At 62.7% G+C, this 55381-nt stretch carries 59 protein-coding genes (2 of these 59 only partly in view); 34 read left to right on the top strand and 25 right to left on the bottom strand.

Translation table 11 applies throughout. The annotated features are described in order from the left end of the window. A protein-coding gene (locus E8E95_RS24390) for an aminopeptidase (protein WP_280354529.1) crosses the window boundary here: on the bottom strand, positions 1-12 show its 5' portion. It extends 1065 nt beyond the left edge of the window; 12 of the gene's 1077 nt are visible here — the first part of the coding sequence; its start codon is at positions 10-12; its stop codon lies off the left edge, out of view. Positions 13-68: 56 nt separating this feature from the next. Here E8E95_RS24390 and E8E95_RS24385 point away from each other — a divergent pair, with 56 nt between their 5' ends. Both E8E95_RS24385 and E8E95_RS24380 read left to right on the top strand, forming a co-directional pair. Continuing rightward, positions 69-485, top strand: coding sequence for a hypothetical protein (locus E8E95_RS24385; protein ID WP_280354528.1), 417 nt, complete (start codon positions 69-71; stop codon positions 483-485). Positions 486-536: 51 nt separating this feature from the next. Continuing rightward, complete coding sequence (locus tag E8E95_RS24380) at positions 537-962, top strand: hypothetical protein (protein ID WP_280354527.1); 426 nt, start codon at positions 537-539, stop codon at positions 960-962. A gap of 57 nt (positions 963-1019) precedes the next feature. On the opposite strand, the gene E8E95_RS24375 is transcribed toward E8E95_RS24380, so the two are convergent. The 4 genes from E8E95_RS24375 to E8E95_RS24360 form a co-directional block, all read right to left on the bottom strand. After that, positions 1020-2018 (bottom strand): LLM class flavin-dependent oxidoreductase, encoded by a 999-nt coding sequence (locus tag E8E95_RS24375; RefSeq protein WP_280354525.1) that lies wholly within the window; start codon positions 2016-2018, stop codon positions 1020-1022. 169 nt (positions 2019-2187) lie between these two features. Further along, a complete protein-coding gene (locus E8E95_RS24370) occupies positions 2188-2412 on the bottom strand; it encodes a DUF1161 domain-containing protein (protein ID WP_280354524.1) in 225 nt (74 codons plus the stop codon). A 156-nt stretch (positions 2413-2568) separates the two neighbouring features. After that, entirely contained in the window at positions 2569-2784 is a 216-nt protein-coding gene (locus E8E95_RS24365) for a dodecin (RefSeq protein ID WP_179061494.1), read from the bottom strand. Positions 2785-2843: 59 nt separating this feature from the next. Beyond that, on the bottom strand, positions 2844-3734 hold the full coding sequence (locus E8E95_RS24360) for a LysR family transcriptional regulator (RefSeq protein ID WP_280354523.1): 891 nt from the start codon (positions 3732-3734) through the stop codon (positions 2844-2846). Positions 3735-3841: 107 nt separating this feature from the next. On the opposite strand from E8E95_RS24360, the gene trpB reads away from it, so the two are divergent. Both trpB and trpA read left to right on the top strand, forming a co-directional pair. Beyond that, on the top strand, positions 3842-5050 hold the full coding sequence (gene trpB, locus E8E95_RS24355; RefSeq protein ID WP_077527538.1) for a tryptophan synthase subunit beta: 1209 nt from the start codon (positions 3842-3844) through the stop codon (positions 5048-5050). Further along, the gene (trpA, locus tag E8E95_RS24350; protein WP_280354521.1) at positions 5047-5856 is read left to right on the top strand and encodes a tryptophan synthase subunit alpha; all 810 of its coding nucleotides are present in this window, start codon (positions 5047-5049) and stop codon (positions 5854-5856) included. The genes trpB and trpA overlap by 4 nt, the downstream gene beginning before the upstream one ends. Before the next feature lie 271 nt (positions 5857-6127). Here the strand turns inward: trpA and E8E95_RS24345 are convergent, their stop codons facing one another. The 5 genes from E8E95_RS24345 to E8E95_RS24325 form a co-directional block, all read right to left on the bottom strand. Beyond that, positions 6128-6496, bottom strand: coding sequence for a DOPA 4,5-dioxygenase family protein (locus E8E95_RS24345; protein ID WP_280354520.1), 369 nt, complete (start codon positions 6494-6496; stop codon positions 6128-6130). 74 nt (positions 6497-6570) lie between these two features. Beyond that, the gene (locus E8E95_RS24340) at positions 6571-7173 is read right to left on the bottom strand and encodes a hypothetical protein (protein ID WP_280354519.1); all 603 of its coding nucleotides are present in this window, start codon (positions 7171-7173) and stop codon (positions 6571-6573) included. Beyond that, the gene (locus E8E95_RS24335) at positions 7170-8417 is read right to left on the bottom strand and encodes a peptidyl-prolyl cis-trans isomerase (RefSeq protein WP_280354517.1); all 1248 of its coding nucleotides are present in this window, start codon (positions 8415-8417) and stop codon (positions 7170-7172) included. Before E8E95_RS24335 ends, E8E95_RS24340 begins: the two co-directional genes overlap by 4 nt. Before the next feature lies 1 nt (position 8418). Beyond that, the gene (locus E8E95_RS24330; RefSeq protein ID WP_280354515.1) at positions 8419-9405 is read right to left on the bottom strand and encodes a hypothetical protein; all 987 of its coding nucleotides are present in this window, start codon (positions 9403-9405) and stop codon (positions 8419-8421) included. Positions 9406-9554: 149 nt separating this feature from the next. Beyond that, positions 9555-10508, bottom strand: coding sequence for a LysR family transcriptional regulator (locus tag E8E95_RS24325; protein ID WP_280354514.1), 954 nt, complete (start codon positions 10506-10508; stop codon positions 9555-9557). A gap of 111 nt (positions 10509-10619) precedes the next feature. On the opposite strand from E8E95_RS24325, the gene betC reads away from it, so the two are divergent. The 3 genes from betC (at position 10620) to E8E95_RS24310 (ending at position 14786) form a co-directional block, all read left to right on the top strand. Next, positions 10620-12125 carry a choline-sulfatase gene (betC, locus tag E8E95_RS24320; protein ID WP_280354512.1) on the top strand — a complete coding sequence of 502 codons (1506 nt, stop codon included), beginning with the start codon at positions 10620-10622 and terminating at the stop codon, positions 12123-12125. A gap of 21 nt (positions 12126-12146) precedes the next feature. Continuing rightward, a complete protein-coding gene (gene choX, locus E8E95_RS24315; RefSeq protein WP_280354511.1) occupies positions 12147-13073 on the top strand; it encodes a choline ABC transporter substrate-binding protein in 927 nt (308 codons plus the stop codon). A 153-nt stretch (positions 13074-13226) separates the two neighbouring features. Next, positions 13227-14786 (top strand): SulP family inorganic anion transporter, encoded by a 1560-nt coding sequence (locus E8E95_RS24310; RefSeq protein WP_280354510.1) that lies wholly within the window; start codon positions 13227-13229, stop codon positions 14784-14786. A 103-nt stretch (positions 14787-14889) separates the two neighbouring features. Here E8E95_RS24310 and aroE read toward each other — a convergent pair whose 3' ends face one another. Both aroE and hemF read right to left on the bottom strand, forming a co-directional pair. Next, positions 14890-15717, bottom strand: a complete 828-nt coding sequence (gene aroE, locus E8E95_RS24305) for a shikimate dehydrogenase (protein ID WP_280354509.1) — start codon at positions 15715-15717, stop codon at positions 14890-14892. After that, positions 15714-16634, bottom strand: a complete 921-nt coding sequence (gene hemF, locus E8E95_RS24300; RefSeq protein WP_280354508.1) for an oxygen-dependent coproporphyrinogen oxidase — start codon at positions 16632-16634, stop codon at positions 15714-15716. Before hemF ends, aroE begins: the two co-directional genes overlap by 4 nt. A 135-nt stretch (positions 16635-16769) precedes the next feature. On the opposite strand from hemF, the gene E8E95_RS24295 reads away from it, so the two are divergent. After that, positions 16770-17747 (top strand): NADPH:quinone reductase, encoded by a 978-nt coding sequence (locus E8E95_RS24295; protein WP_280354507.1) that lies wholly within the window; start codon positions 16770-16772, stop codon positions 17745-17747. On the opposite strand, the gene E8E95_RS24290 is transcribed toward E8E95_RS24295, so the two are convergent. From E8E95_RS24290 to E8E95_RS24280, 3 genes are all read right to left on the bottom strand, one after another. After that, on the bottom strand, positions 17737-18291 hold the full coding sequence (locus E8E95_RS24290; RefSeq protein ID WP_077527526.1) for a Sua5/YciO/YrdC/YwlC family protein: 555 nt from the start codon (positions 18289-18291) through the stop codon (positions 17737-17739). The genes E8E95_RS24295 and E8E95_RS24290 overlap by 11 nt on opposite strands. A 42-nt stretch (positions 18292-18333) precedes the next feature. Continuing rightward, entirely contained in the window at positions 18334-19428 is a 1095-nt protein-coding gene (gene dprA / locus E8E95_RS24285; protein WP_280354505.1) for a DNA-processing protein DprA, read from the bottom strand. 84 nt (positions 19429-19512) lie between these two features. After that, entirely contained in the window at positions 19513-20538 is a 1026-nt protein-coding gene (locus E8E95_RS24280) for a LysM peptidoglycan-binding domain-containing protein (RefSeq protein ID WP_280354503.1), read from the bottom strand. Positions 20539-20679: 141 nt separating this feature from the next. On the opposite strand from E8E95_RS24280, the gene def reads away from it, so the two are divergent. The 5 genes from def to E8E95_RS24255 are packed head-to-tail and all read left to right on the top strand — an operon-like array spanning position 20680 to position 25214. Further along, positions 20680-21186, top strand: coding sequence for a peptide deformylase (gene def, locus E8E95_RS24275; protein ID WP_280354502.1), 507 nt, complete (start codon positions 20680-20682; stop codon positions 21184-21186). A 55-nt stretch (positions 21187-21241) separates the two neighbouring features. Then, positions 21242-22186 (top strand): methionyl-tRNA formyltransferase, encoded by a 945-nt coding sequence (gene fmt, locus E8E95_RS24270; protein ID WP_280354500.1) that lies wholly within the window; start codon positions 21242-21244, stop codon positions 22184-22186. Next, positions 22183-23493 (top strand): 16S rRNA (cytosine(967)-C(5))-methyltransferase RsmB, encoded by a 1311-nt coding sequence (gene rsmB / locus E8E95_RS24265; RefSeq protein WP_280354499.1) that lies wholly within the window; start codon positions 22183-22185, stop codon positions 23491-23493. The genes fmt and rsmB overlap by 4 nt, the downstream gene beginning before the upstream one ends. Positions 23494-23504: 11 nt before the next feature. Beyond that, a complete protein-coding gene (trkA, locus tag E8E95_RS24260; RefSeq protein ID WP_280354497.1) occupies positions 23505-24878 on the top strand; it encodes a Trk system potassium transporter TrkA in 1374 nt (457 codons plus the stop codon). Between the two features lie 12 nt (positions 24879-24890). Then, positions 24891-25214 carry a tetratricopeptide repeat protein gene (locus E8E95_RS24255; protein ID WP_280354496.1) on the top strand — a complete coding sequence of 108 codons (324 nt, stop codon included), beginning with the start codon at positions 24891-24893 and terminating at the stop codon, positions 25212-25214. Between the two features lie 122 nt (positions 25215-25336). Here the strand turns inward: E8E95_RS24255 and E8E95_RS24250 are convergent, their stop codons facing one another. Beyond that, complete coding sequence (locus E8E95_RS24250) at positions 25337-26059, bottom strand: cysteine hydrolase (protein WP_280354495.1); 723 nt, start codon at positions 26057-26059, stop codon at positions 25337-25339. Between the two features lie 148 nt (positions 26060-26207). Here E8E95_RS24250 and E8E95_RS24245 point away from each other — a divergent pair, with 148 nt between their 5' ends. Further along, positions 26208-27083: an AraC family transcriptional regulator gene (locus E8E95_RS24245; protein WP_280354493.1), complete on the top strand. Its 876-nt coding sequence runs from the start codon at positions 26208-26210 to the stop codon at positions 27081-27083. Here E8E95_RS24245 and E8E95_RS24240 read toward each other — a convergent pair whose 3' ends face one another. The 3 genes from E8E95_RS24240 to E8E95_RS24230 form a co-directional block, all read right to left on the bottom strand. Further along, positions 27084-27347, bottom strand: a complete 264-nt coding sequence (locus E8E95_RS24240; RefSeq protein ID WP_280354491.1) for a PilZ domain-containing protein — start codon at positions 27345-27347, stop codon at positions 27084-27086. Positions 27348-27454: 107 nt separating this feature from the next. After that, positions 27455-28342, bottom strand: coding sequence for a lysophospholipid acyltransferase (locus E8E95_RS24235; protein WP_077527515.1), 888 nt, complete (start codon positions 28340-28342; stop codon positions 27455-27457). A gap of 48 nt (positions 28343-28390) precedes the next feature. Then, complete coding sequence (locus E8E95_RS24230; protein ID WP_280354489.1) at positions 28391-28942, bottom strand: DNA-3-methyladenine glycosylase I; 552 nt, start codon at positions 28940-28942, stop codon at positions 28391-28393. An 82-nt stretch (positions 28943-29024) separates the two neighbouring features. On the opposite strand from E8E95_RS24230, the gene glyQ reads away from it, so the two are divergent. The 4 genes from glyQ (at position 29025) to E8E95_RS24210 (ending at position 33390) form a co-directional block, all read left to right on the top strand. Further along, the gene (glyQ, locus tag E8E95_RS24225; protein ID WP_179061470.1) at positions 29025-29972 is read left to right on the top strand and encodes a glycine--tRNA ligase subunit alpha; all 948 of its coding nucleotides are present in this window, start codon (positions 29025-29027) and stop codon (positions 29970-29972) included. Continuing rightward, complete coding sequence (gene glyS, locus E8E95_RS24220; protein WP_280354487.1) at positions 29969-32014, top strand: glycine--tRNA ligase subunit beta; 2046 nt, start codon at positions 29969-29971, stop codon at positions 32012-32014. The genes glyQ and glyS overlap by 4 nt, the downstream gene beginning before the upstream one ends. A 66-nt stretch (positions 32015-32080) precedes the next feature. Next, the gene (gene gmhB / locus E8E95_RS24215) at positions 32081-32611 is read left to right on the top strand and encodes a D-glycero-beta-D-manno-heptose 1,7-bisphosphate 7-phosphatase (protein ID WP_280354485.1); all 531 of its coding nucleotides are present in this window, start codon (positions 32081-32083) and stop codon (positions 32609-32611) included. A 14-nt stretch (positions 32612-32625) separates the two neighbouring features. After that, a complete protein-coding gene (locus E8E95_RS24210) occupies positions 32626-33390 on the top strand; it encodes a lysophospholipid acyltransferase family protein (protein ID WP_280354483.1) in 765 nt (254 codons plus the stop codon). A 131-nt stretch (positions 33391-33521) separates the two neighbouring features. Here the strand turns inward: E8E95_RS24210 and E8E95_RS24205 are convergent, their stop codons facing one another. The 6 genes from E8E95_RS24205 to dnaA form a co-directional block, all read right to left on the bottom strand. Continuing rightward, complete coding sequence (locus E8E95_RS24205) at positions 33522-33716, bottom strand: hypothetical protein (protein ID WP_280354482.1); 195 nt, start codon at positions 33714-33716, stop codon at positions 33522-33524. A gap of 751 nt (positions 33717-34467) precedes the next feature. Further along, positions 34468-35319, bottom strand: coding sequence for a hypothetical protein (locus tag E8E95_RS24200; protein WP_280354481.1), 852 nt, complete (start codon positions 35317-35319; stop codon positions 34468-34470). 140 nt (positions 35320-35459) lie between these two features. Further along, positions 35460-37880 (bottom strand): DNA topoisomerase (ATP-hydrolyzing) subunit B, encoded by a 2421-nt coding sequence (gene gyrB, locus E8E95_RS24195; RefSeq protein ID WP_280354480.1) that lies wholly within the window; start codon positions 37878-37880, stop codon positions 35460-35462. Next, positions 37877-38983 (bottom strand): DNA replication/repair protein RecF, encoded by a 1107-nt coding sequence (recF, locus tag E8E95_RS24190; RefSeq protein WP_280354478.1) that lies wholly within the window; start codon positions 38981-38983, stop codon positions 37877-37879. Before recF ends, gyrB begins: the two co-directional genes overlap by 4 nt. A 7-nt stretch (positions 38984-38990) precedes the next feature. After that, on the bottom strand, positions 38991-40094 hold the full coding sequence (gene dnaN, locus E8E95_RS24185; RefSeq protein WP_077527505.1) for a DNA polymerase III subunit beta: 1104 nt from the start codon (positions 40092-40094) through the stop codon (positions 38991-38993). Between the two features lie 29 nt (positions 40095-40123). Next, entirely contained in the window at positions 40124-41590 is a 1467-nt protein-coding gene (gene dnaA / locus E8E95_RS24180; protein WP_280354779.1) for a chromosomal replication initiator protein DnaA, read from the bottom strand. Positions 41591-42115: 525 nt separating this feature from the next. Here dnaA and rpmH point away from each other — a divergent pair. The 16 genes from rpmH to atpG form a co-directional block, all read left to right on the top strand. After that, on the top strand, positions 42116-42250 hold the full coding sequence (gene rpmH, locus E8E95_RS24175; protein ID WP_003290924.1) for a 50S ribosomal protein L34: 135 nt from the start codon (positions 42116-42118) through the stop codon (positions 42248-42250). A 13-nt stretch (positions 42251-42263) separates the two neighbouring features. After that, positions 42264-42668 carry a ribonuclease P protein component gene (gene rnpA, locus E8E95_RS24170; RefSeq protein WP_179061427.1) on the top strand — a complete coding sequence of 135 codons (405 nt, stop codon included), beginning with the start codon at positions 42264-42266 and terminating at the stop codon, positions 42666-42668. Then, positions 42661-42906: a membrane protein insertion efficiency factor YidD gene (gene yidD / locus E8E95_RS24165; RefSeq protein WP_179061426.1), complete on the top strand. Its 246-nt coding sequence runs from the start codon at positions 42661-42663 to the stop codon at positions 42904-42906. Before rnpA ends, yidD begins: the two co-directional genes overlap by 8 nt. Positions 42907-42908: 2 nt before the next feature. Next, positions 42909-44588 carry a membrane protein insertase YidC gene (yidC, locus tag E8E95_RS24160; RefSeq protein WP_280354476.1) on the top strand — a complete coding sequence of 560 codons (1680 nt, stop codon included), beginning with the start codon at positions 42909-42911 and terminating at the stop codon, positions 44586-44588. 84 nt (positions 44589-44672) lie between these two features. Further along, entirely contained in the window at positions 44673-46040 is a 1368-nt protein-coding gene (gene mnmE, locus E8E95_RS24155) for a tRNA uridine-5-carboxymethylaminomethyl(34) synthesis GTPase MnmE (RefSeq protein ID WP_280354474.1), read from the top strand. Positions 46041-46559: 519 nt separating this feature from the next. After that, the gene (mnmG, locus tag E8E95_RS24150; RefSeq protein ID WP_280354472.1) at positions 46560-48452 is read left to right on the top strand and encodes a tRNA uridine-5-carboxymethylaminomethyl(34) synthesis enzyme MnmG; all 1893 of its coding nucleotides are present in this window, start codon (positions 46560-46562) and stop codon (positions 48450-48452) included. Then, entirely contained in the window at positions 48452-49099 is a 648-nt protein-coding gene (rsmG, locus tag E8E95_RS24145) for a 16S rRNA (guanine(527)-N(7))-methyltransferase RsmG (RefSeq protein ID WP_280354471.1), read from the top strand. The genes mnmG and rsmG overlap by 1 nt, the downstream gene beginning before the upstream one ends. 14 nt (positions 49100-49113) lie before the next feature. Further along, on the top strand, positions 49114-49902 hold the full coding sequence (locus E8E95_RS24140) for a ParA family protein (protein ID WP_280354470.1): 789 nt from the start codon (positions 49114-49116) through the stop codon (positions 49900-49902). Positions 49903-49911: 9 nt separating this feature from the next. Continuing rightward, the gene (locus E8E95_RS24135) at positions 49912-50784 is read left to right on the top strand and encodes a ParB/RepB/Spo0J family partition protein (RefSeq protein WP_280354468.1); all 873 of its coding nucleotides are present in this window, start codon (positions 49912-49914) and stop codon (positions 50782-50784) included. Positions 50785-50931: 147 nt separating this feature from the next. Then, entirely contained in the window at positions 50932-51339 is a 408-nt protein-coding gene (locus tag E8E95_RS24130; protein WP_280354467.1) for a F0F1 ATP synthase subunit I, read from the top strand. A 16-nt stretch (positions 51340-51355) separates the two neighbouring features. Next, complete coding sequence (atpB, locus tag E8E95_RS24125) at positions 51356-52225, top strand: F0F1 ATP synthase subunit A (protein ID WP_280354465.1); 870 nt, start codon at positions 51356-51358, stop codon at positions 52223-52225. 189 nt (positions 52226-52414) lie between these two features. Next, complete coding sequence (gene atpE / locus E8E95_RS24120; protein ID WP_003457994.1) at positions 52415-52672, top strand: F0F1 ATP synthase subunit C; 258 nt, start codon at positions 52415-52417, stop codon at positions 52670-52672. A 49-nt stretch (positions 52673-52721) separates the two neighbouring features. Continuing rightward, positions 52722-53192: a F0F1 ATP synthase subunit B gene (locus E8E95_RS24115; protein ID WP_077527493.1), complete on the top strand. Its 471-nt coding sequence runs from the start codon at positions 52722-52724 to the stop codon at positions 53190-53192. Between the two features lie 12 nt (positions 53193-53204). Beyond that, positions 53205-53741 (top strand): F0F1 ATP synthase subunit delta, encoded by a 537-nt coding sequence (locus tag E8E95_RS24110; RefSeq protein WP_280354463.1) that lies wholly within the window; start codon positions 53205-53207, stop codon positions 53739-53741. Positions 53742-53762: 21 nt separating this feature from the next. Further along, complete coding sequence (gene atpA / locus E8E95_RS24105; RefSeq protein WP_077527491.1) at positions 53763-55307, top strand: F0F1 ATP synthase subunit alpha; 1545 nt, start codon at positions 53763-53765, stop codon at positions 55305-55307. A 52-nt stretch (positions 55308-55359) separates the two neighbouring features. Then, a protein-coding gene (gene atpG / locus E8E95_RS24100) for a F0F1 ATP synthase subunit gamma (RefSeq protein WP_280354461.1) crosses the window boundary here: on the top strand, positions 55360-55381 show its start. 839 nt of this gene lie beyond the right edge of the window; only the first 22 of its 861 coding nucleotides appear in the window; the start codon lies at positions 55360-55362; the stop codon falls past the right edge of the window.

Genomic DNA, 55381 nt, shown 5'->3' with positions numbered 1-55381 from the left:
GGTGGTCGGCATGCCGCGACACTAGCGCATCGGAGCCACCCACCACTACTGGCCTGTTGGAGCCTTCCATGCGCCCTCTGCTACTTTTCCTGCCGCTGCTCAGCCTTGGCGGCTGCGCCATGCTCCTGCCCAGCCACGACCCGAACCAAGCCTGGATTTCCTTGCAGAAGCAGGAAGGCCAGCACATCCAGGCGAGCCGGGTGGATAACGAAACCCTCTCTGACCAACGCTACTTCCAGGTTTCCCCGGGCCGGCACGAACTGGAGGTACGCCTGGAGTTCGAGGTGGGCGGCAAGGACATCGGCCAGGGCAGCTCCGGCTACCGTCGCACCTGCCTGCTGAAGCTGGCCTACAGCGATTTCGCCGCCGGTGAGCGCTACCAGCTCGCAGCCGGTGGCATCGGTTTCCGTCCCTGGGCACGGCTGTATGACGGGCAGAGCCGGGAGGTCGCCAAGGCCAAGGAAAGTCGCTGCGGCGATGTCTGAAAACTCCGACATGGGGTTATGCTGAACGCCTAATCCCCAAGGAGCCTCGCCATGCGCACGCTGTTGGCCCTGATGCTGCTGGCCAGCCTCACCGCCTGTGCCAGCAAGCTGCCCGAGCCCGATCCACGGTTTGCCTGGATCGACATCGTTGCCGACCCCAGCGACACCCTCATGGCCAACCGCCTCGACGACAAGCGCTGGAACGACGGCCGCTACTACCAGGTGATGCCCGGCAGGCATGAGTTGGAGCTGCGCTACCAATTCGAAGTGGGCGGCGCAGGCGGTGGATTCGGCATGAACGCCGAACCCTCGCGCATCACTTGCTACATGGAGCTGCATTACGACGGCTTCGAAGCGGGCAAACGCTACCGGGTCGAAGCCCGCCACGCCGCCAACCAGCCGATGGCCTGGCTCTACGACGCAAACCGCAACGTGCTGGCGCGCCACAAGATATTCCCGCGCTGCGGTCCCTTCTAGACAGAAAGGCGATTCGCCCTGGCGAAGCCGCGCCTTCAGCGGCCTCGCCCATCGGCGTCAATCCCGCAGGCTGGCCAGGATGTCGAACGCCCGCAGCCGATGCTCATGCTGGTAGAGGTCGCAGGTGAAGATCAGCTCATCGGCGTCCGTCTGGTCCAGCAGAACCTGCATTCGCGCGCGGATCTTCTCCGGCCCACCCACCATGGCGAGGGCCAGGAAGCTACCGACGGCTTCCTTCTCATGGGGCAACCAGCGACCGGCCATGGTCTCCACCGGCGGGCGCAGCACCAGGCTTTCGCCACGCATCAGGGCGAGTACCCGCTGATACACGGTGGTCGCGAGGAACTCCGCTTCTTCGTCGGTAGGCGCCGCCACCAGCGGTACGCCGAGCATCACATAGGGCTTGTCGAGCACCGCCGAAGGGCGGAAGTGGTTGCGATAGACGCGAATCGCCTCGTGCATGTAGCGCGGGGCGAAATGCGAGGCGAAGGCATAGGGCAGGCCTTTCTGGCCCGCGAGCTGGGCGCTGAACAGGCTGGAACCGAGCAGCCAGATGGGCACATTGGTATCCACCCCCGGCATGGCGATCACCTTCTGCTCCGGCTGGCGCGGGCCGAGGAGAGCCTCCAGTTCCTCGACGTCCCGTGGGAAGTCGTCGGCGTCGCCGAGACGATCGCGGCGCAGGGCGCGGGCGGTCATATGGTCAGCCCCTGGAGCACGCCCGAGTCCCAGTTCGATGCGACCCGGATAGAGACTGGCGAGGGTGCCGAACTGCTCGGCGACCACCAGCGGCGCATGGTTGGGCAGCATGATGCCGCCGGAACCCAGGCGAATCTGCGAAGTGCCACCCGCGAGATAGGCGAGCAGCACGGCGGTGGCCGAACTGGCAATGCCATCCATGTTGTGGTGCTCGGCCACCCAGAAGCGCGAGAAGCCCAGGCGCTCGACGTGGCGCGCCAGCTCCAGCGAGTTGTGCAAGGCTTGGGTAGCGCCGCCGTGATCACGGACAGGCGCCAGATCGAGAACGGAGAGGGGCAGGTGGGTAAGGGCAGACATGGGCAAGACCTTGGCAGGGGACAGGCGCGAGGCCTTATCCGAGTGAATCAGTAGGTCTTACTCTAGGGATTGGCGTCCAAGGCCGCTAGAAGGCACTTTTCGGTAACCAGGGCACCAGAAGGTAAGGATTGGGCCGGCATGGGTCGCCGGCCCGGGCAATGCGGGGCGATCAATTGCGCTGGTAGACGATCTCCTTGCTGCCACCGTCGCAGGTGCCCACCACCTGTTTACCTGCAGCGGTGCCCTTGTCGACGATTTCCAGGCTGTAGGAAGTAACGCCCTTGGCCTGCAACTTCGCGTCGATTTCGGCCTTGAGCTCCTCACAGGGTTTCACGGCGGCAAAGGCCGAGCCGGCCAGGGTGAACAGGCCCAGGCCCAACAGCAGTTTCTTCATGGATAACGCTCCCTCGTAATGAATGATGGCCTCGCACGAGCCATCCGCTCCCGCCGGGTTCCGAAGGCCAGGGGCGGACGGCCAGAGCCTAACCGATAACGTCTGCAGGAAGATGTGCATCACCTCGCTGTCCCCGCCTCGGGAGCAGTGCGGGACTCAGCTGTCGGTGATGCGGAAACCGATCTTCAGGGTCACCTGGAAGTGCGCCACCTTGCCGTTCTCGATATGCCCCCGGGTGTCCACGACTTCGAACCAGTCCATGTTGCGGATCGTCCTCGACGCTTCGCCGACGGCATTGGTGATCGCGTCGTCGATGCTGGTGCGTGAGGAGCCGACTATCTCGATCTTCTTGTAGGTACGGTGATCAGACATGGTGTATCTCCTGTGCCGGGCACGAGTGGGTTCCCCAGCAAGGCTAGCCAAGTTTGCCGCTATCGGCCCGTCAGCTCCTCACGCAACCACAGGGCCAGCCGCTCGGCACGGCGATCCAGTTGACGTGCCGGCACCCAGAGCGCCAGGCGCGCCGGGGTTTCGACGAAACCCCAGGGCGCCACCAGCCGGCCTGAAGCGAGTTCGTCGGCGACCAGTTGCTGTGGGGCGATGGCCACGCCGAGGCCGGCCACTGCCGCTTCCAGCAAGTAGTAGAGGTGCTCGAAGCCCTGGCCATGACGCAGACGACCCGCGTCCAGCCCCTGGGCCGCCGCCCATTGTGGCCAGGCCTGGGGCCGCGAGACCGTGTGCAACAGGGCTTCGTTGAGCAGCGCCGCCGGTGTGGCCCCGGCAAGTACCTCGTGACCGGAATAGCGTGGGCTCAGCACCGGGCCGATGGATTCCGCCGCCAGCTCGAACACCCGCATGTCCGCCGGCCAGGGGGGCTCGGCGAAGCACAGGGTGGCGTCCACGCCAGGACGGCGCGGGTCCAGTTCGCCTTCGCTGGCCGAGAGTTGCAGGCGCAGTTCGGGGAGCTCGCGGTTGAGCCGGTCCAGCCTGGGAATGAACCAGCGCGCCAACAGGCTGCCCGGGCAGCCGAGTACAAACGGCGCGTCTTCGGCGCGGCGCGCGACATCGACACAGACGCTGCGCAGGCGTTCGAAGGCTTCGCCTGTGGCATCCCGCAGGCGCTGTCCGGCATCCGTGAGTTTTACGCCTCGACCATCCTTGCTGAACAGCGCAACGCCCAGTTCTTCCTCGAGCAGCCGCACCTGGCGGCTCACCGCGCCGTGGGTAACGTGCAGTTCCTCGGCTGCACGGCTGATGCTCTGCAAGCGGGCGGCCGCTTCGAAGGCGCGCAGGGCATTCAGGGGAGGGAGGTCTCGACTCATGACTACCTGTGAGTTTTGCTGACAGATGAAAGCAATCTAATCGCTTTTCCCCCGGCCAGCCAGCGGTAGAATGGCCGGCATCGGATACCACTCCCAGGAGTTCCACCATGACTTCATTGCGCAACGGCCCGGACGCCAAGGGCCTGTTCGGCGCCTTCGGCGGCCAGTATGTCGCCGAGACCCTGATGCCGCTGATCCACGACCTGGCCCGCGAATACGAGAAGGCCAAGGATGATCCGGAATTCCAGAAAGAGCTGGCCTACTTCCAGCGCGACTACGTTGGCCGCCCGAGCCCGCTGTACTTCGCCGAACGCCTGACCGAGCACTTCGGCGGCGCGAAGATCTACCTCAAGCGCGAAGAGCTGAACCACACCGGCGCGCACAAGATCAACAACTGCATCGGCCAGATCCTCCTGGCCCGGCGCATGGGCAAGAAGCGCATCATCGCCGAGACCGGCGCCGGCATGCACGGCGTGGCCACCGCCACCGTGGCTGCCCGCTTTGGCCTGCAATGCGTGATCTACATGGGCACCACCGACATCGACCGCCAGCAGGCCAACGTCTTCCGCATGAAGCTGCTCGGCGCCGAAGTGATCCCGGTCACCGCCGGCACCGGCACCCTGAAGGACGCGATGAACGAAGCCCTGCGTGACTGGGTGACCAACGTCGACAGCACCTTCTACCTGATCGGCACCGTCGCCGGTCCGCACCCTTACCCGGCCATGGTCCGCGACTTCCAGGCCGTGATCGGCAAGGAAACCCGCGAACAGCTGGCCGAACAGGAAGGTCGCCTGCCCGACTCGCTGGTCGCCTGCATCGGCGGCGGTTCCAACGCCATGGGCCTGTTCCATCCGTTCCTCGATGACACCTCGGTGAAGATCGTTGGCGTGGAAGCCGCCGGCCACGGCATCGAGACCGGCAAGCACGCGGCCAGCCTGAACGGCGGCGTACCGGGCGTGCTGCACGGCAACCGTACCTTCCTGCTGCAGGACGAGGACGGTCAGATCATCGACGCCCACTCCATCTCCGCCGGCCTGGACTACCCCGGCATCGGCCCGGAACACGCCTGGCTGCATGACATCGGCCGCGTCGAGTACACCTCGATCACCGACCATGAAGCCCTGGAAGCCTTCCACCAATGCTGCCGCCTTGAAGGCATCATTCCGGCGCTGGAAAGCTCCCACGCCCTGGCCGAAGTGTTCAAACGCGCACCCAAGCTGCCGAAGGACCACCTGATGGTGGTGAACCTGTCCGGCCGTGGCGACAAGGACATGCAGACCGTTATGCACCACATGCAACAGGAGCAGAAAGCATGAGCCGCCTGCAGACCCGCTTTGCCGAACTGAAGGAACAGAACCGCGCCGCCCTGGTGACCTTCGTCACCGCCGGCGACCCGAGCTACGACGCTTCCCTGGCGATCCTCAAAGGCCTGCCTGAAGCCGGTGCCGACGTGATCGAACTGGGCATGCCCTTCACCGACCCGATGGCCGATGGTCCGTCCATCCAGCTGGCCAACATCCGCGCGCTGGGTGCCAAGCAGAACCTGGCCAAGACCCTGCAGATGGTTCGCGAATTCCGCGCTGGCAACCAGACCACTCCGCTGGTGCTGATGGGCTACTTCAACCCCATCCACTACTACGGCGTGGACCGCTTCATCAGCGACGCGAAGGAAGCCGGTGTTGATGGCCTGATCGTGGTCGACCTGCCGCCGGAACATAACGAAGACCTCTGCCACCCGGCCCAGGCCGCCGGCATGGACTTCATCCGCCTGACCACCCCGACCACCGACGACAATCGCCTGCCCGTGGTGCTCAATGGCAGCTCCGGCTTTGTCTACTACGTCTCCGTAGCGGGCGTGACCGGTGCCGGCTCCGCCACCCTGGAGCACGTGCAGGAAGCGGTCACCCGCCTGCGTCGCCACACCGACCTGCCGGTAGCCATCGGCTTCGGTATACGTACTGCCGAACACGCCGCGAGCATCGCCAAGCTGGCCGATGGCGTGGTGGTGGGCTCCGCCCTGGTGGACCAGATCGCCAATGCCGAAACCCCGGAACAGGCCGTGAACGGCGTCCTCAGCCTCTGCAAAACCCTCGCCGAAGGCGTACGCAGCGCCCGCGCCTGATTCACGCCAGCAGCACAAGAAAGCCGCTGTCCCTCAGGGGAACAGCGGCTTTTTCCTGGGTCTTGGTCCCGTAGGGTGGACATCGCTTTTCATGTCCACCAGCACAGCCAGGCTGGGCATCGATGGTGGATCGGTGAAGCGTGATCCACCCTTGTATCTCGACTGTCGTCCTGCCAAGGGGCAAATTCATTCGCCAAGCGGGCCGAATGCTCGCCAGATGGGTCCGCTTCGCGGCTCTTTTCGAATGAATTCGAACCCACAGTCGATCGTTTCAGAGGTCGTACTCGATCTCGCCATCTTCAAGGCAGGAAAGGTCCAGCGGCCGAATCGCGCCCATCCACATGGGGTAGTCGCGGTGGTCGCGCAGGTCGCTGCCGGTGATGGGGTGGATGAGCACAGTGAGTCCATTGCGGTGCAACGCCAGCCAGGGGATCACGTCGCCGAACAACTCGGGCTTGAACGCCAGCTGGCAGCTCCAGTCTGGATGCGGGCCGACGAGCTTCTCGTGCACGCGTCCCATCTTCAGCGGAAAGCGCCGTGCGGCTTCCTCGCAGAGCGTGCGGGCCTGCTCGAGGGTCGTGGCGTCGAAGTAAACGTGGGCGTGAAAGCCCTTGATGCGGGGTGTGGAAAAGTCCTGCATGTTCACGCCTCCCGGAATGCCGAAGGTCCCCATGGTACCTGCAAGCGATGGCCGGGCCGCGAGGATTTCTGCCGCTATCGGTCTTTCGCCGGGGCCTGGGTGCCTGCTTCGGGAAGCAGTTGCGGTGCCTCACTTTCAAGCCGGCCTTTCATGGCTTCCAACTGCTCCAGAGCCGCGCGGGCTTCGTCCAGTTCACTGACGCTGCGTTCGCCGCTTTGCTCCGCCGCCTCGATGCGCGCACGAATCTCCGGAATCTGCTGCACGCCGCCGGCATAGGCCTGGAGCAGCTCGCGGGTCTGGCGTTCCTCCAGGGCCGCATATTGACGCGGGTCGGCCAGCTCGGTGGCGGTGGCAGCCTGGCGCGGTTTCAGGCCACCCAGGGTCGGGCTGCGCGGATCGCCCTTTTCGGACATCCACTGCATCAGCTGAATAGCCTCTGCCTGGTCCAGGCTCGGTGTTTCCCGTTCCGGTGTGGCGACAGCGATGGGCCTGACTTGCCCTTCCGCAGACGGCGCAGGAGGCGCCACCGGCAACGGAGGCGCGGGGGCGATGATCGGCGGCGGCATGGGTCTGGAGGCAGTTACTGGCACCGGGGCCGGTGTCAGCAGCACGGTCGCACAGGCCAGCGCCGCAACGCCCGTGCTGCAGGTCAGGGCCACGCCGAGCCAGGCTTTCACAGCCCCTCCACCTGTGCACTCGCGAGCAAGCGGCTCAGGCGCTCATCGAACTCGGCGGCCAGCTTCTCCCGCGCCACCGCCTGGTTCACCTCATAACGCACGCTGCGGTCGCTGAGGGGCAGTTGCCGGTCTTCACGGCTGCGTACCCGGACGATTTCGAAGACGCCGTCGATTCGCATGGGCTGAGACAGGGTGTCGGCCTTCTGGATCAGCGCCGTCTTGCGCAGCAGGTCCAGCTCGCCGTCCTCAGGACGGATCAGACCGAGATCGCCCGGAGGCGTACGGTCCTTGTCCTGCGCAAGGGAATAGCGCCGCACCGCCTCATCGAACGCCAGTCCCTTTTGCAATTCGGCATAGACGCGATCAGCACTGGCCTGGTCGGGCAGGCGAATATGCGCCGCCTGTACGCCCGCGACGTTGCGGTAGCGCGCCAGGTTGCGCTGGTAATACGCCTCTGCCTCTGCATCGGTGACCTTGGCCGCCAGTTCGCGCAGGGCTTCGGATTCATGGTGGAAGTCGCTGTACAGGCCGATCTGGTGCAGGTAACGCTGGCGCACCAGGCGGTCCCGCACCAGGGTTTTCAGACCCTGTCGTTCCGCCGGAGTAAAGCCGTCCTGCGCCAGGCGGAACCACAGGTAGTCGCGCTGCACACGGGTCTGCACCTGACGCGCCAGGTATTCCAGGTTGCCTTGTTGCAGTTCTACCTGACCCTGGATGTTGTCGCCCTGGTAGAGGGACAACAGGTCCAGCCGCTGCTCGGGCTGACCGGGGAACTGCCAGCAGATCAGCTCCACCTGTGCGGCTTCGCGCTGTTGCTCGGGGCTGAGCTGCAGGCTGTTCTCCACCAACCCGCGGGAAGCGGGAGCCAGCACCTCGCGCAGGCGCTGGGCACTGAGCGGCTGCGGCTGGCGCAGGAAGGGCCGCAAGTCCTGCTGACCGGCACGTCCGTAGTACTGTTCGAGCAGGTTGCCGGCTTCCATCTCGACGCTGGCGTCCAGGTCGCTGCGGCTCTGGGCGTTCAACTCGCTCGCCACCTCGCGGGCCAGCAGGTGGTTCTCCAGCAGCCCGCGACGCAGTTGTTGCGGGTCGGTGTTGAACTTCACCCGGCTGAGCACCTGTTCGAGCAGGGCGATGCTCTTGCCCGGCAGCAGCTCTCCGTCGACCCTCAAGTCCGGCGCGGCCGGCATGGCCTGCGCGCCCCCCAGGTACAACCCCAGCAACAGACCGGTGATCGCCCTGCGCACGTCAGATACCTTCGGGCGCATTGAAGCTGTCGGCCCCCTTGGTCAACACGGTGACGGTCAGCGCGATGGACTCGGGGATCAGCTCCCTCGCCACCCGCAGGCGCGTGGCGTAGCTGGTGTCGTACAGCGGCTCGGGGTGGGCATAGGCGACCTGCCCGGTCTGGGTCAGCAGTTCGCGGATGCTGCGGCTGGCGTCGTAGCGGCCGATGAGGTTGGCCACTGCGGCCTGGTCATTGAGTTTCTCGCTGGCGTAATGGTCGTCGACCCAGCCCTCCCAGCCGGAGTGGCCGTTGGCCGAGGTCACCCACACGTGGTGCGGCTGCGCCACATCGCCGGTGGCGTGCAGGGCGTAGCCGATGGTCTGCAGCGAGGGCGCGGCGCGGAACTGATCGAACCAGTAGCCGGCGAGGTTATCGATGGGCTGGAAGGCAGCGGTCTGGAAGTCGCCGTAGTGCTCTTGCCAGTTGGAACGAGTGCCCCGGCGATAGTGGGCTTCGGTGGTGTCGAAGTCCCCGCGCTTCAGCTCGCGGTTGTAGAGATAGACCATGGCGTACCAGTCCACGTCGGCAATGCCGCCGTCCACCTTGTGGTAGCGATAGTCGTAGCCGCCATGGGCATTGCCATGGGCGTCACCGTCGCGGGTGAGGTTGAGGAAGTGCCAGTAGGAGGTGTAGTTCACCAGACTTGCGGCGGCGTTCCACACCGGCGCGTATTCGTAGCCGACCCACCAACCGCCCAGGCGGGTGTCCTTGAAATCGTCCACGTCGAAGGCGGCCTGACCGAGAATTTCCCCGGCCTTGGCCTCGCTGCCGGCAGCGCTCACGTAGAACTGGTAGGCCTCACGCATTTCCGCCGTCGCATAGGGGGAATTCATGTAGGCCAGGGCATCCTTGACGATGTTCTTGTGGGTCGGTTGCGACCAGGCGCTGGCCTGGCCGGCAAGGGCGCATAGGCCAAGACCGGCAGCCAGGCAGGTGAGGACTTTCATCGGCAGCTCTCATGAAATGGACGAAGCCAGAACTGATAGCCGAGGTTCTTTCCCGCTGCATGACAGCGAGGCGAGATTTCGGCACGAAAGTCTCATATCAGCGCAGAACCAACCGATAGTAGGGCCTGCGCAGGCCCTCTGGCCGGGTCTCAGATGGCGATACCTTCCCGATGCCGGATGAGCTGCGCGTGGCGGGCCTCGTCGCCCAGCTCCTGCTGCAGCCAGTCGACGAAACACTTCATCAGCCGCGCCCGCCGCTTGCGCTCTGGCTGCACCAGGTAATAGCCGAAATCCGAACTGACGCGGGTGTCCAGCACTGGCATCAGCAGGCCCTGGGCGATCAGGTCGTCCACCAGGTAGCGCCAGCCGATGGCCACGCCCTGTCCGGCGATGGCGGCCTGGATCAGCAGGGTGTAGTTGTCGAAGCGCAACATGCCCGAACCCGGCGGCTGGGCGATGCCAAGCTCGCGGAACAAAGCGTTCCAGTCGAACCAGCGGGTGCGCACTTCGGGCTTGAGGTGCAGCAGCGGCAATTCCGCGAGGGCTGCCACCGGCAACGGCTGCTCACGCCCGACCAGCAGGCGCGGACTGGCGATAGGAAAGACCTCCTCACGGAACAACAGCATCGCTTCCCCATGCTTGAAGCGACCGTCGCCAAAGGCAATGGCGATGTCCACTTCGGATCGCAGCATGTTCATGGTGCGGTCACTGGTGACGATGCTGACGTCGATTTCCGGGTTGGCCTCGTGGAAGCGGTGCAAGCGCGGCATCAGCCAGTAAGCGGCGAAGGCGAAGTCGGTGGCCACCTGCAGCACCTCGTGCTGGGGCCGCGAGCCGATGGCTTCCAGCCCGGCGCTGATGGCCTGCAAGCCTTCCTGCACGTGGAGGAACAGCAGCCGGCCAGCGTCGGTGAGTTCGATACCGCGATAAACACGATCGAACAGGCGGGTCGCCAGTTGCTTCTCGAGGCGCTGGATCTGCTGGCTCACCGCCGGCTGGGTCGTTCCCAGCTCGACAGCGGCGGCGGTGAAGCTGAGGTGGCGGGCGGCGGATTCGAACACCCGCAGCAGGTCCAGGGACAGCTCAGCCTGTAGTTCTGCCATAACGTTTGCTTATCCGAGTCATGTTGCGCCGTGCGCTTTACCGGGATGACCGCGAACGCAATCATCGTTCCACGCACTTTCGCATAATTCGACGGTATGGATAAGCGAACGATGAAACGCCCCAATATCCTCTTCATCATGGCCGACCAGATGGCCGCGCCGATGCTGCCTTTCTACGCGGCCTCCCCCATCAAGGTGCCGCACCTGTCGCGGCTCGCCGCCGAAGGCGTGGTGTTCGATTCGGCCTACTGCAACAGCCCGCTCTGCGCGCCCTCGCGCTTCACCCTGGTGAGCGGCCAATTGCCATCGAAGATCGGCGCGTACGACAACGCCGCCGACTTCCCCGCCGACGTGCCGACCTACGCCCACTATCTGCGTCGCCTGGGTTACCGCACGGCGCTCTCCGGCAAGATGCACTTCTGCGGCCCGGACCAGTTGCACGGCTACGAGGAGCGCCTGACCAGCGACATCTACCCGGCAGATTACGGTTGGGCGGTGAACTGGGATGAGCCCGACGTACGTCCGAGCTGGTACCACAACATGTCCTCGGTGCTGCAGGCCGGACCCTGCGTGCGGACCAACCAGCTGGACTTCGATGAGGAGGTGGTGTTCAAGGCGCGCCAGTATCTCTACGACCACGTGCGCGAAGACACCGGGCAACCCTTCTGCCTGACGGTGTCCCTGACCCATCCGCACGATCCCTACACCATTCCGGCGGAGTACTGGGATCGTTACGAGGACGTGGAGATTCCCCTGCCGCGCCTGCACTTCGCCGACGCCGAGCAGGACCCGCACAGCCAACGCCTGCTCAAGGTCATCGACCTCTGGGGCAAGCCGCTGCCCGAACAGAAGATCCGCGATGCGCGGCGCGCCTACTTCGGTGCCTGCAGCTATGTCGACGACCAGATTGGCGCCCTGTTGAAGACCCTAGCCGAGTGCCGGCTGGAAGAAGACACCATCGTCGTGTTCTCCGGCGACCACGGCGACATGCTTGGCGAGCGCGGCCTCTGGTACAAGATGCACTGGTTCGAGATGGCCGCCCGTGTTCCGCTGCTGGTCCACGCGCCGACGCGATTCCAGGCGCACCGGGTGAGCCAGTCCGTCTCCACCGTCGACCTGCTTCCGACCCTGGTGGAACTGGCCGGTGGTGTGGTCGAGCGCAATCTACCGCTCGACGGTCGCTCCCTGCTGCCGCACCTGCAAGGGCAGAGGGGCCACGACGAGGTGCTGGGCGAGTACATGGCCGAGGGCACCACGAGCCCGTTGATGATGATTCGCCGCGGCCCGTACAAATTCATCTACTCGGAAGAAGACCCCATCCTGCTGTTCGACTTGGCCAATGACCCGCAGGAACTGGAAAACCTGGCGACCTCACCGGATCACCAGGCGCTGCTTGCGGCGTTCCTCGACGAGGCCCGCACCCGCTGGGATATCCCGGTGATCGCCGAAGCTGCACTGGCCAGCCAGCGCCGCCGCCGCTTCGTGGCCGACGCCCTGACCCACGGCAAGCTCGCCAGCTGGGACCACCAGCCCTTCGTCGACGCCAGCCAGCAGTACATGCGCAATCACATCGACCTGGACGACCTGGAACGCCGCGCGCGCTTCCCCCAACCCTGACCCCTTGCGAGGAACCACGGCATGAAGACGATCAATGCGGTACTTGCCGGCAGCGCCCTGCTGACCGGCCTTGCGTTCAACGTCCAGGCTGAGGACGCCAGTTGCGCGACCGTGAAGCTGGGCGATCCGGGCTGGAGCGATATCGCCGTGACCAATGGTGTGGCGCGTTTCCTCCTCGATGGGCTGGGCTACCGCACCGAAACCCCGACCCTTGCCGTACCCATCATCTTCGCCGGCCTGCACAAGGGCCAGATCGACGCCTTCCTCGGCAACTGGATGCCGGCGCAGCAGAGCAACTACGACAAGTTCGTCGGTGCCGGCAGCGTCGACAAGGTGGCGCAGAACCTCTCGGGCACCGAGTACACCCTGGCAGTGCCGCGCTACGCCTATGACGCCGGCGTGAAAACCTTCGCCGACCTGGACAAGTTCGCCGACAAGTTCGACCACAAGCTCTATGGCATCGCGTCCGGTTCACCGGCCAACGTGTCGATCCAGGAGATGATCAAATCCGACGAGTTCGGCCTGGGCGACTGGAAGCTGGTGGAGTCCAGCGAGCAGGCGATGCTGGTGCAGGTGGGACGCGCGGTGAAGCGCCAGCAGTTCGTGGTCTTCCTCGGCTGGACCCCGCACCCGATGAACGTGCAGTACGACATGGTCTACCTCAAGGGCGGTGAGAAGTACTTCGGCGAGAGCGGCAGCGTGAACACCCTGGCGCGCAAGGGCTACGCGGAGCAGTGCCCGAACGTGGGCAAGTTGCTGGCCAACCTGCAATTCACCCAGGAGATGGAGAACGCCATCATGGATCAGGTGCTCAACGGCAGCAGCAACAACGACGCGGCCATCAAGGCCTGGCTCAAGTCCAATCCGGCGGTGGTCGACGGCTGGCTGCAGGGCGTGACCACCCGCGACGGCGGCGATGGGTTGGCGGCGGTGAAGGCGAAGCTCTGACGGTTCGCCCTCTGGTGCAGATACCTGTGGGGGCGAATTTATTCGCTAAGGGCTGCGAAGCAGCCCCATGGAAATTTTTGGGCAGTCCTGCGGCCTGCTTAGCGAATGAATTCGCCCCCACAAGAGCCGCCCCGGCACCACCGCGAGTCTCGCATGCGTCCTTCTAACCTCTTCCCCTTCCTCGCCTGGCTCCCAGCCGTCCGCCCCCGCAGCCTCGGCCGCGACGCGCTGGTGGGCCTGACCGGCGCCATCCTGGCACTGCCCCAGTCCATCGCCTACGCACTGATCGCCGGACTGCCGGCGGAATACGGCCTGTACGCAGCGGTAGTCCCGGTGATCGTCGCCTGTCTCTGGGGTTCGTCGCGGCAGCTGATTTGCGGGCCGACGGCGGCGATCTCGGTGGTGCTCTTCGCCAGCGTCAGCCCCTTGGCCCTGCCAGGCAGCCAGCAATACATCAGCCTGGTCCTCTTGCTGACCCTGCTCGCTGGTGCATTCCAGTGGCTGGTCGGGTTCCTGCGCTTCGGCTCCCTGGCCAACTTCGTCTCGCAGTCGGTAGTACTCGGCTTCACCCTGGGCGCGGCGCTGGTGATCGCCCTTGGCCAGGTGCCCAACCTGCTCGGGCTGACCAACCTGGAAGGACGCGCCACCGCTTGGCAGAGCGCGCTGGAACTGGTCGGGCATGTACGCGAAGTGCACTGGCCTTCGCTTTGGGTGGCGGCCTTCACCCTTGGATTGTCGGTCCTCGTGCGCAGGCTATGGCCACGGCTGCCGGCACTATTGATTGGCATCATCGGTGGCAGCCTGCTGGTGCTGGCCCTGCCGGCCACCTTCGCCGGCGTCGAGTTGGTGCATCCCTTCAGCGGCAGCCTGCCGCCACTGGCCTCGATTCGCGTCGATGCCGAGGACGTGTTGCGCCTGGTGCCGTCGGCCGTGGCCTGCGGCCTGCTCGGCCTGGTCACCAGCCTGACCATCTCCCGTGCACTCGCCAGCCAGTCGCGGCAGGTGCTGGATGCCAATCAGGAAGCCCGAGGCCAAGGTCTGTCCAATCTGATGGGGGCCTGGTTCTCCGGCTATCTCTCGGCGGGTTCTTTCACCCGTTCAGCACTGAATCTCCAGGCGGGCGCGCAGTCACCCCTGGCTGGCGTGTTCTCCGCACTCTGGGTGGCGCTGTTCGCCTTGCTGGGTGCACGCCTGATCGCCCATATCCCGCTGCCTGCCATGGCGGCGAGCATCCTGCTGATCTGCTGGGGTTTGCTGGATGGGCGCAACGTCCGCCAGCTATGGCGTGTCAGCCGGGCAGAATTCGCGGTGATGGCGATGACCTGCGCGGCCACCCTGCTGCTGGAACTGCAAACCGCCATCTACGCCGGGGTGCTGGCGTCGCTGTTCTTCTACCTCAAGCGCACGTCGCAACCACGTGTCCTGCAAGCGCGGGAGGGCGATGCCGAGGTGCTGCGCATCGAGGGTTCGATCTTCTTCGGCGCCTGTCCCTACCTGCAGAAGCTGATCCAGCGGAGCCGCGCCGGGCGCCTGGTGCTGGATGCGCACCATGTGAACTTCATCGATTACGCCGGGGTGAGCATGCTCCATGACGAAGCACGGCGGCTGGGCGGGGAAGGGCGGAGCCTGGTGCTGCGCCGCGCCCGGCCGCAAGTGGAGCGGGAGCTGCGCAAGCTGGAAGGTGCAGACAGCCAGTTGGTGATCGAGGGGTAGTGAGGAAATGCCCGGCGAGCAACTCGTAGGAGCGAGCTTGCTCGCGAAAGGACCGAGCACCAGAGCTTCGCGAGCAAGCTCGCTCCTACACTCGGGTAGGTCCTCAGCCCTGAGCGAGTTGGCGGCGCAGCTCGGCCAGCACCGGTGCGCTGTCCGGCAATACGCCGCGCCATAGCAGGAAAGCTTCGGCTGCCTGCTCCGCCAGCATGCCTAGGCCGTCGAGCGTACGCGCGGCGCCATGCTCGGCGGCCCAGCGGTTGAAGGCGGTCATTTCCTTGCCGTACATCATGTCGTAGCAGACGGTGTGGCCCGGCCTGATCAGGCTCGGCGAAATCGGCGGCAGGTCGCCGGCGAGGCTTGCCGAGGTGCCGTTGATGATCAGGTCCACTGGCTCTTCCAGCCAGTCGAAGCCGCTGGCGGAGACCGGTCCGAGATCGGCGAACAGCTGGGCCAGCGCCTCGGCCTTCTCCACGGTTCGGTTGGCGATCACCAGGGCTGCCGGCTTCTCGGCCAGCAACGGCTCGATCACACCCCGAGCGGCGCCGCCCGCGCCCAACAGGAGGATGCGCTTGCCGGTCAGGTCGAGGCCGGCGTTGCGGGTGAGGTCGCGCACCAGGCCTGCGCCGTCGGTGTTGTCGCCGAGCAGGCTGCCATCATCCAGCCGCTTCAGCGTATTCACTGCACCCGCGCGCTGGGCACGAGCACTGAGGCTGCTGGCCAGCTGGTAGGCCTGTTCCTTGAAGGGCACGGTGACGTTGCCGCCTTTGCCGGTTTCGAAGAACTGCCGGGCGCAGCCGGTGAAGTCGTCCAGTGGCGCCAGCACGGCTTCATAGGTGAGCAGCTGGCCGGTCTGCTCGGCGAACAAGCGGTGAATGAGCGGCGACTTGCTGTGGCCGATGGGGTTGCCGAAGACGCAGTAGCGGTCGGTCACAGCCCTGCCTCCCCGAGCCAGTCGCGGTCTTTCAGGAAGTACTCCGTCAGGCGCGCTTCCTCGCTGCCCGGCTCCGGCTTCCAGTCGTAGCCCCAGCGTACGTGCGGCGGCAGCGACATGAGGATGGACTCGGTACGACCGCCCGACTGCAGGCCGAACAGGGTGCCGCGGTCGAACACCAGGTTGAACTCCACGTAGCGGCCGCGACGGAAGGCCTGGAATTCGCGCTGCTGCTCGGTGAAGGGGGTGTCCTTGCGCTTCTTCAGGATCGGCAGGTAGGCCTCCAGATAGGCATCACCGATGGCACGCATGAAGGCGAAGCTGGTGTCGAAGTCCCACTGGTTCAGGTCGTCGAAGAACAGGCCGCCAATGCCGCGCGGCTCGTTGCGGTGCTTGAGGTGGAAGTAGCGGTCGCACCATTCCTTGTACCGCGGGTACACATCGGCGCCGAAGGGCGCGCAGGCGTCGCGGGCCACCTGGTGCCAGAGCACGCAATCTTCTTCGACGGCGTAATAGGGGGTCAGGTCGAAGCCGCCGCCAAACCACCACACCGGCTCTTCACCTTCCTTCTCTGCGCAGAAGAAGCGCACGTTGGCGTGGGAGGTGGGAACGTGGGGGTTTTCCGGGTGAATGACCAGGGATACGCCGAGGGCCTGGAAGCCCCGGCCAGCCAGCTCCGGACGATGGGCGCTGGCCGACGGTGGCAGGTTGGCGCCGAACACGTGGGAGAAGTTCACGCCACCCTTCTCGATCAGCGCGCCGTTCTCGATCACCCGGGTACGACCGCCACCACCAGCGGGACGGGTCCAGGCGTCCTCGTAGAAACCGGTCTTGCCATCCTCGGCCGCCAGGGCGGCGCAGATGCGGTCTTGCAAATCGAGCAGATAGGCCTTCACGGCCTCGATACGGTCAGTCACGTGGTCAACCCTGGCAGCGGTTAAGTGGCGGAAAAATGAGCAGGCAAGCATACCACCGCGCGGGGGCCGTCGTGGCTTGACGGGAATCAAGGCGAGGCGTTGGATGTGAGCTTTTCCAGCCAGGAGGTTGCCAGCATGGCCAAACGCATCCAGTTCTCCGCCTACGGTGGCCCGGAGGTCCTCGAATATGCGGACTACCAACCGGCGCAACCAGGACCGCAGGAAGTGCGCGTGCGCAACCGCGCCATCGGCTTGAACTTCATCGACACCTACTACCGCAGCGGCCTCTACTTGGCGCCGAGCTTTCCCACCAGCCTGGGCACTGAAGGAGCCGGTGAGGTGGAGGCCGTTGGGAGCGCGGTAACCCAGTTCAAGGTGGGTGACCGCGTCGCCTACGCCACCGGTCCGCTGGGTGCCTACAGCGAGCTGCATGTGCTGCCGGCGGACAAGCTCGTGCGCCTGCCCGATGGCATCGGCTTCGAGCAGGCGGCGGCGGTGATGCTCAAGGGACTGACCGTGCAGTACCTGCTGCGCCAGACGTACGAGCTGAAGGGCGGCGAGACCATCCTCTTCCATGCCGCCGCCGGCGGGGTCGGGCAGATCGCCTGCCAGTGGGCGCGAGCCCTCGGTGTCAAGCTGATCGGCACCGTCAGCTCGGCCGAAAAAGCCTCACTGGCCAAGGCCAACGGCGCCTGGGCAACCATCGACTACAGCTACGAGAACGTAGTGCAGCGAGTGCTGGAGCTCACCAATGGCGCCAAGTGCCCCGTGGTCTATGACTCGGTGGGCAAGGACACCTGGGAAATCTCGCTGGATTGCGTGGCGCCACGCGGCCTGATGGTGAGCTTCGGCAATTCCTCGGGGCCGGTGACCGGGGTGAACCTGGGTATCCTGGCGCAGAAGGGCTCGCTCTATGTCACCCGGCCGACGCTGTTCGGTTACGCCAGCACACCGCAACGCCTTCAGGCGATGGCGGATGAGCTGTTCGGGCTGATCGCTGACGGCCGCATCACGGTGGAAGTGAGCCAGCGCTTCGCCCTGGCCGAGGCGGCGCAGGCCCACACCGCCCTGGCCAGCCGCCAGACCACCGGCTCTACCGTGCTTATCCCCTGAGCACGCGGCCGCTGGCCAGGTCGCGAATCACGCTGGGATTGCGGCGTCCACCCAGGGCGCCGCCCAGCACCGCGTCCAGGGTGTCGCCGAAGTACTGCTGGACCCGCAGGCGCGAGTAGGCGGAGGGACGACCGGTGGGGTTGGCGGACGTGGATATCAATGGCCCGGTGAGGGCGCAAAGGTCACGTACCAACGGGTGATCGCTGACACGCAGGGCAACACTGTCGTGCTGTCCGGTGACCCACTCGGGGAGCAGGTTCTGGTGCGGCACCAGCCAGGTGTTGGGACCGGGCCAGGTGCTGGCGAGCTTGTCGATCCAGGCGTCGGGAAAACCTTCGAGGAGGAAATCGAACTGGCGGATGTTGTCCGCCACCAGGATCAGCCCCTTTTCCACGGGGCGTTCCTTGAGCGCCAACAGGCGATAAACCGCGTCCTCGTTCCAGGGATCGCAGCCCAGGCCCCAGACCGCCTCGGTGGGATAGGCGATCACGCCACCTTCGCGCACGACCCGCGCCACTTGCTGCACTCGCCAACGACTGACCATTCCCCATTCCCCGCAAAACTGGATCGGCAAAGTGTACAGGGCTCAACCTTGGCGATGCACCCAGCAGCCAGCCTCGCGGGCGACGCGCCCCCGCAGCTCCAGGTCAGTGAGTTCGGCGAGCAGTCGCGGCAGCTCCCAGCCACTGGCCGCGGCCAGCCCTTCGCTGCTGTAAGGGGCTGCGCGCAGCAGGTCGAGCAAGGGATGAGGTTCTACCGCCATCACTTCGGTCCGGGCAGCGGGCGCCACAGCCTGCCAGCCGCGCAACGCTTCGAGGATGTCTTCCACCTTTTCCACCAGCGCCGCGCCTTCGCGAATCAACTGGTGACAGCCACGCGCACCGGGATGGTGGATGGAGCCGGGAATGGCATAGACCTCGCGCCCCTGCTCGGCCGCCAGCCGCGCGGTGATCAGCGAGCCGCTGGAAGGACTGGCCTCCACCACCAGCACGCCAAGGGACAAGCCGCTGATGATGCGATTGCGCCGGGGAAAGTTGGACGGCTGAGGCGGGCAGTCCAGAGGAAATTCGGACACCAGCGCACCACCTTCTTCGACGATGCGTGCAGCCAGGCTGCGGTGTCGGTTGGGGTAAATGCGCTGCAGCCCGGTGCCGAGCACCGCGACGGTCTTGCCTGTGGCTTCCAGCGCGCCCAGGTGGGCGGCGCCGTCGATGCCCAGGGCCAGCCCGCTGGTGATGACGAAGCCACCTCCCGCCAGGCTGCGGGCGAATGCCCGGGCCGTGTCCTGGCCCGCCGCAGAGGCCCGGCGACTGCCGACCATGGCCAGTTGCGGACGCTCCAGCAGCGAGGCATCGCCGGCGACATACAGCAGCGGTGGCGCGTTGCCGATCTCGGTCAGCAGGGCCGGGTAACCGGGGTCGTCCCAGCACAGCAGGTGTCGGCCGGGCTGTTCCTGCCAGGCCAATGCGCAGGCCGCGGCATCGCGGATTTCCGGACTGCGCCGAGGGTCGGCGCAACGCTCCGGCAGGCCCAGCGAGCGCCAGGCAGCGGCCGGCGCACTGAGTGCCGCGGAGGCAGAACCGAAGGCTTCGAGCAGGCGACGAAAACGGGCAGGGCCAAGTTCGGGAAGGTGATGCAGACGCAGGCGAGCTTCCAGCTCGGCGGGGGAAATTGATGACACGTCGATCAGTCCTTGATCGCGCCGCAACCGCGGCAGAACGGCCATCAATACAACAAGCCCCCGCAGGGCGGGGGCTTGGAGGTGTTACGGGTTGTGTACCTTGTCCAGCACCGCCAGCTGGCGGGTGGCGGCCAGTACCAGGCCGTAGCTGAGCTTGTCGTAGGTGCGGAACACCATCAGCAGGCCGGCACGCTCATCGGGGATCTTGATGAACTCGTCGGTGACGCGGTCGCGCACGGTCTCGCCGGTCTTGTAGACCGCCAGCACGTTGCCTTCCACCAGGCCGTCACGCTTGCCCTTGTTGATGGTGACCACATCGAACTGGCCGATCTGGGTCACGCCGCGCGGTACGTCGAGGATCACGCCACTGACATCACGCTCCGGTGCGCTGGGCATGAAGGTAGAGTTGATCGCGCGTTCCTCGGTGGGGAAGAGGCGGTCGCCCAGGCGGACCTCCTGGGTAGAGCGGGTCAGCTCCAGGGTGCCGATGTCGCCTTCGTCGGCCACCATCTCGCCGCCGCCGATGTCGTCGGCGTTGATGCCGAGGAATTCCTTGGTCTCAGGGTCCACATAGGTCTTGCCCTGGCGGAAGATGCCGTAGACCGGTTGCTCGTGGGAGAAGTTGCCGCGGGCGTAGACGCGGTCACCGGCACCACTGACCACGCGCTCGGCATTGCCGGCGACGATGTAGGGTGCCGCCTGGAACTGCTCGGGATCGTCGATGATGCGGTTGGTCAGCAGGAAGGCGTTGATCGCCTCCAGCGGAATGGCCGGAATGGCTTCGGCCATCGGCGTGCTGCGCACCTGGGGCGACAGCTTGATGGTGCCGCGTGACGCACCGCGATTCAGCATGAGGCGCGGCTGACCATCGATGTAGACGAGGCTGAGCACGTCGCCGGGATAGATCAGGTGCGGGTTCTCGATCTGCGGGTTGGCATGCCAGATTTCCGGCCACTTCCACGGCTGGCGTAGAAACTTGCCGGAAATATCCCAGAGCGTGTCGCCCTTGACGACGGTATAGCGCTCCGGATGCCCGTCCCTGAGTTCCACCGCAGCCTGGGTCAGGCCACTGGCGGCCAGGAGCAGCAGGGCGAGTAGTGATTTCCTCATGCGGTGAATCCCTTTATTATGTCCGTTCACATGAAACGCCCTGAGAGCCGCCCCAACCGGGCTCTTCAGCCGTTTTTTTATGCTGCTCACCATCTTAGCAGCGGATTTTCAACATATTCCACAAGTGCATCACAAACGCATATGGCGATTCTGAACATTCTCGAATTCCCCGATCCGCGGCTGCGCACCATCGCCAAACCGGTGGCTGTGGTCGACGACACCATTCGCCAGTTGATCGATGACATGTTCGAAACCATGTACGCCGCTCCGGGTATCGGCTTGGCCGCAACCCAGGTGAACGTCCACAAGCGCGTGGTGGTGATGGACCTGTCGGAAGACAAGTCCGAGCCTCGGGTCTTCATCAATCCCGAGTTCGAATCCCTGACCGAGCAGATGGACCAATACCAGGAAGGCTGCCTCTCGGTCCCCGGCTTCTACGAGAATGTCGATCGTCCGCAGAAGGTCCGGATCAAAGCCCTGGACCGCGATGGCCAGCCTTATGAGCTGATCGCCGAGGGTCTGCTCGCCGTGTGCATCCAGCACGAGTGCGACCACCTCAACGGCAAGCTCTTCGTCGACTACCTGTCGTCCCTCAAGCGCGACCGCATCAAGAAGAAGCTGGAAAAGCAACATCGCCAGCAGGCTTGATTTCCCCGATCCCAAAGGCTTGCTGCGGCAAGCCTTTTTTCTTTAGCGAGTACCCATGACTGAGCCCCTGCGCCTCGTCTTCGCCGGCACCCCGGAGTTTGCTGCGGAGCACCTCAAAGCCCTGCTCGATTCCCGTCACCAGGTCATCGCCGTCTACACCCAGCCGGACCGCCCGGCCGGTCGCGGCCAGAAGCTGATGCCGAGCCCGGTCAAGCAACTGGCGGTCGAACACGGTATTCCGGTGCTGCAACCGCCGACCCTGCGTGATCCGGCGGCCCAGGCTGAGCTCAAGGCCCTTGGCGCCGACCTGATGGTGGTAGTCGCCTATGGCCTGATCCTGCCGCAGGTGGTACTCGACACGCCGCGTCTTGGCTGCATCAACAGCCATGCCTCGCTGCTCCCGCGCTGGCGCGGTGCGGCGCCGATCCAGCGCGCGGTTCAGGCGGGCGACGCGGAAAGCGGTGTCACCGTGATGCAAATGGAGGCTGGCCTCGACACCGGTCCGATGCTGCTCAAGGTCACCACGCCGATCAGCGCGCAAGACACCGGCGGCAGCTTGCACGACCGCCTCGCGCAGCTTGGCCCTCAAGCGGTCCTCGAAGCCCTCGAAGGTCTGGCCGCCGGAACCCTGAAAGGTGAAGTCCAGGACGACGCCCTGGCCAACTATGCGCACAAGCTGAACAAGGATGAGGCGCGCCTCGACTGGAGCCGCCCGGCGGTGGAGCTGGAACGTCTGGTTCGCGCTTTCAACCCCTGGCCCATCTGCCACAGCACGCTCGACGGCGAGCCGCTGAAAGTGCTCGCCGCCGCACTGGGCGAGGGCAAGGGCACACCCGGCCAGATCCTCGCCGCCAGCAAGGACGGCCTGACCGTAGCCTGTGGCGAAGGCGCCCTGCGCTTGACCCGCCTGCAACTGCCTGGCGGCAAGCCGCTGAACTTCGCCGACCTGTTCAACAGCCGCCGCGAGCAGTTCACCGTGGGCAAGGTGCTCGGCGCATGAATCCGCGTCTCGCTGCCGCCCGCGCACTGGCCTCGGTCCTTTCCGGCAAGGCCTCCTTGGGCGGCAGCCTGCCGCCGCAGCTGGACAAGGTCGACCCACGTGATCGCGCCCTGGCCCAGGATCTGGCCTTCGGTGCCGCGCGCTGGCAACCACGCCTCGCTGCACTGGCCGAGCGTCTGCTGCAGAAGCCCTTCAAATCCGCGGACAAGGATGTGGAAGCCCTGCTCCTGGTCGGCCTCTACCAGCTCTTCTACACCCGCATTCCCGCCCATGCCGCCATCGGCGAAACCGTCGGCTGCTCGGACAAGCTGAAGAAACCCTGGGCCAAGGGCCTGCTCAACGCCGTGCTGCGCAACGCCCAGCGCCAGGGCGAGTCGATCTTCGCCGAGCTGGAGCGCGACCCGGCAGCACGTACCGCCCACCCACGCTGGCTGCAGAAGGCCCTCAAGGCGGCCTGGCCGGAACACTGGGAAGCCGTCTGCGCGGCGAACAACGCCCATCCGCCGTTGATCCTGCGGGTCAATCGCCGCCATGGCAGCCGCGACGACTATCTGGCCGAATTGCAGCAAGCCGGCTTCGCTGCCGAGCCCTGCGCCTTCAGCCGTGACGGCATCCGCCTCATCGAAGCCTGCGACGTGAAGACCCTGCCGGGCTTCGCCGAAGGCCGCGTCAGCGTGCAGGACGAAGCCGCCCAACTGGCTGCCGACCTCTTGGAGTTGGCGCCCGGGCAGCGCGTGCTCGACGCCTGCTGCGCGCCCGGTGGAAAGACCTGTCACGTCCTCGAGACCGAACCCGGTCTCTCCGAAGTGGTGGCTGTCGACCTGGAAGAGAGCCGCCTGGTGCGTGTGCGCGAGAACCTCGCGCGACTCGGCCTGGAAGCCAGGCTGATCGCCGCTGATGGCCGTGATACCGCCGGCTGGTGGGACGGCAAGCCGTTCCAGCGCATTCTCCTCGATGCTCCCTGCTCGGCCACCGGAGTGATCCGTCGGCACCCGGACATCAAGCTGACCCGCAAGGAAGAAGACATCGCTGCGCTTGCCGAACTCCAGGGTGAGCTGCTGGATGCCCTCTGGCCGACTCTGGAAGTCGGTGGCGTGCTGCTCTATGCCACCTGCTCCACGCTCCCACGGGAGAACAGCGACAACATCGCCGCCTTCCTCGCCCGCACCCCTGGCGCCCGCGAGCTGGACATCCCCGGACCGTTCGGATTGAAACAACCCCATGGCCGTCAGTTGCTGGCGCAGGAAGACGGCCATGACGGTTTCTACTATGCCAAGCTGATCAAGATCGCCGCTTCGGCGCGATAAGGGAACTAGCAGTGAAGATCATCATTCTCGGCGCGGGGCAGGTCGGTGGCACCTTGGCAGAGCACCTCTCGGGCGAAGCCAACGACATCACCGTGGTCGACACCGATGGCGACCGCCTGCGCGACCTCGGCGACCGGCTCGACATCCGTACCGTGCAAGGCCGTGGCTCCTTCCCCACCGTGCTGCGCCAGGCCGGCGCCGACGATGCCGACATGCTGGTCGCGGTGACCAACAGCGACGAGGTGAACATGGTCGCCTGCCAGGTGGCCTACACGCTGTTCCACACCCCCACCAAGATCGCCCGGGTACGCGAAGCGGCCTATCTCACCCGCGCCGGCCTGTTCGATAACGAAGCCATCCCGGTGGACGTGCTGATCAGTCCGGAACAGGTGGTGACCAACTACATCAAGCGCCTGATCGAATACCCCGGTGCGCTTCAGGTGATCGACTTCGCCGATGGCAAGGCCCAGCTGGTGGGGGTCAAGGCCTACTACGGCGGTCCACTGGTGGGCCAGGAGCTGCGCCAGATCCGCGAGCACATGCCCAACGTGGATACCCGCGTGGCCGCCATCTTCCGCCGCAATCGGCCGATCCTGCCCAAGGGCGATACCGTGATCGAGGCCGACGACGAAGTCTTCTTCATCGCCGCCAAGGCCCACATCCGTGCGGTGATGAGCGAACTGCGCCGCCTGGAAGACAGCTACAAGCGCGTGGTCATCGCGGGCGGTGGGCACATCGGCGAGCGCCTCGCCGAGGCCATCGAAAGCCGCTACCAGGTGAAGATCATCGAGATGAACCCGGCGCGCTGCCGCCACCTCTCGGAAGTGCTCGACAGCACCATCGTGCTCCAGGGCAGCGCCTCCGACCGCGACCTGCTGGTGGAAGAGAACATCAACGACGCCGACATCTTCCTCGCGCTGACCAACGACGACGAGGCCAACATCATGTCCTCGCTGCTGGCCAAACGCCTGGGCGCGCGCAAGGTGATGACCATCATCAACAACCCGGCCTACGTGGACCTGGTTCAGGGCGGCGACATCGACATCGCCATCAGCCCACAGCTGGCCACCATCGGCACCCTACTGACCCACGTGCGTCGTGGCGACATCGTCAGCGTGCACTCCCTGCGCCGTGGCGCGGCCGAGGCCATCGAAGCCATCGCGCACGGCGACGCCAAGTCGAGCAAGGTGGTGGGCAAGATGATCGAGGACATCGCCCTGCCGCCCGGCACCACCATTGGCGCCATCATCCGTGATGAGGAAGTGCTGATCGCCCACGACGACACCATCATCGAGTCGGGCGACCATGTGATCCTGTTCCTCGTGGACAAGAAGTACATCCGCGACGCCGAGCGGTTGTTCCAGGTGGGCCTGACCTTCTTCTAAAAGGAGCACCCCATGCTCGAAGGACTGGAAAAGATGCTGGCCAAGGGCGTGGATAACGCCCTGCTGCGCTTTGGCCTGGGCAAGGGTTATCTCGATCAGGGCGACGCAGCCAAGGCTGCTCTGCACCTGCGCCGTTGCGTCGAGCAGGACCCCAAGTACTCCGCCGCCTGGAAGCTGCTGGGCAAGGCTCTGGAAGCTGACGGCGACCTCGCCGCCGCCCGCGCGGCGTGGACCGAAGGCCTCGCGGCCGCGCAGGCCCATGGCGACAAGCAGGCAGAGAAGGAGATGACGGTGTTCCTCAAGCGCCTGGACAAGCGCGGTGGGTCGCCGGGCTGACCACCGCGCCCATTTGGTCCAGCCAGGGACTGACAGCGCTTACTCAGGGAGTCGTCGACAGCGACTATACCTTGCGCTGAATCCAGGCGACCCCGCCGCACAGCGCCGACGGGGCCAGCGGTTCACTCTCCCCGCAGATAGGCCAGGGTCTGCTCAGTGCTCCACAGCGCATTGGCGATGTAGCGGTAATTGATCAATGCGGCCAGGTAGCCGTCACCCTCCGGCGTCGTCGGGCCCGCGGTGGCATCGCGCACCACCGCCACTTCGAAGCCCAGTTCCAGCAGCTCGCGCAGGTGGGATTCCACGCATAGGTTGGCGGCCATGCCGGCGAGGATGATCTGCGACACGCCGTGCTTGCGCAGCTGCAACGCCAGGTCGTTGGTCTCCGGGCCGTAGACCTTGTGGGGGGACGCGATGATGGTCTTGCCATCGAGGATGTAGGGCTTGTACTCGGGGAGGAAGTCCGCGCCGGAGTTCTCGAAACCTTCCAGGCTCAACGGCCCCTTGCGATCGAACATGCAGATGCTGTGCATGACCTTCTCCAGCGGTCCGCCGAAGTGCCACTCGTGGTCGCAGGGGTAGTAATAGTGCGGCGACACGGCAACGGTGATACCGGCCTCCTTGGCAGCGGCGAACAGCTGGCCGATATGCCGAACCGTATCGTGCTCGGTGATGCTCTTGCCGAATACGCTCCAGCTCACGCCTTCGGGGCTGAGGAAGTCGATTTGCGGGTCAATCACTACCAGCGCGGCGCGGGACAGGTCCAGGCGCATGCCCGGGTTGGGCAGTGCAGGCTCGGCTGGGTCGTTGTAGGCCGTGGAGGGGCGGGAAGGTTCATGGCTCATTTCGATGGACTCCTGCGGGCGGGATGAAATCACGGATTGCCGTGGCAGCCCGGCCCGGGGCTGACTACCATCGGCGTGATTGCATCCTATGGCCGCGCCCTCCGCGGCTTTTGCCAGGACGTACAGGATCTTTGCCAGGTTGTCTCCGATGGATGTCCTTTCCGAATTCTTCGAGCGCACCAGCCTCCAGGGGCGGCTGTTCTTCGCCGGCCGCGTGGACGGAGCGCTGGTGCTCGACAAGCCGCCGGGGATGGCGTTCATCCACCTGGTGGAGCGGGGCGGCATCGACATGGTCCAGCCAGGACTGCCAAAGGTATCGATCAGCGAACCCAGCGTGCTGTTCTGCCCCAGCAGTTGCCGTTATCAGTTGCGCTCCAACTCTATCGAGGGGGCCGAGCTGATCTGTGCGTCCTTCCAGTTCAGCCGTGGCCTGGCCCAGCCTTTTCCCCTCGGACTGGAAGAAACCCTGGTATTTCCCCTGGATGCGCTGGGCCATGCATTGCCGGTGATCCGCACCCTGGTGGGCGAGTTCCAGGGCGCGGCGCCCGGCAGGGCCAAGGCGCTCAATCTGTTGTTCGAGTACCTGTTTGTGCTGCTGGTACGGCGGGCGGTCGAGGACGGTCGGATTTCTGGTGGCCTGCTCTACGCCCTGCAGGATGGCCGGCTGGGGGCCGTACTCAGCCAGATTCACCGGGAACCGGAAGGGGAATGGAGCGTGGAGCGCATGGCGAACCTGGCGCTGATGTCCCGTTCGAAATTCTCCGCCTGCTTCAATCGGATCCTGGGGACATCTCCCATGGCCTATCTCACCGCCTGGCGCATGAAGACGGCGCAGGACCTTCTGCGTGAAGGGGTTCAGATCAAGGTGGTGGCCAACTCGGTGGGCTACAGCTCGCAGGCATCGTTCTCCCGGACATTTGCGAGCCTGGTGGGTTGCCCACCCGCGGAATGGATCAGGACGGTGGCGAAGGGCGAGGTAGAGGTGACCGCGCGGGTTTGTCCTCCCGTTCCGCCTGAGCCCTGATCAGGACTCCATGAAACGCAGGCCAGCGCCCTCGGCATCCACTCGCATCACTTCCATTTCCAGGATGGGTGCTTCGATCGGCAGGTCCTGGACTTGGCCGCGTACGATACTGCCGACTGTCAGAGCAGCCATATCGGGATGACGGACATAGACACCGCCATCGGAGAGATCGCGGGTCTGGGCAACCAGCTCACCAAAGCTCGGGTGGCTGATCTTGATCCTGCACTTCATCGGAGTTCGGGGAAATTGCCGCTGGTTCGCCATGGGATCGCATCATCCTGAAGCCGGTGAGCTGCCGACGTTAACGGTGTATCAGATCTGGAACAACCCTCACCCGGCCAGAAAAAAGGCGCATTCCGGCGCCTTTCTGCTCAATACCACTTCTTCTCGCCTTCGGGGCGTTTCTTGAAGCGCTTCATGCTCCACATGTACTGGGTCGGGTAGGCCCGCACGTACCTTTCCACCACCTGGCTCATGGCGGCGACGCCTTCTTCGACGTTCTCGCTGTACATGCCTTCGGGCGCGGCTTCGAGGATCACCTTGAAGCCCGAACCATCGGGCAGGCGCAGGGCATGCAGGAATACGCCGCGCGCCTTGCCGCCGGCCAGCATGCCGGGAACGAACTTGCTGGTCAGCGCCTGGGTGCCGAGGAAGGGCACGAAGACGCCAGCCGAGAGGCTGGGCTCAGGGTCGGCGGGGATGCCCACGGCGCCGCCCTTGCGCACTTCCTTGATGACACTGAGGATGCCTTCCTTGGTGGAAGGCGCCACGCGGTTACCCAGCTGCACGCGTTGCTTCTGCAGCAGATCGTCCACCGCCTTCAGCTTGGGCGGACGGTAGAAGATGATGGGTTTGCACTGGGCGCAGTAGAAGTGGTTGAGCACTTCCCAGTTGCCCAGGTGGCTGGTGATGCCCACCACGCCCTTGCCACTGGCCAGGGCCTCGTGCAGTACGTCGAGGCCTTCCACTTCGCGTACCAGTCCGATGGACTTCTCCGCCGGCCAGATCCAGGCGCAGGCGCTTTCGGTGAAGGTCCGGCCGATATCCTTCAGGCTCTGACCAACGCGCTGATCCAGTTCTGCCGGCGACCATTCGGGGAAGCACTTGGACAGGTTGATCCGCACCACATCGCGGGACCGGTTCGGCAGCTTCCACATCAGCCAGCCAATGGTCGCGCCAACCGCTTGCACGGCGCGCCAGGGCAACATCGCGAAGAGGCGCAGGAAGCCGACAATCAGCGCACCTTTCAACTTATCCACAGGCAACTCCAGGACGTTCGAAAGCGCGCATTCTACCCTCGCACCGGATCACAGGGTCAGCTCGCGATAACGGTCGCAGTCCGTGGTGTGATCCATGACCATGCCGGCGGCCTGCATGAAGGCGTAGCAGATAGTCGGGCCGACGAAAGTGAAGCCGGCCTTTTTCAATGCCTTGCTCATGGCTTCGGCCTCGGGCGTGACCGCCGGCACCTGGCCGCGCTCGCTGAAGTGGTTGACCTTCGGCTTCCCGCCGACGAAGGACCAGAGCAGCTTCACCGGGTCTTCCTGGCGCAGCCAGGCCTGGGCGTTCTGCCGGGCGGCCTTGAGCTTGAGGAAGTTGCGGATGATGCCCGGGTCCTGCATCAGCGTCTCGATCTCCTCGTCACTCATCGCCGCCAGCCGCTGCGGATCGAAACCGAACAGAACCTCGCGGTAGCGCGCTCGTTTCTTCAGGACGGTGATCCAGGACAGGCCGGCCTGGAAGCCTTCAAGCAGAAGCAGTTCGAAGAGCGCCGCAGGGTCCTTCAGCGGTACGCCCCATTCGGTGTCGTGGTAGGCGATGTAGAGGGGGTCGTCATTGCACCAGAAGCAGCGTGGCATAAGGCTTTCCATGCGGTTGCGGCGGGGTCGGATCGGGTATACTCCGGCATTTTCCGTCGAAGACCCAGCACAGGTGAAATTCGTGAGCCAGACTACGCCCGCCGTGCGCACCTTCCAAGACCTGATCCTCGCCCTGCAGCAGTACTGGGCCGAGCAGGGCTGCGTGGTGCTCCAGCCCTACGACATGGAAGTGGGCGCCGGTACTTTCCACACCGCCACCTTCCTCCGCGCCATCGGCCCGGAGACCTGGAACGCCGCCTACGTGCAGCCGTCCCGCCGTCCGACCGACGGCCGCTACGGCGAGAACCCCAACCGCCTGCAGCACTACTACCAGTTCCAGGTGGTCCTCAAGCCCAACCCGGAGAACTTCCAGGAGCTGTACCTCGGCTCGCTGAAGGCCATCGGCGTCGACCCGCTGGTGCATGACATCCGCTTCGTCGAAGACAACTGGGAATCGCCGACCCTCGGCGCCTGGGGCCTGGGCTGGGAAATCTGGCTGAACGGCATGGAAGTCACCCAGTTCACCTACTTCCAGCAGGTCGGTGGCATCGAGTGCTACCCGGTCACCGGCGAGATCACCTACGGTCTCGAGCGCCTGGCCATGTACATCCAGGGCGTCGATTCGGTGTATGACCTGATCTGGGCCGACGGTCCCTTCGGCAAGGTCACTTACGGCGACGTGTTCCACCAGAACGAAGTGGAGCAGTCGACTTACAACTTCGAGCACGCCAACGTCGAGAAGCTGTTCGAGCTGTTCGACTTCTACGAGAGTGAAGCGAACCGCCTCATCGAGCTGCAGCTGCCGCTGCCGACCTACGAGATGGTCCTCAAGGCCTCCCACACCTTCAACCTGCTGGACGCCCGTCGCGCCATCTCGGTGACCGAGCGCCAGCGCTACATCCTGCGCGTGCGCACCCTGGCCCGCGCCGTGGCGCAAAGCTACCTGCAGGCGCGCGCGCGTCTCGGCTTCCCCATGGCCACTCCCGAACTGCGTGACGAAGTACTGGCCAAGCTGGAGGCTCAAGAATGAGTGCACAAGATTTCCTGGTAGAGCTGGGCACTGAAGAGCTGCCTCCCAAGGCCCTGAATTCCCTGGGTGACGCCTTCCTCGGCGGCATCGAGCAAGGCCTCAAGGCCGCCGGTCTGGGCTATGCCAAGGCGCAAGTCTTCGCCGCCCCGCGCCGTCTGGCCGTGTTGGTGGAACAACTGGCCACCCAGCAACCCGATCGCAGCGTCAACCTCGACGGTCCGCCGATCCAGGCCGCCTTCGATGCCGAAGGCAAGCCGACCCAGGCCGCACTGGGCTTCGCCCGCAAGTGCGGCGTCGACCTGGAGCAGATCGACAAGAGCGGTCCGAAACTGAAGTTCAGCCAGTCCATCCCCGGCCAGCCGGCCGCAGGCTTGCTGCCGGGCATCGTCGAAACCTCCCTGTCTGCCCTGCCGATTCCGAAGCGCATGCGCTGGGCCGCTCGCCGCGAAGAGTTCGTCCGTCCGACCCAGTGGCTGGTCATGCTGTTCGGCGACGACGTGGTGGATTGCACGATCCTCACCCAGAAAGCCGGTCGTGAGTCCCGTGGCCACCGTTTCCACAACCCGGACAACATCCGCATCAGCAAGCCTTCCACCTACCTGGAAGACCTGCGCAGCGCTCACGTGCTGGCCGACTTCGCTGAACGCCGCGAGATCATCGCCAAGCGTGTCGCCGAACTGGCTACCGAACAGAACGGCACTGCCGTGGTGCCCGCCGACCTGCTGGACGAAGTGACGGCCCTGGTCGAGTGGCCGGTGCCGCTGGTGTGCTCCTTCGAGGAGCGCTTCCTCGCCGTACCCCAGGAAGCCCTGATCTCCACCATGCAGGACAACCAGAAGTACTTCTGCCTGCTGGATGCAAACGGCAAGCTGCTGCCGCGCTTCATCACCGTGGCCAACGTGGTCAGCAAGGACCCGGCGCAGATCGTCTCCGGTAACGAGAAAGTGGTTCGCCCGCGCCTCACCGACGCCGAGTTCTTCTTCAAGCAGGATAAGAAGCAGAAGCTCGAAGTCTTCAACGAGCGCCTGAAGAACGTGGTGTTCCAGGCCCAGCTCGGTACCGTCTACGAGAAAGCAGAACGCGTATCCCGCCTCGCGGGTTTCGTGGCCGAGCAGATCGGCGCCGATCCGGCCCGCGCTGCGCGCGCCGGCATTCTCGCCAAGTGCGACCTGGCCACCGAAATGGTCGGCGAATTCCCGGAAATGCAGGGCATCGCTGGCTACTACTACGCGACCAACGACGGTGAGCCGGAAGACGTCGCCAAGGCGCTGAACGAGCAGTACATGCCCCGTGGCGCCGGCGCCGAGCTGCCGCAGACCCTCACCGGTGCCGCCGTTGCCGTGGCTGACAAGCTGGACACCCTGGTGGGTATCTTCGGCATCGGCATGCTGCCCACCGGCAGCAAGGACCCCTTCGCCCTGCGCCGCCAGGCCCTGGGCGTCCTGCGCATCCTCATCGAGAAGCAGCTGAACCTCGACCTCGCGGCAGCCGTCGCCTTCGCCATCGACCTCTACGGCGCCAAGGTGAAGGCTGAGGGTCTTGCCGAGCAGGTGCTGGAGTTCGTCTTCGACCGCCTGCGCGCCCGCTACGAGGACGAAGGTGTGGACGTCGCCGTCTACCTGTCGGTACGCGCCCTGCAGCCGTCCTCTGCATTGGACTTCGACCAGCGCGTGCAGGCCGTCCAGGCCTTCCGCAAGCTGCCGGAAGCCGCTGCGCTGGCCGCCGCCAACAAGCGCGTGTCCAACCTGCTGAGCAAGTCTGAGGGCAGCGTTCCGAACAGCGTCGACAACGCCCTGCTGCAGGAACCCGCCGAGCAGGCCCTGGCCAAGGCCGTGGCCGACGCCGAACAGGCCCTGGCGAACGCCGGCAGCTACCGCGAAACCCTGGAGCGCCTGGCCAGCCTGCGCGAGCCGGTGGACAGCTTCTTCGAAGCGGTACTGGTCAACGCCGAAGACGCCGCAGTACGCAGCAACCGCTATGCACTGCTGGCCAGGCTGCGCGGCCTGTTCCTGGGCGTGGCTGACATTTCGGTACTGGGCTAAGTGACAGCGCGCGCCAGACCCGAGGCAGAGCGCTTCGGGTCAGGCGCGGCGTTTCAGGCGTCGTTCATGAAATTACTCATTCTCGACCGCGATGGAGTCATCAACGAAGACTCCGACGCGTACATAAAATCGCTCGAGGAATGGATCCCCATTCCCACCGCCATCGCCGCCATCGCGCGCCTGAGCAAGGCCGGCTGGACCGTGGCCGTGGCCACCAATCAATCCGGCATCGCTCGCGGCTATTACGACCTCGCCACGCTGGAGTCCATGCATGCGCGTTTGCGCGAGATGGTGGCGGAGCAGGGCGGCGAACTGGGCGTGATCGAGTACTGCCCGCATGGCCCGAACGATGGCTGTGATTGCCGCAAACCGCAACCCGGCATGCTCAGGCGCATCGCTGCGCACTATGGCGTGGACCTTGCTGGCATCTGGTTCGTTGGCGACAGCAGTGGTGACCTGGAAGCCGCGCTGGCCGTCGATTGTCAGCCCGTTCTGGTGAAGACCGGCAAGGGCGAACGAACCCTGGCCAAGCAGTTGCCAGCGGGCACCCTGGTATTCGACGATCTGGCGGCAGTCGCCACACATCTACTTCAGTAAGGTCAACAGCTCCCATGACGACAGTGCAGGCCATCAGAACCTTCCTTTTCTACCTGCTGCTGTCGCTGAGCGCCTTCATCTGGGGCACGCTGAGCCTCTTCTTCGCGCCATTCATGCCGTTTCGCGCGCGCTACCGCTTCATCGTCTGGCGCTGGTGCCGGTTCGCCGTCTGGCTGACCAAGGTGATGGTGGGAATCCGTTATGAAGTGAAAGGCGAGGAGAACATCCCGGCGCAACCCTGCGTGATTCTCGCCAAGCACCAGAGCACCTGGGAGACCTTCTACCTCTCCGGCGCGTTCGAGCCTCTCAGCCAGGTGGTCAAACGCGAGCTGCTGCGCGTTCCCTTCTTCGGCTGGGCCATGGCGCTGATGAAGCCTATCGCCATCGATCGCAGCAACCCCAAGGCGGCACTCAAGCAGCTCGCTGCCCAGGGCGACGAGCGCCTCAAGCAGGGCGCCTGGGTCCTGATCTTCCCGGAAGGTACTCGTGTTCCGGTGGGGGAGATGGGCAAGTTCTCTCGCGGTGGCACGGCCCTCGCGGTCAACGCCGGCCTACCGGTTCTGCCTGTAGCGCACAACGCCGGCCACTTCTGGCCCAAGGCGGGCTGGGCCAAATACCCGGGGACCATCCAGGTCGTAATCGGTCCGGTCATGCATGCGGAAGGCGAGGGCCCCAGGGCCATTGCCGAGTTGAACGACAGGGCGTTTGCCTGGGTGGAAGCCACTCAGCGCGAGATCGAAGGTCCGCAGATCACTGCCAAGGTCGAGTATCCGGCCTGAACTGTGGATAAGCTGTGAACAAAATTTTGGCGAATCGCCGATATCATAGCTCAAGGCCCTGATTTACAAGGCTTTGCATTTCACACTAGGTCTTAGCGAGAAAGTGCATAACGCTTTCTCGCCTCTCCACATCACCCCTTCAGGTAACGCGAATCCAGGCTGTTGAAGCACTGGATGATCCGTTCGCGCGCAACGCCTGGGAAGTTCTTTTCAGTCAGGACCACCAGAACCGCGGGCTTGACCCTGCCTGAGCGCAACTGGCGCATCATGTACGCGCTTATCTCTTCGTCAGTGATGCTTGATGCATCACCCTTGCTCTCATCCATCCCATTGCTCCTGTACGGCCTCCAGGGCCCCTGCAAGCGCTTCCAGGCTACGCCCACTCTATGCAGGTGCGAAGCACCCCTACCAACGGGAACGAGCAGGAACGCTTGAGCCAGGCGGTATTCGAATAAACGGGGGGAGGGAATTTTGCAGAAGCCGGAAAGCACTGAGGGGAGCCGAAGCTCCCCTCAAATGTTTATTTCATTTTATTGTTGTTGTTTTTATCAGTATTCGTTGTTGTTCTTCGCTCCTGGCTACTAACGCAACCAGAAATGGCTGGTCCCAACTGGACCGAGGGCAAACGGATTTTTTTGGACGCTGATCATGTCATCGTCATTGCTGAACCAACCAGAGCGCCGCTACCTCAAGGTAGTTTTATTGTTCTTTTGCTCTAGTCACCGGGTATGGAACGACACACCCTGTCCAAAAAAATCGGTTTGCTTCTTCTCTGTGCTGTTGTTTTTGTTCTGTCAGAGTCGAAAACGTTCTTTTTGAAGCTTTTTATTGTTGTTGTGCCATATAGAAAGCATGCCGCGTGCCAACTTTTATAAAAACCTTATAAATCAGCACCTTATATAAATAGATCATTTTTTAGCGATCGTTCATTGCCCCAATCTGTTCCCTTACGACCCGTCCGGATAAGCCTCGACGAAGGAAGGGGTAACACTCCGGGGGCAAGTTCCCCTGCATAGTGTTACCCGCTGTTTCTACTAGGTAACCCGTTGCTGAGAAAGGAAAAAACGCGGTGAAGGTTCATTTCGAACTTGCCGCCAGCACCGAGCGGAGCCACTCCCTGGGTGTCTTCATTTCCCCGACATCGAATACGAATTCCTGCCCACGGTACGCGCTCCGCAACCGGCAAATCTCGCCCACACGCTCCCATCGATCCAGTCGCCGGTGATAACTCAGCCCAGGGCTTTCCTCGCTCGGCGCGAAGAAATCTGGCAAATGCCAGTAAGTCTGTACCTTCGCCTCCGGAGCAGTCAGGACCAGGCGATTGTCGACGCCGGGAAATACTCCAGCCCCGGCATGCGCTGTCCCGTCCAGACATAGCTGCTCTGCTGCAAGGTAGAGTGTGTTGTGCGGATCAGGCGCATAAGCAAAGTGCGGGTGATATCGCGCCCAGGGCAATGCGTCGGATGGCAACTCGTCGATCTTTAGAACTTCGCCCACGCACAGCCAGCCCCAGATGATCTGCCGAGTCATCTGGCCAGGAATGAATCGCCAGACTCCCTGCACATTCTCCACAGGTCGAAATGAACCGAAGAACAAGAAGAGATCACCGACTGCCACGCCTTCGTTGCGTAGATGTCCTTGGGCACTGCCACTTTGCCCCAACATGGGCCGCCAGCCATAAGCACGCGGCAGGGCGTCGAAGCGAATATCGGGATCAAGATGGGCGCCCCTGCAACTCCATGCTGGTTTGCCTCCCAACTGGCTAACCAGCTCCCCAAGATTGATGCCTTCATAAGCAATGTCGCCGTATCGAACCGGCGAGCCCTCATCTGGGATCGGCAGCGAACAGAGGCTTCCATCAGGCAGGATCGGGCTGGGAAATCCGCCCGCGGATGAATCGAAGCCCTTTCGGCTCAGGATAATGCGCAACCCACTTCCCTCGTTTCGCGGCGACGTTCTGAAGCATCGCCTCATTATCCGTTTCGGCGATTTCCTATCTGTATAGCTTCCCCCAAAAAAGAAGCCCCAGCTGTTGGCCGGGGCTTCCTGGAAGGGCTTCGTTTCGTTCGTCAGACGTCGAGGTTAGACACCGCCAAGGCGTTGCTCTCGATGAAGTCACGGCGCGGTTCCACTGCATCGCCCATCAGGGTATTGAAGATCTGGTCCGCGGCAATCGCGTCTTCGATGGTGACCTTGAGCATACGACGGACGTTCGGGTCCATTGTGGTTTCCCACAGCTGCTCCGGGTTCATCTCACCCAGCCCCTTATAGCGCTGGATGGTGTGACGCTTGGTGCTTTCGGTCATCAGCCAGGCCAGGGCTTCCTTGAAGCTGGCAACCGGTTTCTTGCGCTCGCCGCGCTGCACGTAGGCACCGTCTTCCAGCAGGTTGTTGAGCTGGTTACCCAGATCGGTCACCTGGCGGTAGTCATTGCTCGCGAAGAAGTCACGGTTGAAGGTGATGTAGTGGGAGAGACCATGGGCAGTCTGTTCCACTTCCGGCAGCCACAGGTGGCGCTCACGATCTTCGCGCAGGCTCGCGGTGTAGGTCAGGCCGGATTTCTCGGCAGCCTTCAGACGCGCCTGGAACGCTTCCAGCCAAGCCTGCATCACTGCCTGGTCAGAGAGCTGGTCGACGCTGACGCGAGGCAGATAGATCATGTGCTCGGTCAGTTCCTGCGGGTACAGGCGCGACAAACGCTTCAGGGTACGCATCACGCCGCGGTACTCGTTCACCAGTCGCTCAAGTGCCTCACCGGAAAGGCCAGGGGCATTCTCGTTAACGTGCAGGCTGGCATCTTCCAGGGCCGACTGGGTCATGTACTCGTCCATGGCCTCGTCATCCTTGATGTACTGCTCCTGCTTGCCTTTCTTGACCTTGTACAGCGGCGGTTGGGCAATGTAGATGTAGCCTCGCTCGACCAGTTCAGGCATTTGCCGGAAGAAGAAGGTCAGCAGCAGGGTACGGATGTGCGAACCGTCGACGTCGGCGTCGGTCATGATGATGATGTTGTGGTAACGCAGCTTGTCGATGTTGTATTCCTCGCGGCCGATCCCACATCCCAATGCGGTGATCAGGGTGCCGACTTCCTGCGAGGACAGCATCTTGTCGAAACGAGCTTTTTCCACGTTGAGGATCTTGCCCTTGAGCGGCAGGATCGCTTGGGTCTTGCGGTTACGCCCCTGCTTTGCCGAGCCACCCGCGGAGTCACCCTCCACGATGTAGAGTTCGGAAAGGGCAGGGTCCTTCTCCTGGCAGTCGGCCAGTTTTCCTGGCAGACCCGCGATGTCCAGGGCGCCTTTACGGCGAGTCATCTCACGAGCCTTGCGGGCTGCTTCACGGGCACGCGCGGCGTCGATCATCTTGCCGACCACGGCCTTGGCTTCGTTCGGGTTCTCCAGCAGGAAGTCGGCGAAGTATTTGCCCATTTCCTGTTCGACCGCGGTCTTGACCTCGGAGGAGACCAGCTTGTCTTTGGTCTGGGAACTGAACTTGGGATCCGGCACCTTGACCGAGATAATGGCGGTCAGACCTTCACGAGCATCGTCACCGGTGGTGGCGATCTTGTACTTCTTCGCCAGGCCTTCCTGCTCGATGTAGTTGTTCAGATGACGAGTGAGGGCAGAGCGGAAGCCTGCCAGGTGGGTACCACCGTCACGCTGGGGAATGTTGTTGGTGAAGCAGAGGATGTTTTCGTTGAAGCTGTCGTTCCACTGAAGGGCAACTTCTACACCAACGCCATCTTCTTCGCGCTGGACATTGAAGTGGAACACTTCGTTGACGGCGGTCTTGTTGGTGTTCAGGTACTCGACGAAGGCTTTCAAACCGCCTTCGTACTTGAACATTTCCTCTTTGCCGCTGCGCTCGTCACGCAGCACGATGCCAACGCCGGAGTTCAGGAAGGACAGTTCGCGGATACGCTTGGCCAGGATGTCCCAGCTGAAGTGGATATTGGTGAAGGTCTCCGCGGAAGCCTTGAAGTGCACTTCGGTGCCAGTGCCTTCGGTTTCACCAACGGGGCGCAGCGCGAACTGCGGAACACCGTGACGATAGATCTGTTCCCAGACCTGGCCAGCGCGGCGAATGGTCAGCCGCAGTTCTTCGGAGAGGGCATTCACCACGGACACACCCACGCCGTGCAGACCGCCGGAGACCTTGTAGGTGTTGTCGTCGAACTTACCGCCGGCGTGGAGCACGGTCATGATGACCTCGGCAGCAGAAACCCCTTCTTCCTTATGGATATCCACGGGAATGCCACGCCCGTTGTCGCGAACGGTGATGGACTCATCGGTGTGGATGGTAATGCTGATTTCCGAGCAGAAGCCGGCAAGTGCTTCGTCGATCGAGTTATCGACGACTTCGAACACCATGTGGTGCAGACCTGTCCCATCATCGGTGTCGCCGATGTACATACCGGGGCGTTTGCGTACGGCATCCAGCCCCTTCAGCACCTTGATGCTGGAAGAGTCGTACGTGTTGTTCTCGCTCATGCTTCACTCCCGATGATCGTAGGGCTGATACAGCCATGTTCCACGTGGAACATGGCGACCGGCGTATCCGTGCGCCAGCCGTCCCTCAGAAATTCATGGTCAACACAGGTGATGAACACCTGGCAATCCAAATCTTCCAACAATCGGCACAGTGACTGCCGATGCTGTTCGTCCAACTCTGACGGTAAGTCGTCAACTAGATAGATGCACTGACCGCGCTTCGCCTGGTTGACCAAATGGCCTTGCGCGATACGTAGTGCGCAAACAACCAGCTTTTGCTGACCGCGCGACAGAATGTCCGCCGCACTATGTGCACCTGAACGCAATCGCAAGTCGGCACGTTGCGGCCCTGCCTGGGTATGTCCCATCTGCTGGTCACGGAAGAGGGAAGTGCTCAGCACTTCGGACAGTTCTCGGTCCTTGTCCCAGCCGCGGTAGTAACTGAGTGTGAGACTATCGAGTTCCACAAGCTCAGAAAGAATCCGTTCAAAGACCGGCTTCAACGCCTGAATGTAGGCTCGTCGATACTGGTCTATTTCATCACTGGCCAGGCACAACTCACGGTCCCAAGCCGCCTGCGAAGCGGCGTCAAGTGTACCATGCCGGAGCCACGAGTTCCGCTGCCGCAGGGCCTTCTGGAGCCTTTGCCAGGCTCCCATGAACCGAGGTTCCACGTGGAACACTCCCCAGTCGAGAAACTGTCGACGGATCTTGGGAGCACCCTCGAGCAGACGGAAACTGTCTGGGTTGATCAGTTGCAACGGCAGCGCTTCGGCAAGCTGGGCAGCGCTCTTCGCGTTCTGTCCGTCGATGCGAATCTGGAACTCGCCCTGACGATCACGAGAAACACCAAGATTGGCTTGCCCACCTTCGCCAAGACTGACTTGGCCAAAGACGGTACAAGACGGCTGTTCGTACTGGATGACGGGCTGGAGGCGGGTACTGCGAAATGAACGCGCGAGGCCGAGGAGGTAAATGGCTTCTAGCAGGCTGGTTTTTCCGCTGCCGTTGGCGCCGTAAAGAATATTGATGCGGGGGGAGGGGGAGAGGGTCACCGGGTGCAGATTACGCACACCGGTGACCGAGATACGGCTTAAGGACATTGAGTCGTTACAGACGCATCGGCATTACGACGTAAGAGGAATCGTCGTTGTCGGCTTCCTGGACCAGAGCACTGCTGTTGGCATCGGACAGGATCAGGCGAACCTGTTCGGTAGACATGACGCCCAGTACGTCCAGCAGGTAGCTGACGTTGAAACCGATCTCCAGGTTGCTGCCGCCGTACTCCACGGCAACCTCTTCCTCCGCCTCTTCCTGCTCCGGGTTATTTGCCTGGATCTTCAGCAGACCCGCCGCCAGGGTGAGACGAATGCCACGATACTTCTCGTTGGAAAGAATCGCAGTACGACTGAACGCCTCGCGCAGAGCTTGTCGATCACCAACGACCAGCTTGTCGCCGCCGCGGGGAAGCACACGCTCATAGTCCGGGAACTTACCATCCACCAGTTTCGACGTGAAGGTGAACTCACCGGTCGTGGCGCGAATATGGTGTTGGCCGAGAACGATGCGAACCTCGCCGTCCTGTTCAGTCAGCAGACGTGCCAGCTCCAGGATGCCCTTGCGCGGAACGATAACCTGATGACGTTCTGCGGCTTCAATCCCGGCATTCATGGCACACATCGCCAGACGGTGACCGTCGGTGGCGACAGCACGCAGGACACCGGCATTCACTTCCAGCAGCATGCCGTTCAGGTAGTAACGTACATCCTGCTGTGCCATCGCAAAGCTGGTGCGCTCGATCAGGCGACGCAGCTTGCTCTGTACCAGGCTGAAGTTCAGCGAGCCAGGACCTTCTTCCACAGTCGGGAAGTCGTTGGCTGGCAAGGTGGAAAGCGTGAATCGGCTGCGGCCTGCCTTAATCAGGAGCTTCTGCTCATCGACGCGAATGTCGATCAGCGCATCGCTCGGCAGACTCTTGCAAATGTCCATCAGCTTCCGCGCGGGTACGGTGATCTCACCTGGCTCCGCCGGCTCCTCCAGGGCAACGCGCCCAACCAACTCGACCTCGAGGTCGGTGCCGGTCAACGACAGCTGCTGGCCTTCGACCACCAGCAATACGTTGGAGAGGACCGGCAAGGTCTGGCGGCGCTCTACGACGCCGGCGACCAGTTGCAGGGGTTTCAACAGGGCTTCGCGTTGAATTGTGAAATGCATGGTCTAGTCCCTTGCCTCTTGGGCTGCGGTCAGGTGGTCAATGTACGCAGCAGATTCTTGTAATCCTCGCGGATATCCGCGTCGGATTCCCTTAATTGCGCAATCTTACGACAGGCGTGAAGCACCGTGGTGTGGTCTCTTCCGCCGAATGCGTCGCCGATTTCCGGCAGGCTGTGATTGGTCAATTCCTTGGACAGCGCCATGGCGACCTGACGCGGACGAGCCACCGAACGCGAACGGCGCTTGGAAAGCATGTCGGACATCTTGATCTTGTAGTACTCGACTACGGTGCGCTGGATGTTGTCGATGCTGACCAATTTGTCCTGCAGGGCCAGGAGGTCCTTGAGCGACTCGCGGATCAGCTCGATGGTGATGTCACGTCCCATGAAGTGGGCATGCGCGATCACACGCTTCAACGCACCTTCCAGCTCACGCACGTTGGAACGGATGCGCTGGGCAATGAAGAACGCGGCATCGTGCGGCAGATCGACCTTGGCCTGCTCGGCCTTCTTCATCAGGATCGCCACGCGAGTTTCCAGTTCCGGCGGCTCGACAGCCACCGTCAGGCCCCAACCAAAGCGGGACTTGAGACGTTCTTCGAGGCCTTCGATTTCCTTGGGATACCGGTCGCTGGTGAGGATCACCTGCTGCCCGCCTTCCAGCAGGGCGTTGAAGGTGTGGAAAAACTCCTCCTGCGAACGCTCCTTGCGGGCGAAGAACTGGATATCGTCGATCAGCAATGCGTCCACCGAACGGTAGAAACGCTTGAACTCGTTGATCGCGTTCAGCTGCAACGCCTTCACCATATCCGCCACGAAACGCTCGGAATGCAGGTAAACCACCTTGGCATTCGGATTCTTCTTCAGCAGATGGTTACCCACAGCGTGCATCAAGTGAGTTTTACCGAGGCCGACTCCGCCATAGAGGAACAACGGGTTGTAGCCGTGCTTCGGATTGTCCGCAACCTGCCAAGCAGCGGCGCGCGCCAACTGGTTCGACTTACCCTCGACGAAGTTTTCGAAGGTGAAGGTGCGGTTCAGATAGCTGGTGTGCTTCAAAGCACCTTCGACCTGCACGGAGCGTTCGGTACGAATCGCCGGCGCGGGCGTGACCGATGCCAATGGATCGAGATTGTCGCGGGATTCTTCCACGGTCTCGATGCGCATCTGCGGAGGTGCGATAGGAGCAGGGGCTGGCGGCGGAGCCATGACAGGCGGCGGAGGCGGTGGTGCCTTCCGCGGAGCCGGGCTGCGCTTGCTACCTATTAATAAGGAAAGGGCAGGCGCCAGGCCATTGCCTCGTTCGCCAAGCAACTCGAGAAGCCGGCCCATGTACTTTTCATTGACCCAATCGAGCACGAACCGGTTAGGCGCATACACGCGCAGTTCGTCTCCATCGGCTTCAACCTGCAATGGGCGGATCCAGGTGTTGAATTGCTGGGCAGGCAGCTCATCGCGCAGGAGCTCCACGCACTGCTGCCAAAGTTCCACTGACACGGATATCCCCCAAGTCGGAAAGGTGCCGGACGCAAAAAAACAGCCGTCATTGTAGCGGCCGCCCGGAAAGTTATCCACACGAAAAAGGGCGAATGGTTGAATAAAATCAAGATCTTATTCACCACCTGAAATAAGCCTGTGATTGGCATGAATCTTGTGGATAACCATGGTTTAACCGGGCTGTTCTCCCTGGGGAAAACTCATTGCACAACCTGCCTGTGGGTAAAAGGCCATTTCACCCCCAGCTTCTGCACGGCAACCGCACAGCCAGGACACGTCTTTTCGACAAGGTTGTTAGCCCGCTCATCAACAGGCAGAATGCGCCTTCTACGAGGTTTTCCACAGGAAGGCCGCCCACCAGTTTCTAAAAACATAACCAAGCTTTCTTAAATTTTCCTTCCTTCTATATTCTTTTGCTCAGCGGTACTGGTTGGAAATTGACCTGCACGCCGCGTTTCACTAGAATCGCCGGTCTCTTTAAACGGGGGCCACTTCCGGCCCGTAGTGACCACCAGGTAAAGCATCATGAAACGCACTTTCCAACCCAGCACCATCAAGCGCGCTCGCACCCACGGTTTCCGTGCCCGCATGGCCACCAAGAACGGCCGTCAAGTCCTGTCGCGTCGTCGCGCCAAGGGCCGCAAGCGCCTGACCGTCTGATTATCCGGAACGGGTGGTGAGTCAGGGCTTCGGTCGGGAAAAGCGTCTGCTGGTCCCCCGACAATTCAAGGCAGTCTTCGACTCACCGACCGGGAAGGTTCCCGGCAAGCACGTCCTGCTCCTCGCGCGTGACAACGGTCTCGATCATCCCCGCCTGGGTCTGGTGATCGGTAAGAAGAGCGTCAAGCTCTCCGTTGAGCGCAATCGCCTGAAACGCCAGATACGCGAATCCTTCCGCCACAACCTCGAGCTGTTGGTCGGGTGGGACATCGTGATCGTGGCGCGCAAAGGCATTGGCGATCTGGAGAATCCCGAGCTGAAGCATCAGTTCGGCAAACTCTGGAAGCGCCTGGCGCGCAGCCGGACTCGCCCTGAACCATCAACCGGATCAGGGGTGTCCGACAGTCCCCATGCGTAAACTGGCCCTCGTTCCGATCCAGTTTTACCGCTATGCCATCAGCCCGCTGATGGCCAGTCACTGTCGTTTCTATCCCAGCTGTTCCTGCTACGCGCAGGAAGCCATCGAACAGCATGGCGTCCTGCGTGGCGGCTGGCTGACCCTGCGTCGGCTGGGCCGCTGTCACCCGTGGAATCCGGGCGGATATGACCCGGTGCCACCCGCCAACACATCCCAATCCTCTTCGATGGCCGAGTAATCATGGATATCCAACGCTCGATCCTGATCGTCGCCCTGGCAATCGTGTCCTACCTGATGGTTCTGCAGTGGAACCAGGACTACGGCCAGGCCGCCCTGCCGACCGCGGGCACCAGCGCGAACACCGCGCAAGCGACCCTGCCGGACGACACCGCAAGCGCCAAGACCAGCGACGATGTGCCGACTGCCTCCACTGCGGAGCGCAACGAGCCAGCCGTCGCCCAGGTTGCCCCCAGCAGCGACCTGATCCGCGTTGAAACCGATGTGCTCAACCTGGCCATCGACCCGAACGGCGGTGACATCGTCCAGCTGACCCTGCCGAAGTACCCACGTCGCCAGGACCATCCGGACATTCCGTTCCAGCTGTTCGACAACGGTGGCGAGCGTCTCTACCAGGCACAGAGCGGCCTCGTTGGCGCCAACGGTCCGGATGCCCGCGCCAATGGTCGTCCGCTCTACAGCGCGAGCCAACGCAGCTACAAGTTGGCCGACGGCCAGGAGCAGTTGGTAGTGGACCTGAGCTTCAGCGAAGCCGGCGTCAACTACACCAAGCGCTTCACCCTGACTCGTGGCAAGTACGAGCTGCAGGTGTCGTACAAGATCGAGAATCAGAGCGCTCAGCCCTGGACCGGCAGCATGTACGCCCAGCTGAAGCGTGATGCCAGCGCCGACCCGTCCACCACCACCGCAACCGGCGTATCCACCTACCTGGGCGCGGCGGTCTGGACCCCGGATGAGCCGTACAAAAAGATCTCCATGAAGGACATGGACAAGCAGTCCTTTAAGGAAAACGTCCAGGGCGGCTGGGTTGCCTGGCTGCAGCACTACTTCGTGACCGCCTGGGTCGCGGACAAGGACCAGAACAGCGCTGTACAGACCCGCAAGGATTCCAAGGGTAATTACATCGTTGGTTTCGTGGGTTCCGCGCTGAACGTTCCGGCAGGTGCCTCCGCCGAAACTTCCGCCACCCTGTATGCCGGTCCCAAAGTCCAGAGCCACCTGAAGGCGCTTTCTCCGGGCCTGGAACTGACCGTCGACTACGGCTTCCTGTGGTTCATCGCCCAGCCGATTTTCTGGCTGCTGCAACATATCCACAGCCTGCTGGGTAACTGGGGCTGGTCGATCATCGTCCTGACCATCCTGATCAAAGCCGCGTTCTTCCCGCTCTCGGCAGCCAGCTACAAGTCCATGGCGCGCATGCGTGCCGTGTCGCCGAAGCTGCAAGCGCTGAAGGAACAGCACGGTGACGATCGCCAGAAGATGTCCCAGGCGATGATGGAGCTGTACAAGAAGGAGAAGATCAATCCGCTGGGCGGCTGCCTGCCGATCCTCGTGCAGATGCCGGTCTTCCTGGCCCTCTACTGGGTGCTCCTGGAAAGCGTGGAAATGCGCCAGGCCCCGTGGATGTTCTGGATCACCGACCTGTCGATCAAGGATCCGTTCTTCATCCTGCCGATCATCATGGGCGCCACCATGTTCATCCAGCAGCAGCTGAACCCGACCCCGCCGGATCCCATGCAGGCCAAGGTGCTGAAGCTGATGCCGATCATCTTCACCTTCTTCTTCCTCTGGTTCCCGGCCGGCCTGGTGGTTTACTGGGTGGTCAACAACATCCTGTCGATCGCGCAGCAGTGGTACATTACCCGGCAGATCGAGGCGGCCAGCAAGAAGGCAGCAGCCTGACAGCGACGCCAGTCAGCTTGAACAAGACGCCCCCTCTGGGGGCGTCTTGCTATCCGCCATCCGCAGATCCTTGGGTACACACAAATGAATCCTGTCCGTGACACCATCGCCGCTGTCGCCACCGCCCAGGGACGCGGTGGCGTAGGCATTGTCCGCGTTTCCGGGCCACACGCGGCTCGAATAGCCGAGGCCATCAGTGGCCGGCAACCCAGGCCTCGCTTCGCACACTACGGGCCGTTCCTCGACGCCTCGGGTCAAACCCTCGATGAGGGCATCGCCCTCTACTTCCCCGGCCCCAACTCCTTTACCGGTGAAGACGTCTTTGAATTGCAAGGGCACGGCGGACCGGTGGTGATGGACCTGCTGCTGCGTCGCTGCATGGAATTGGGGGCTCGTCAGGCTCGCCCGGGCGAGTTCAGCGAGCGTGCGTTCCTCAATGACAAGCTCGATCTGGCCCAGGCCGAAGCGATCGCCGACCTGATCGAAGCCAGCTCCGAACAAGCTGCACGCAATGCGTTGCGCTCCCTTCAGGGGGAATTCTCCCGGCGGGTGCATTCCCTTACGGAGAAGCTGATCGAACTGCGCATTTATGTGGAGGCGGCGATCGACTTCCCGGAGGAAGAAATCGACTTCCTTGCCGATGGCCATGTTCTGGGCCTGCTGGATGGTGTGCGCGATAACTTATCCACAGTTATACGCGAAGCTGGCCAAGGGGCGCTGTTGCGCGACGGCATGACCGTGGTGATTGCTGGACGTCCGAACGCCGGTAAATCGAGTCTGCTGAACGCCCTGGCAGGACGCGAAGCAGCCATCGTCACGGACATTGCCGGCACCACCCGCGACGTATTGCGCGAACATATCCACATCGATGGCATGCCTCTTCACGTTGTGGATACTGCTGGCCTGCGCGACACGGACGACCATGTGGAAAAGATCGGCGTGGAACGTGCGCTCAAGGCCATTGGCGAAGCGGATCGCGTGCTGCTGGTGATCGACGCCACAGCCCCAGAGGCTGCAGATCCTTTTGCCCTATGGCCTGAATTCCTGGATCAGACTCCTGACCCAAGCAGAGTCACCCTGATTCGCAACAAGGCGGACCTCAGCGGCGACTCCGTTGGCCTGGAGGTCAGCGAAGATGGCCATGTCACCATCAGCCTTTCCGCTCGATCCGGTGAGGGGCTGGAGCTCCTGCGTGAGCACCTGAAGGACTGCATGGGTTATCAACAGACCTCTGAAAGCAGCTTCAGCGCTCGCCGTCGCCATCTGGAAGCCCTCCGCCAGGCAGGCTCATTCCTCGATCACGGCCGCTCTCAGCTCACCCTCGCGGGCGCCGGTGAATTGCTGGCAGAAGACCTGCGCCAGGCCCAGCAGGCTCTGGGAGAGATCACCGGCGCATTCAGCTCTGACGATCTTCTCGGTCGCATCTTCTCCAGCTTCTGCATCGGCAAATAAGCCGACCTTCCTCTTTTTCTTATCCACAGACTACGTGACTGCCTGCACTCCAGGCGGTCCGTCGCTGTCTGCCCGCACGAAAAATACCGTTCCTGAACCCTGTTGATAAGTAAGCGATAACCCAGTCCATAACCCTGGTGAAAACCCAAGGGATAAATCCCCTGTGCATAACCCATCATTGCGTGCACAGCTTTCTGACGGCATACACAACGGCTACTGGCAGGAATGTAACAGGCTTATCATTCCCTGAAACTATCGTCGTTGAAGGCCTAGAACAACTTATCCACAGAAAAGGTCTTCCCTAAGGAATAAACATAAGAACAAGCTTTTTAAAAAATTCTTCTCTTTTGTTTTCTTTTACCCACAGGGACATTTCCACAGATGGATAACTTTTCTGGAAAAGCTCGAACCGGACACGTTGGCTATTTTTTGGCCAGACGGCTTCAAGCGAATGGGGAAATTCCCCTATACTGTGCGGCTTTCTCTATTTCCCAGCCTTGAACAGGCACGAGGTGCGCGGTGGATTTTCCTTCCCGTTTTGACGTGATCGTGATCGGTGGCGGCCATGCCGGCACTGAGGCCGCCTTGGCAGCCGCACGCATGGGCGTGAAGACCCTTCTGCTTACCCACAATGTCGAAACCCTCGGCCAGATGAGCTGTAACCCGGCCATCGGCGGTATCGGCAAGAGTCATCTGGTCAAGGAGATCGATGCCCTGGGCGGCGCCATGGCGACCGCCACCGATCTGGGCGGCATTCAGTTCCGAGTGCTGAACAGCCGCAAAGGCCCAGCGGTGCGTGCTACCCGTGCCCAGGCAGATCGCGTCCTCTACAAGGCAGCCATTCGCGAAATTCTCGAGAATCAGCCGAACCTGTGGATATTCCAGCAGGCCTGCGATGACCTGATCGTCGAGAACGATCAGGTGAAAGGTGTCGTGACCCAAATGGGTCTGCGTTTCATGGCAGAGTCCGTGGTGTTGACCACCGGAACCTTCCTCGGTGGACTTATCCACATCGGTCTGCAGAACTATTCCGGCGGCCGTGCCGGTGATCCGCCATCCATTGCCTTGGCCAAGCGCCTTCGTGAGCTGCCGTTGCGCGTCGGTCGCCTGAAGACCGGCACCCCGCCACGGATCGATGGCCGCTCTGTGGATTTCTCGGTCATGACCGAGCAACCAGGCGACACGCCGATCCCGGTGATGTCTTTCCTCGGTTCCAAGGAACAGCACCCACGCCAGGTGAGCTGCTGGATCACTCACACCAACGCGCGCACCCACGAGATCATCGCCAGCAACCTCGACCGCTCGCCGATGTACTCCGGGGTGATTGAGGGCATCGGCCCGCGCTACTGCCCGTCCATCGAAGACAAGATCCATCGCTTCACCGACAAGGACAGCCACCAGGTATTCCTCGAACCGGAGGGGCTGACGACCCACGAGCTGTACCCCAACGGCATCTCCACTTCGTTGCCATTCGATGTGCAACTGGAGATCGTGCGCTCCATCCGCGGCATGGAGAACGCTCACATCGTGCGTCCCGGTTATGCGATCGAATACGACTACTTCGATCCCCGCGACCTGAAATACAGCCTGGAAACCAAGGTCATCTCCGGCCTGTTCTTCGCTGGCCAGATCAACGGCACCACCGGCTACGAAGAAGCCGGCGCCCAGGGCTTGCTCGCAGGCGCCAACGCCGCATTGCGTGCCCAGGGCAAAGACGCCTGGTGCCCGCGCCGTGACGAGGCCTACATCGGCGTACTGGTGGACGACCTGATTACTCTGGGTACCCAGGAGCCGTACCGCATGTTCACGTCGCGCGCCGAGTACCGGCTGATCCTGCGTGAAGACAACGCGGACTTGCGCCTGACCGAAAAGGGCCGCGAACTCGGACTGATCGACGACAAGCGCTGGGCGGCCTTCGAAGCCAAGCGCGAAGGCATCGCCCTTGAAGAGCAGCGTCTGAAGTCAACCTGGGTACGCCCCGGCACACCGGAAGGTGATGCAATTGCCCAGCGCTTCGGCACGCCCCTGGCCCATGAATACAATCTGCTCAACCTGCTGAGCCGCCCGGAAATCGATTACGCCGGCCTGGTCGAAGTCACCGGAGGTGGCGCCGAGGACCCGCAAGTGGCCGAGCAGGTTGAAATCAAGACCAAGTACGCCGGTTATATCGATCGTCAGCAGGACGAAATCGCCCGCTTGCGCGCAAGCGAGGACATCCGCCTGCCCGAAGACCTGGACTACGCGAGCATTTCCGGCCTGTCCAAGGAGATCCAGCACAAGCTTGGTAACTCCCGGCCGGAAACCCTCGGCCAGGCGGGCCGTATACCCGGCGTCACCCCGGCAGCCATTTCCCTGTTGCTGATTCACCTCAAGAAACGCGGCGCTGGCCGTCAGTTGGAGCAAAGCGCCTGATGTCCCTGGTTACCCAACGCCATGCCGACGAACTGTCCCATGGCGCCGAGCAACTTGCTGTCGAACTGTCCCCGGAAAAACAGGAACGGTTGCTTGCTTACCTGGCCTTGCTGATCAAGTGGAACAAGGCCTACAACCTGACCGCTGTGCGTGATCCCGATGAAATGGTTTCGCGCCACCTGCTCGACAGCCTCAGCGTGGTGCCGCATGTCGCTGCGCTGGGAGAAAACTGGCTGGACGTCGGCAGCGGCGGCGGCATGCCCGGCATCCCGCTGGCCATCCTGTTCCCCGAGCGGCGCTTCACCCTGCTCGACTCCAATGGCAAGAAGACTCGCTTCCTCACCCAGGTGAAGCTGGAGCTGAAACTCGACAACCTCGAAGTTGTCCACAGCCGGGTCGAGGCGTTCACGCCGGAGCAAGCGTTCGACGGTATCGTTTCTCGTGCCTTCAGCTCGCTGGAGGATTTCAGCAACTGGACCCGCCACCTGGGCGACGGCGAAACCCGCTGGCTGGCCATGAAGGGACTGCATCCGGATGACGAGCTCCAGGCACTGCCGGCCGACTTCCACGTCGAGACCGCGCATCAGCTGGATGTTCCCGGTTGCCAAGGTCAGCGCCATCTGCTGATACTGCGCCGCACGCTATGAGGGGGAAGGTGGCCATGGCCAAGGTATTCGCAATCGCCAATCAGAAAGGCGGGGTCGGCAAGACCACCACCTGTGTCAACCTCGCAGCCTCGCTGGTCGCCACCAAGCGGCGCGTCCTGCTGATCGACCTCGATCCCCAGGGCAACGCCACCATGGGCAGCGGCATCGACAAGCTCGCCCTGGAGCACTCCGTTTACGACGTGCTGACAGGCGAGTGCGATCTGGGTACTGCCATGCAGTACTCCGAGCATGGTGGGTATCAGCTGCTGCCGGCCAACCGCGACCTGACCGCGGCGGAAGTGGCCCTGCTGGACATGCCGAACAAGGAGCATCGCCTGCGCGAAGCCCTGGCGCCTATTCGCGAGAACTACGACTACATCCTCATCGACTGCCCGCCGTCGCTGTCGATGCTGACGATCAACGCCTTGGCCGCGTCCGATGGCGTGATCATTCCCATGCAGTGCGAGTACTACGCACTCGAAGGCTTGTCTGACCTGGTGAACAGCATCCAGCGTATCGCCCAGCTGCTGAATCCGAATCTCAAGATCGAAGGCTTGCTGCGTACCATGTACGACCCGCGCATCAGCCTGACCAACGATGTTTCGGCGCAGCTCAAGGAGCACTTCGGCGACAAGCTCTACGATGCGGTCATCCCGCGCAACGTACGCCTGGCCGAAGCCCCCAGTTTCGGTATGCCGGCCCTGGTTTACGACAAGCAATCCCGTGGCGCTATCGCCTATCTCGCGTTGGCTGGCGAGCTGGTCCGCCGCCAGCGTGCCAAAGCCAAAACCGCTACCGCATAAGGAATCCGCATGGCCGCGAAAAAACGAGGTCTGGGCCGTGGCTTGGACGCCCTGCTGGGCGGCAGTACCGTCACCAAACTCGAAGAAGAAGCCGTCCAGGTCGATACCCGCGAGCTGCAGCACCTGCCCCTGGACCTGATCCAGCGTGGCAAGTACCAGCCTCGCCGAGACATGGACCCCACCGCGCTGGAAGAACTGGCCCAGTCGATCAAGGCTCAAGGCGTCATGCAGCCCATCGTGGTGCGTCCGATCGGTTCAGGTCGCTACGAAATCATTGCGGGTGAGCGCCGCTGGCGTGCCAGCCAGCAGGCTGGACTGGACAAGATTCCCGCCATGGTCCGCGAAGTTCCGGACGAAGCGGCCATCGCGATGGCGCTGATCGAGAACATCCAGCGCGAAGATCTCAATCCCATCGAGGAAGCCATCGCCCTGCAGCGCCTGCAGCAGGAGTTCCAGCTGACCCAGCAGCAGGTCGCCGAAGCCGTTGGCAAGTCCCGCGTGACCATCACCAACCTGCTGCGCCTGATCGGCCTGCCGGAAGAGATCAAGACCCTGCTTTCCCATGGCGACCTGGAAATGGGTCATGCCCGTGCGCTGCTCGGTCTGCCCCTCGAACGTCAGGTGGAAGGGGCGCGACATGTTGTCGCACGAGGCCTCACCGTGCGCCAAACCGAGGCACTGGTTCGGCAGTGGATGCACAGCAAGGAAAAACCTGTCGAGGTGGTCAAGGCCGACCCGGACATCAGTCGGCTCGAACAGCGCCTGGCTGAGCGGCTGGGCGCTCCCGTACAGATCAAGCACGGTCAGAAAGGCAAAGGCCAACTCGTCATCCGCTACAACTCCCTCGATGAACTGCAGGGTGTCCTCGCCCACATCCGCTGATACATATGGCGCTGTAGCGGCGGTCGGATTTCACTACCCGGCAGTTGAACGGGGGGGGTTCCCCCCCTATACTCTGCGCGCAATTTTGTCGGCACAAAGTATGCCAAGTCGTTGATTCCAGCGGCCGACTCCAGAGGACCTGCTGCGATGGATATCCGCACGCCAAACCGCCTGCCCTTCCATCGTCTACCGGTCTTTCCGGTACTGCTGGCCCAACTGGTTGTCCTGCTGTTCGCTGCTGTCGTTCTCTGGCAGTGGCGCGGAACGGTAGCTGGATACTCTGGCTTGTGCGGCGGTTTGATCGCCTGGGTGCCGAACCTGTATTTCGCCCGCAAGGCGTTCCGTTACAGCGGAGCCCGTGCAGCCCAGGCGATAGTCCGCTCTTTCTATGCGGGCGAAATGGGCAAGCTGATTCTGACGGCAGTGCTGTTTGCATTGACGTTTGCAGGTGTGAAACCCCTGGATGCGCCGGCAGTTTTCGGCGTCTTCCTGCTGACCCAGTCGGTCAGCTGGTTCGCGCCCCTGTTGATGAGAACAAGACTTTCGAAACCTTAGGGCGTTTGAGGCAAACATGGCAGAGCAAACCGCTTCGGGCTATATCCAGCACCACCTGCAGAACCTGACCTTCGGTCGTCTGCCCAATGGCGATTGGGGCTTCGCCCACACCGCCGAGCAAGCCAAGGAAATGGGCTTCTGGGCTTTCCACGTGGACACACTGGGCTGGTCCATCGGCCTCGGTCTGCTGTTCGTACTCCTCTTCCGCATGGCGGCCAAGAAAGCCACTTCCGGCATTCCCGGCGGCCTGCAGAACCTGGTCGAAGTGATGGTCGACTTCGTCGACAGCAACGTCAAAGACACCTTCCACGGCCGCAACCCGCTGATCGCTCCGCTGGCGTTGACCATCTTCGTCTGGATCTTCCTGATGAACGCCATCGACCTGCTGCCGGTCGACTGGATCCCGATGGTGGCTGCCAAGATCACTGGCAATGAACACCTGTTCTTCCGCGCCGTTCCGACCACCGACCCGAATGCCACCCTCGGCATGGCCTTCTCGGTCTTCGGCCTGATCATCTTCTACAGCATCAAGGTCAAGGGCATCGGCGGCTTCCTCGGCGAACTGACCCTGCACCCCTTCAGCAGCAAGAACATCTTCGTTCAGATCCTGCTGATTCCGGTCAACTTCCTGCTTGAATTCGTCACCTTGATCGCCAAGCCGATCTCTCTGGCTCTGCGTCTGTTCGGCAACATGTACGCCGGTGAGCTCGTGTTCATCCTGATCGCCGTAATGTTCGGCGCAGGCATCCTGCTGCTGAGCGGCCTGGGTGTTGCACTGCAGTGGGCGTGGGCTGTGTTCCACATCCTGATCATCACCCTGCAGGCCTTCATCTTCATGATGCTGACCATCGTCTACCTGTCGATGGCGCATGAGGACAACCATTAATAACGCGCAGCGCATCAACTGACCTTCTTCCGAACGGGAGAAGGTGTCCGAAGGACAAGGGGATGCGCTGATTGTTTGAGATGGTTCCGGCTTGAGGCCGGAAAGCCCGCAAGGGCAGTGGGAAAAAACGATTTCGCTTTACCGCTTCACTTAAACCTTAACCAACACGACATAAAGTCGGGAGGAAAAATGGAAACTGTAGTAGGTCTGACCGCGATCGCCGTAGCTCTGCTGATTGGTCTGGGTGCCCTGGGTACCGCCATTGGCTTCGGTCTGCTGGGTGGCAAGTTCCTGGAAGGCGCTGCTCGCCAACCGGAAATGGTTCCGATGCTGCAAGTTAAAATGTTCATCGTGGCCGGTCTGCTCGACGCCGTAACCATGATCGGCGTTGGTATCGCTCTGTTCTTCACCTTCGCTAACCCGTTCATTGCTCAGGTAGCCCAGTAATCCTCGATTTTCGAGGATTCGACTGACAACGAACGAGCGAGGTGTTGGCGTGAACATTAATGCAACCCTGATCGGCCAGTCCGTTGCGTTCTTCATCTTCGTACTGTTCTGCATGAAGTTCGTGTGGCCGCCGGTCATCACTGCTCTGCGTGAACGTCAGAAGAAGATCGCTGATGGTCTGGACGCTGCCAACCGTGCGGCTCGTGACCTGGAGCTGGCCCATGAAAAAGTGGGTCAGCAACTGCGCGAAGCCAAGGCTCAGGCAGCTGAAATCATCGAGCAAGCCAAAAAGCGCGCTACCCAGATCGTCGACGAATCTCGCGATCAGGCACGTGCTGAAGGCGAGCGCCTGAAGGCGCAAGCTCAGGCTGAGATCGAACAGGAACTGAACAGCGTCAAAGACGCCCTGCGTGCCCAACTGGGCAGCCTGGCCGTCAATGGTGCCGAGAAGATCCTGGGTGCCACTATCGATCAAAACGCGCACGCGGAGCTGGTTAACAAACTGGCTGCCGAAATCTAAGCGAGGGCGATCATGGCAGAACTGACCACGTTGGCCCGACCTTACGCCAAGGCTGCTTTCGAGTACGCCCAGGCCCATCAGCAGCTGGCCGCCTGGTCGGCCATGCTAGGCCTGGCCGCAGCGGTGTCGCAAGACGACACCATGCAGCGCGTGCTCAAAGCCCCGCGTCTGACGAGCGCAGAGAAAGCCAACGCCTTTAACGAGGTAGTTGGTGACAAGTTCGATGCTCTGGCACAGAACTTCATCCACGTTGTTTCCGAGAATGGCCGCCTCGTGCTGCTGCCGGAAATCGCCGAACAGTTCGAGCTGTACAAGGCCGAGCAGGAAAAGTCGGTAGATGTGGAAGTAACCAGTGCCTTCGCATTGAACGAAGAACAGCAAGACAAACTCGCCAAGGTTCTCAGCGCACGGCTCAGCCGGGAAGTGCGTCTGCACGCCGTGGAAGACTCCAGCCTCATAGGTGGTGTAGTCATCCGCGCCGGCGACCTGGTTATCGATGGCTCGGTTCGCGGCAAAATCGCGAAACTGGCCGAAGCGTTGAAATCTTGAGTTTGAAGGGGCAGCAGAGCAATGCAGCAACTCAATCCTTCCGAAATTAGTGAAATCATCAAGGGACGTATCGAGAAACTCGACGTCTCTTCCCAAGCCCGTAACGAGGGCACCATCGTTTCCGTTTCCGACGGCATCGTGCGCATCTACGGCCTGGCCGACGTGATGTACGGTGAAATGATCGAGTTCCCGGGCGGCGTCTACGGTATGGCGCTGAACCTGGAGCAAGACTCCGTTGGTGCCGTAATCCTGGGCAAATACGTCGGTCTGGCCGAAGGTATGAGCGCCAAGTGCACCGGCCGCATCCTGGAAGTACCGGTTGGTCCGGAACTGCTGGGTCGCGTCGTTGACGCCCTGGGCAACCCGATCGATGGCAAAGGTCCGATCAACGCTGCTGCCACCGATGCGGTGGAAAAAGTAGCGCCGGGCGTGATCTGGCGTAAGTCGGTAGACCAGCCGGTACAGACCGGTTACAAGGCCGTTGACGCCATGATCCCGATCGGCCGTGGCCAGCGCGAGCTGATCATTGGCGACCGTCAGATTGGTAAGACTGCCCTGGCCGTCGACGCCATCATCAACCAGAAAGACAGCGGCATCCGCTGCGTCTACGTAGCCATCGGTCAGAAGCAATCGACCATCGCCAACGTAGTTCGCAAGCTGGAAGAAAACGGCGCCCTGGCCAACACCATCATCGTGGCCGCCAGTGCTTCCGAATCGCCTGCCCTGCAGTACATCGCGCCGTACTCCGGTTGCACCATGGGTGAGTACTTCCGCGACCGCGGCGAAGACGCCCTGATCATCTATGACGACCTGTCCAAGCAGGCCGTAGCCTACCGCCAGATCTCCCTGCTGCTGCGCCGTCCGCCGGGCCGCGAAGCTTACCCGGGCGACGTGTTCTATCTCCACAGCCGTCTGCTGGAGCGCGCTTCCCGCGTTTCCGAAGAGTACGTAGAGAAGTTCACCAACGGCGCTGTGAAAGGCAAGACCGGTTCCCTGACCGCCCTGCCGATCATCGAAACCCAGGCTGGTGACGTTTCCGCGTTCGTTCCGACCAACGTGATCTCCATCACCGACGGTCAGATCTTCCTGGAATCCGCTCTGTTCAACTCGGGTATCCGTCCGGCCGTTAACGCCGGTATCTCGGTATCCCGTGTTGGTGGCGCGGCCCAGACCAAGATCATCAAGAAGCTGTCCGGTGGTATTCGTACCGCCCTGGCCCAGTACCGTGAACTGGCTGCGTTCGCGCAGTTCGCTTCCGACCTGGACGAGGCTACCCGTAAGCAGCTGGAACACGGTCAGCGCGTTACCGAACTGATGAAGCAGAAGCAGTACGCGCCCATGTCCATCGCCGACATGTCGCTGAGCCTGTACGCCGCTGAGCGTGGCTTCCTGCAGGACGTCGAGCTCACCAAGATCGGCGCCTTCGAACAAGCCTTGATCGCCTACTTCAACCGTGATCACGCCGCACTGCTGGCGAAGATCAACGAGAAGGGTGACTTCAACGACGAAATCGACGCCGGCATCAAGGCTGGTATCGAGAAGTTCAAGGCCACCCAAACCTGGTAAGCCGCAGCGGGGGGTCGTAAGGCCCCCCGCCTGCTAACCCGAAAGGTGTTACATGGCAGGCGCAAAAGAGATTC

This window comes from Pseudomonas sp. BN414 (assembly GCF_029871275.1).
Lineage (GTDB): Bacteria > Pseudomonadota > Gammaproteobacteria > Pseudomonadales > Pseudomonadaceae > Metapseudomonas > Metapseudomonas resinovorans_C.
Note: the sequence above shows the minus strand (reverse complement) of the source record. Positions and strands in the feature narration are given on the sequence as shown.

What these genes read in the sequence shown, in the direction of transcription:
- E8E95_RS24385 (WP_280354528.1), top strand. Translation starts at nt 69, where the DNA reads ATGCGCCCTCTGCTACTTTTCCTGCCGCTGCTCAGCCTTGGCGGCTGC.
- E8E95_RS24380 (WP_280354527.1), top strand. Translation starts at nt 537, where the DNA reads ATGCGCACGCTGTTGGCCCTGATGCTGCTGGCCAGCCTCACCGCCTGT.
- E8E95_RS24375 (WP_280354525.1), bottom strand. Translation starts at nt 2,018, where the DNA reads ATGTCTGCCCTTACCCACCTGCCCCTCTCCGTTCTCGATCTGGCGCCT.
- E8E95_RS24370 (WP_280354524.1), bottom strand. Translation starts at nt 2,412, where the DNA reads ATGAAGAAACTGCTGTTGGGCCTGGGCCTGTTCACCCTGGCCGGCTCG.
- E8E95_RS24365 (WP_179061494.1), bottom strand. Translation starts at nt 2,784, where the DNA reads ATGTCTGATCACCGTACCTACAAGAAGATCGAGATAGTCGGCTCCTCA.
- E8E95_RS24360 (WP_280354523.1), bottom strand. Translation starts at nt 3,734, where the DNA reads ATGAGTCGAGACCTCCCTCCCCTGAATGCCCTGCGCGCCTTCGAAGCG.
- trpB (WP_077527538.1), top strand. Translation starts at nt 3,842, where the DNA reads ATGACTTCATTGCGCAACGGCCCGGACGCCAAGGGCCTGTTCGGCGCC.
- trpA (WP_280354521.1), top strand. Translation starts at nt 5,047, where the DNA reads ATGAGCCGCCTGCAGACCCGCTTTGCCGAACTGAAGGAACAGAACCGC.
- E8E95_RS24345 (WP_280354520.1), bottom strand. Translation starts at nt 6,496, where the DNA reads ATGCAGGACTTTTCCACACCCCGCATCAAGGGCTTTCACGCCCACGTT.
- E8E95_RS24330 (WP_280354515.1), bottom strand. Translation starts at nt 9,405, where the DNA reads ATGAAAGTCCTCACCTGCCTGGCTGCCGGTCTTGGCCTATGCGCCCTT.
- E8E95_RS24325 (WP_280354514.1), bottom strand. Translation starts at nt 10,508, where the DNA reads ATGGCAGAACTACAGGCTGAGCTGTCCCTGGACCTGCTGCGGGTGTTC.
- betC (WP_280354512.1), top strand. Translation starts at nt 10,620, where the DNA reads ATGAAACGCCCCAATATCCTCTTCATCATGGCCGACCAGATGGCCGCG.
- choX (WP_280354511.1), top strand. Translation starts at nt 12,147, where the DNA reads ATGAAGACGATCAATGCGGTACTTGCCGGCAGCGCCCTGCTGACCGGC.
- E8E95_RS24310 (WP_280354510.1), top strand. Translation starts at nt 13,227, where the DNA reads ATGCGTCCTTCTAACCTCTTCCCCTTCCTCGCCTGGCTCCCAGCCGTC.
- E8E95_RS24295 (WP_280354507.1), top strand. Translation starts at nt 16,770, where the DNA reads ATGGCCAAACGCATCCAGTTCTCCGCCTACGGTGGCCCGGAGGTCCTC.
- E8E95_RS24290 (WP_077527526.1), bottom strand. Translation starts at nt 18,291, where the DNA reads ATGGTCAGTCGTTGGCGAGTGCAGCAAGTGGCGCGGGTCGTGCGCGAA.
- E8E95_RS24280 (WP_280354503.1), bottom strand. Translation starts at nt 20,538, where the DNA reads ATGAGGAAATCACTACTCGCCCTGCTGCTCCTGGCCGCCAGTGGCCTG.
- def (WP_280354502.1), top strand. Translation starts at nt 20,680, where the DNA reads ATGGCGATTCTGAACATTCTCGAATTCCCCGATCCGCGGCTGCGCACC.
- fmt (WP_280354500.1), top strand. Translation starts at nt 21,242, where the DNA reads ATGACTGAGCCCCTGCGCCTCGTCTTCGCCGGCACCCCGGAGTTTGCT.
- rsmB (WP_280354499.1), top strand. Translation starts at nt 22,183, where the DNA reads ATGAATCCGCGTCTCGCTGCCGCCCGCGCACTGGCCTCGGTCCTTTCC.
- E8E95_RS24255 (WP_280354496.1), top strand. Translation starts at nt 24,891, where the DNA reads ATGCTCGAAGGACTGGAAAAGATGCTGGCCAAGGGCGTGGATAACGCC.
- E8E95_RS24250 (WP_280354495.1), bottom strand. Translation starts at nt 26,059, where the DNA reads ATGAGCCATGAACCTTCCCGCCCCTCCACGGCCTACAACGACCCAGCC.
- E8E95_RS24245 (WP_280354493.1), top strand. Translation starts at nt 26,208, where the DNA reads ATGGATGTCCTTTCCGAATTCTTCGAGCGCACCAGCCTCCAGGGGCGG.
- E8E95_RS24240 (WP_280354491.1), bottom strand. Translation starts at nt 27,347, where the DNA reads ATGGCGAACCAGCGGCAATTTCCCCGAACTCCGATGAAGTGCAGGATC.
- E8E95_RS24230 (WP_280354489.1), bottom strand. Translation starts at nt 28,942, where the DNA reads ATGCCACGCTGCTTCTGGTGCAATGACGACCCCCTCTACATCGCCTAC.
- glyS (WP_280354487.1), top strand. Translation starts at nt 29,969, where the DNA reads ATGAGTGCACAAGATTTCCTGGTAGAGCTGGGCACTGAAGAGCTGCCT.
- gmhB (WP_280354485.1), top strand. Translation starts at nt 32,081, where the DNA reads ATGAAATTACTCATTCTCGACCGCGATGGAGTCATCAACGAAGACTCC.
- E8E95_RS24210 (WP_280354483.1), top strand. Translation starts at nt 32,626, where the DNA reads ATGACGACAGTGCAGGCCATCAGAACCTTCCTTTTCTACCTGCTGCTG.
- E8E95_RS24205 (WP_280354482.1), bottom strand. Translation starts at nt 33,716, where the DNA reads ATGGATGAGAGCAAGGGTGATGCATCAAGCATCACTGACGAAGAGATA.
- gyrB (WP_280354480.1), bottom strand. Translation starts at nt 37,880, where the DNA reads ATGAGCGAGAACAACACGTACGACTCTTCCAGCATCAAGGTGCTGAAG.
- recF (WP_280354478.1), bottom strand. Translation starts at nt 38,983, where the DNA reads ATGTCCTTAAGCCGTATCTCGGTCACCGGTGTGCGTAATCTGCACCCG.
- dnaN (WP_077527505.1), bottom strand. Translation starts at nt 40,094, where the DNA reads ATGCATTTCACAATTCAACGCGAAGCCCTGTTGAAACCCCTGCAACTG.
- rpmH (WP_003290924.1), top strand. Translation starts at nt 42,116, where the DNA reads ATGAAACGCACTTTCCAACCCAGCACCATCAAGCGCGCTCGCACCCAC.
- yidD (WP_179061426.1), top strand. Translation starts at nt 42,661, where the DNA reads ATGCGTAAACTGGCCCTCGTTCCGATCCAGTTTTACCGCTATGCCATC.
- yidC (WP_280354476.1), top strand. Translation starts at nt 42,909, where the DNA reads ATGGATATCCAACGCTCGATCCTGATCGTCGCCCTGGCAATCGTGTCC.
- mnmE (WP_280354474.1), top strand. Translation starts at nt 44,673, where the DNA reads ATGAATCCTGTCCGTGACACCATCGCCGCTGTCGCCACCGCCCAGGGA.
- rsmG (WP_280354471.1), top strand. Translation starts at nt 48,452, where the DNA reads ATGTCCCTGGTTACCCAACGCCATGCCGACGAACTGTCCCATGGCGCC.
- E8E95_RS24140 (WP_280354470.1), top strand. Translation starts at nt 49,114, where the DNA reads ATGGCCAAGGTATTCGCAATCGCCAATCAGAAAGGCGGGGTCGGCAAG.
- E8E95_RS24135 (WP_280354468.1), top strand. Translation starts at nt 49,912, where the DNA reads ATGGCCGCGAAAAAACGAGGTCTGGGCCGTGGCTTGGACGCCCTGCTG.
- E8E95_RS24130 (WP_280354467.1), top strand. Translation starts at nt 50,932, where the DNA reads ATGGATATCCGCACGCCAAACCGCCTGCCCTTCCATCGTCTACCGGTC.
- atpB (WP_280354465.1), top strand. Translation starts at nt 51,356, where the DNA reads ATGGCAGAGCAAACCGCTTCGGGCTATATCCAGCACCACCTGCAGAAC.
- atpE (WP_003457994.1), top strand. Translation starts at nt 52,415, where the DNA reads ATGGAAACTGTAGTAGGTCTGACCGCGATCGCCGTAGCTCTGCTGATT.
- E8E95_RS24110 (WP_280354463.1), top strand. Translation starts at nt 53,205, where the DNA reads ATGGCAGAACTGACCACGTTGGCCCGACCTTACGCCAAGGCTGCTTTC.
- atpA (WP_077527491.1), top strand. Translation starts at nt 53,763, where the DNA reads ATGCAGCAACTCAATCCTTCCGAAATTAGTGAAATCATCAAGGGACGT.